This is a genomic window from Variovorax sp. Soil_C_17 (genome assembly GCF_057657265.1).
In genome coordinates this window covers 1-57,671 of the sequence record NZ_JBDGIT010000018.1, presented here as the reverse complement: position 1 = coordinate 57,671, position 57,671 = coordinate 1, and the positions used below count along the sequence as shown (strand labels likewise).

Annotated in this window: 43 protein-coding genes and 5 pseudogenes (1 of these 48 running past the window's edge); 12 read left to right on the top strand and 36 right to left on the bottom strand. The window is 65.1% G+C overall.

Annotated features, from left to right (window positions below; genetic code table 11):
• The 11 genes from AC3A6Y_RS33415 to AC3A6Y_RS33365 form a co-directional block, all read right to left on the bottom strand.
• Positions 1 to 496, bottom strand: the start of a protein-coding gene (locus AC3A6Y_RS33415; protein WP_487872509.1) for a phosphotransferase family protein. The gene continues 509 nt to the left of window position 1, outside the view; only the first 496 of its 1,005 coding nucleotides appear in the window; the start codon lies at positions 494 to 496; the stop codon falls past the left edge of the window.
• A complete protein-coding gene (locus tag AC3A6Y_RS33410; protein WP_487872508.1) occupies positions 493 to 1,620 on the bottom strand; it encodes an alcohol dehydrogenase catalytic domain-containing protein in 1,128 nt (375 codons plus the stop codon). Before AC3A6Y_RS33410 ends, AC3A6Y_RS33415 begins: the two co-directional genes overlap by 4 nt.
• A gap of 94 nt (positions 1,621 to 1,714) precedes the next feature.
• Positions 1,715 to 2,938 (bottom strand): amino acid ABC transporter substrate-binding protein, encoded by a 1,224-nt coding sequence (locus tag AC3A6Y_RS33405; RefSeq protein WP_487872507.1) that lies wholly within the window; start codon positions 2,936 to 2,938, stop codon positions 1,715 to 1,717.
• A gap of 64 nt (positions 2,939 to 3,002) precedes the next feature.
• Positions 3,003 to 3,533, bottom strand: coding sequence for a carboxymuconolactone decarboxylase family protein (locus AC3A6Y_RS33400; protein WP_487872506.1), 531 nt, complete (start codon positions 3,531 to 3,533; stop codon positions 3,003 to 3,005).
• Between the two features lie 20 nt (positions 3,534 to 3,553).
• On the bottom strand, positions 3,554 to 4,558 hold the full coding sequence (locus tag AC3A6Y_RS33395; protein WP_487872505.1) for a VOC family protein: 1,005 nt from the start codon (positions 4,556 to 4,558) through the stop codon (positions 3,554 to 3,556).
• Between the two features lie 47 nt (positions 4,559 to 4,605).
• Positions 4,606 to 5,193: an NADPH-dependent FMN reductase gene (locus AC3A6Y_RS33390; RefSeq protein ID WP_487872504.1), complete on the bottom strand. Its 588-nt coding sequence runs from the start codon at positions 5,191 to 5,193 to the stop codon at positions 4,606 to 4,608.
• Positions 5,194 to 5,260: 67 nt separating this feature from the next.
• Positions 5,261 to 6,553: a phosphopyruvate hydratase gene (eno, locus tag AC3A6Y_RS33385; protein WP_487872503.1), complete on the bottom strand. Its 1,293-nt coding sequence runs from the start codon at positions 6,551 to 6,553 to the stop codon at positions 5,261 to 5,263.
• Positions 6,546 to 7,157: a cupin domain-containing protein gene (locus AC3A6Y_RS33380; RefSeq protein WP_487872502.1), complete on the bottom strand. Its 612-nt coding sequence runs from the start codon at positions 7,155 to 7,157 to the stop codon at positions 6,546 to 6,548. The genes eno and AC3A6Y_RS33380 overlap by 8 nt, the downstream gene beginning before the upstream one ends.
• On the bottom strand, positions 7,147 to 7,854 hold the full coding sequence (locus AC3A6Y_RS33375; protein WP_487872501.1) for an ABC transporter ATP-binding protein: 708 nt from the start codon (positions 7,852 to 7,854) through the stop codon (positions 7,147 to 7,149). The genes AC3A6Y_RS33380 and AC3A6Y_RS33375 overlap by 11 nt, the downstream gene beginning before the upstream one ends.
• Positions 7,844 to 9,607 (bottom strand): branched-chain amino acid ABC transporter ATP-binding protein/permease, encoded by a 1,764-nt coding sequence (locus AC3A6Y_RS33370; protein ID WP_487872500.1) that lies wholly within the window; start codon positions 9,605 to 9,607, stop codon positions 7,844 to 7,846. The genes AC3A6Y_RS33375 and AC3A6Y_RS33370 overlap by 11 nt, the downstream gene beginning before the upstream one ends.
• Positions 9,598 to 10,494, bottom strand: a complete 897-nt coding sequence (locus tag AC3A6Y_RS33365) for a branched-chain amino acid ABC transporter permease (RefSeq protein WP_487872499.1) — start codon at positions 10,492 to 10,494, stop codon at positions 9,598 to 9,600. The genes AC3A6Y_RS33370 and AC3A6Y_RS33365 overlap by 10 nt, the downstream gene beginning before the upstream one ends.
• Positions 10,495 to 10,707: 213 nt before the next feature.
• On the opposite strand from AC3A6Y_RS33365, the gene AC3A6Y_RS33360 reads away from it, so the two are divergent.
• Positions 10,708 to 11,502: a fumarylacetoacetate hydrolase family protein gene (locus AC3A6Y_RS33360; RefSeq protein ID WP_487872498.1), complete on the top strand. Its 795-nt coding sequence runs from the start codon at positions 10,708 to 10,710 to the stop codon at positions 11,500 to 11,502.
• Positions 11,503 to 11,573: 71 nt separating this feature from the next.
• Here the strand turns inward: AC3A6Y_RS33360 and AC3A6Y_RS33355 are convergent, their stop codons facing one another.
• The 3 genes from AC3A6Y_RS33355 to AC3A6Y_RS33345 form a co-directional block, all read right to left on the bottom strand.
• Complete coding sequence (locus tag AC3A6Y_RS33355) at positions 11,574 to 12,626, bottom strand: lysophospholipase (RefSeq protein WP_487872497.1); 1,053 nt, start codon at positions 12,624 to 12,626, stop codon at positions 11,574 to 11,576.
• Between the two features lie 129 nt (positions 12,627 to 12,755).
• Positions 12,756 to 13,613 carry a LysR substrate-binding domain-containing protein gene (locus AC3A6Y_RS33350; RefSeq protein ID WP_487872496.1) on the bottom strand — a complete coding sequence of 286 codons (858 nt, stop codon included), beginning with the start codon at positions 13,611 to 13,613 and terminating at the stop codon, positions 12,756 to 12,758.
• 23 nt (positions 13,614 to 13,636) lie between these two features.
• The gene (locus tag AC3A6Y_RS33345) at positions 13,637 to 15,289 is read right to left on the bottom strand and encodes an ISL3 family transposase (RefSeq protein ID WP_487872515.1); all 1,653 of its coding nucleotides are present in this window, start codon (positions 15,287 to 15,289) and stop codon (positions 13,637 to 13,639) included.
• 102 nt (positions 15,290 to 15,391) lie between these two features.
• Between AC3A6Y_RS33345 and AC3A6Y_RS33340 the strand changes: the two genes are divergently transcribed.
• From AC3A6Y_RS33340 to AC3A6Y_RS33315, 6 genes and pseudogenes are all read left to right on the top strand, one after another.
• The gene (locus AC3A6Y_RS33340; protein ID WP_487872495.1) at positions 15,392 to 15,733 is read left to right on the top strand and encodes a hypothetical protein; all 342 of its coding nucleotides are present in this window, start codon (positions 15,392 to 15,394) and stop codon (positions 15,731 to 15,733) included.
• 6 nt (positions 15,734 to 15,739) lie between these two features.
• On the top strand, positions 15,740 to 15,913 hold the full coding sequence (locus AC3A6Y_RS33335; protein ID WP_487872494.1) for a restriction endonuclease: 174 nt from the start codon (positions 15,740 to 15,742) through the stop codon (positions 15,911 to 15,913).
• Positions 15,914 to 16,064: 151 nt separating this feature from the next.
• A pseudogene (locus AC3A6Y_RS33330) lies at positions 16,065 to 18,979 on the top strand (Tn3 family transposase).
• A gap of 156 nt (positions 18,980 to 19,135) precedes the next feature.
• Positions 19,136 to 20,581 carry a hypothetical protein gene (locus tag AC3A6Y_RS33325; RefSeq protein ID WP_487872493.1) on the top strand — a complete coding sequence of 482 codons (1,446 nt, stop codon included), beginning with the start codon at positions 19,136 to 19,138 and terminating at the stop codon, positions 20,579 to 20,581.
• Positions 20,582 to 20,610: 29 nt separating this feature from the next.
• Positions 20,611 to 22,245, top strand: coding sequence for a trypsin-like serine protease (locus tag AC3A6Y_RS33320; RefSeq protein WP_487872492.1), 1,635 nt, complete (start codon positions 20,611 to 20,613; stop codon positions 22,243 to 22,245).
• 116 nt (positions 22,246 to 22,361) lie between these two features.
• Positions 22,362 to 22,532 (top strand): annotated as a pseudogene (locus AC3A6Y_RS33315) (ISNCY family transposase); the annotation flags it as partial.
• A 356-nt stretch (positions 22,533 to 22,888) separates the two neighbouring features.
• On the opposite strand, the gene AC3A6Y_RS33310 reads toward AC3A6Y_RS33315, so the two are convergent.
• The 7 genes from AC3A6Y_RS33310 to AC3A6Y_RS33280 form a co-directional block, all read right to left on the bottom strand.
• Positions 22,889 to 25,642 (bottom strand): TIR domain-containing protein, encoded by a 2,754-nt coding sequence (locus AC3A6Y_RS33310; protein WP_487872491.1) that lies wholly within the window; start codon positions 25,640 to 25,642, stop codon positions 22,889 to 22,891.
• The gene (locus AC3A6Y_RS33305; RefSeq protein WP_487872490.1) at positions 25,639 to 28,290 is read right to left on the bottom strand and encodes an SAV_2336 N-terminal domain-related protein; all 2,652 of its coding nucleotides are present in this window, start codon (positions 28,288 to 28,290) and stop codon (positions 25,639 to 25,641) included. Before AC3A6Y_RS33305 ends, AC3A6Y_RS33310 begins: the two co-directional genes overlap by 4 nt.
• A 32-nt stretch (positions 28,291 to 28,322) precedes the next feature.
• Complete coding sequence (locus AC3A6Y_RS33300) at positions 28,323 to 29,402, bottom strand: AAA family ATPase (RefSeq protein WP_487872489.1); 1,080 nt, start codon at positions 29,400 to 29,402, stop codon at positions 28,323 to 28,325.
• Between the two features lie 8 nt (positions 29,403 to 29,410).
• Positions 29,411 to 31,234, bottom strand: a complete 1,824-nt coding sequence (locus AC3A6Y_RS33295) for a VMAP-C domain-containing protein (protein WP_487872488.1) — start codon at positions 31,232 to 31,234, stop codon at positions 29,411 to 29,413.
• A gap of 12 nt (positions 31,235 to 31,246) precedes the next feature.
• Entirely contained in the window at positions 31,247 to 32,434 is a 1,188-nt protein-coding gene (locus AC3A6Y_RS33290) for a lipase family protein (protein WP_487872487.1), read from the bottom strand.
• 886 nt (positions 32,435 to 33,320) lie between these two features.
• A complete protein-coding gene (locus tag AC3A6Y_RS33285; protein WP_487872486.1) occupies positions 33,321 to 33,851 on the bottom strand; it encodes a phospholipase effector Tle1 domain-containing protein in 531 nt (176 codons plus the stop codon).
• Positions 33,852 to 34,017: 166 nt separating this feature from the next.
• Complete coding sequence (locus AC3A6Y_RS33280) at positions 34,018 to 34,794, bottom strand: SGNH/GDSL hydrolase family protein (protein ID WP_487872485.1); 777 nt, start codon at positions 34,792 to 34,794, stop codon at positions 34,018 to 34,020.
• Positions 34,795 to 35,028: 234 nt separating this feature from the next.
• Here AC3A6Y_RS33280 and AC3A6Y_RS33275 point away from each other — a divergent pair.
• The 4 genes and pseudogenes from AC3A6Y_RS33275 to AC3A6Y_RS33260 form a co-directional block, all read left to right on the top strand.
• Positions 35,029 to 35,422: pseudogene (locus tag AC3A6Y_RS33275) on the top strand (transposase); the annotation flags it as partial.
• 624 nt (positions 35,423 to 36,046) lie between these two features.
• Positions 36,047 to 36,475 (top strand): annotated as a pseudogene (locus AC3A6Y_RS33270) (DUF4158 domain-containing protein); the annotation flags it as partial.
• Between the two features lie 546 nt (positions 36,476 to 37,021).
• Positions 37,022 to 37,870, top strand: a complete 849-nt coding sequence (locus tag AC3A6Y_RS33265) for a hypothetical protein (protein ID WP_487872484.1) — start codon at positions 37,022 to 37,024, stop codon at positions 37,868 to 37,870.
• Between the two features lie 106 nt (positions 37,871 to 37,976).
• On the top strand, positions 37,977 to 41,336 hold the full coding sequence (locus AC3A6Y_RS33260) for a Dyp-type peroxidase (protein WP_487872483.1): 3,360 nt from the start codon (positions 37,977 to 37,979) through the stop codon (positions 41,334 to 41,336).
• A gap of 132 nt (positions 41,337 to 41,468) precedes the next feature.
• On the opposite strand, the gene AC3A6Y_RS33255 is transcribed toward AC3A6Y_RS33260, so the two are convergent.
• The 15 genes and pseudogenes from AC3A6Y_RS33255 to AC3A6Y_RS33185 form a co-directional block, all read right to left on the bottom strand.
• On the bottom strand, positions 41,469 to 44,417 hold the full coding sequence (locus AC3A6Y_RS33255; RefSeq protein ID WP_487872482.1) for an ATP-binding protein: 2,949 nt from the start codon (positions 44,415 to 44,417) through the stop codon (positions 41,469 to 41,471).
• Between the two features lie 252 nt (positions 44,418 to 44,669).
• Positions 44,670 to 44,807, bottom strand: coding sequence for a hypothetical protein (locus AC3A6Y_RS33250; protein ID WP_487872481.1), 138 nt, complete (start codon positions 44,805 to 44,807; stop codon positions 44,670 to 44,672).
• A gap of 50 nt (positions 44,808 to 44,857) precedes the next feature.
• Positions 44,858 to 46,083, bottom strand: a protein-coding gene (locus tag AC3A6Y_RS33245; RefSeq protein WP_487872514.1) for an IS3 family transposase whose coding sequence is annotated in 2 segments (ribosomal slippage) — positions 44,858 to 45,750 and positions 45,750 to 46,083 — 1,227 coding nt in all. Because the reading frame shifts where the segments join, the coding sequence is not laid out codon by codon here.
• Between the two features lie 136 nt (positions 46,084 to 46,219).
• Positions 46,220 to 47,692 (bottom strand): hypothetical protein, encoded by a 1,473-nt coding sequence (locus tag AC3A6Y_RS33240; protein ID WP_487872480.1) that lies wholly within the window; start codon positions 47,690 to 47,692, stop codon positions 46,220 to 46,222.
• Between the two features lie 15 nt (positions 47,693 to 47,707).
• A complete protein-coding gene (locus tag AC3A6Y_RS33235; RefSeq protein WP_487872479.1) occupies positions 47,708 to 48,847 on the bottom strand; it encodes a cell wall hydrolase in 1,140 nt (379 codons plus the stop codon).
• Between the two features lie 7 nt (positions 48,848 to 48,854).
• Positions 48,855 to 50,498 carry a hypothetical protein gene (locus AC3A6Y_RS33230; protein ID WP_487872478.1) on the bottom strand — a complete coding sequence of 548 codons (1,644 nt, stop codon included), beginning with the start codon at positions 50,496 to 50,498 and terminating at the stop codon, positions 48,855 to 48,857.
• Between the two features lie 460 nt (positions 50,499 to 50,958).
• A protein-coding gene (locus AC3A6Y_RS33225; protein WP_487872477.1) for an IS5 family transposase occupies positions 50,959 to 51,917 on the bottom strand; the annotation gives its coding sequence in 2 pieces (ribosomal slippage) (positions 50,959 to 51,101 and positions 51,101 to 51,917; 960 coding nt in all).
• Between the two features lie 57 nt (positions 51,918 to 51,974).
• Positions 51,975 to 52,289 carry a hypothetical protein gene (locus AC3A6Y_RS33220; protein WP_487872476.1) on the bottom strand — a complete coding sequence of 105 codons (315 nt, stop codon included), beginning with the start codon at positions 52,287 to 52,289 and terminating at the stop codon, positions 51,975 to 51,977.
• A gap of 83 nt (positions 52,290 to 52,372) precedes the next feature.
• Positions 52,373 to 53,281: a peptidoglycan-binding domain-containing protein gene (locus AC3A6Y_RS33215; RefSeq protein ID WP_487872475.1), complete on the bottom strand. Its 909-nt coding sequence runs from the start codon at positions 53,279 to 53,281 to the stop codon at positions 52,373 to 52,375.
• Positions 53,282 to 53,466: 185 nt separating this feature from the next.
• Positions 53,467 to 53,826, bottom strand: coding sequence for a plasmid pRiA4b ORF-3 family protein (locus AC3A6Y_RS33210; protein WP_487872474.1), 360 nt, complete (start codon positions 53,824 to 53,826; stop codon positions 53,467 to 53,469).
• Positions 53,781 to 54,056 (bottom strand): plasmid pRiA4b ORF-3 family protein, encoded by a 276-nt coding sequence (locus AC3A6Y_RS33205; RefSeq protein WP_487872473.1) that lies wholly within the window; start codon positions 54,054 to 54,056, stop codon positions 53,781 to 53,783. Before AC3A6Y_RS33205 ends, AC3A6Y_RS33210 begins: the two co-directional genes overlap by 46 nt.
• A pseudogene (locus AC3A6Y_RS33200) lies at positions 54,053 to 54,196 on the bottom strand (transposase domain-containing protein); the annotation flags it as partial. The gene AC3A6Y_RS33205 and the pseudogene AC3A6Y_RS33200, both read right to left, overlap by 4 nt.
• Positions 54,197 to 54,310: 114 nt before the next feature.
• Entirely contained in the window at positions 54,311 to 55,312 is a 1,002-nt protein-coding gene (locus tag AC3A6Y_RS33195; protein WP_487872472.1) for a tyrosine-type recombinase/integrase, read from the bottom strand.
• Complete coding sequence (locus AC3A6Y_RS33190; protein WP_487872471.1) at positions 55,309 to 56,235, bottom strand: tyrosine-type recombinase/integrase; 927 nt, start codon at positions 56,233 to 56,235, stop codon at positions 55,309 to 55,311. Before AC3A6Y_RS33190 ends, AC3A6Y_RS33195 begins: the two co-directional genes overlap by 4 nt.
• Entirely contained in the window at positions 56,232 to 57,476 is a 1,245-nt protein-coding gene (locus AC3A6Y_RS33185; RefSeq protein WP_487872470.1) for a tyrosine-type recombinase/integrase, read from the bottom strand. Before AC3A6Y_RS33185 ends, AC3A6Y_RS33190 begins: the two co-directional genes overlap by 4 nt.
• Positions 57,477 to 57,603: 127 nt before the next feature.
• Between AC3A6Y_RS33185 and AC3A6Y_RS33180 the strand changes: the two genes are divergently transcribed.
• Positions 57,604 to 57,671 (top strand): transposase domain-containing protein (locus AC3A6Y_RS33180; protein WP_487872513.1); only part of this gene is annotated, 68 nt, incomplete at its 3' end.

Below are 57,671 nucleotides of genomic sequence, written 5' to 3'. Positions count from 1 at the left end.
GGTAGGGATCGAGGCGCAAGGCGCGAAAGTTATCGGTGGTGTCGAATGCGGCGGCGAGCTCGGCCCTTCCCGCACTCGCCGCATGCAGCTCGCCGAGGACCTGCCCGACGGCGCGCGCCGTGCTCGTCGACACATCGCCGGCCATCAACTGGTCCTTCCAGACCGGATGCGCTTCCGGCGAGAGGAAGGACATGGCGAAGAGGCCCGCCTCGGAGTCATGGGCGAGCGGACGCGGCACGCTGTCGGGCGCGTGGCCCGCCGCGAACTGCATCCATGCCCACTCGTAGGCGTTGCGCGACACCGGCGCCTGCCAATCCGCGGAGACCTTGAGCCTGGCGAGCGCGCGCTTGATGCACAACGATCGGCCCGGCAGGTCGACGCGCCAGATGTCGGAGGACACCCCGCCCGCCAGCGCATGCCAGCGCGCCGGCTCCTGCGCGCTCGCGAGCCCCTGCGAGACCAGGAATGCGCCGAGCGCAGTTTCCGGCGCGTTCACGCCGCGTCCACGGCCTGGGGAAGCACGACGTAGTTGCTGAAGCCGCCGTCGCGGTCCTTCAGGCCGGAGATCGCCTCGTTCACGCGCGAGAGCGGGAAGGTGCGATGCTCCAGGTACGACAGGTCGAGCGTGCCCGTGCGGACCATCTCGGCCATCTCCTGGCCCTGTGCCGTCGTGAACCAGTTCGAGCCGATCAACTGGATCTGCTCGTCCATCAGCCACTTCACGTCGATCGGCAGGTCTTCCGCGACGCCGCCCACATTCACCACCTTGCCGCCGCGGCGCACGCCCTTCATCGAGTCGAGCATGGTCGACGCGGGCGCCTTCGCGCCCAATGCGCTGATGGCGAAATCGGCGCCCTCGCCGCCCGTGAGCGACTTGGCCCATTCGCCGGTGGACCCGTGGCCGAGCTTCATCACCTGGATGCGATCGGGTGCCAGCGCCTTGATCCTGGCGAGCAGCCGCTCGTCGCGCCCGGTGCCGAGGATCTGCGACAGGCCCATGGCCAGCCCGAGCATCGTGGCCGCGACCCCGAGCGTGCCGGTGATGCCGTCGATCAGGGCGACCTGACCCGGGCCCGCTCCCGCGTTCTTCAAGGCGCCGTAGGAGGTGCCTAGATAGCCGAAGCGCCCAGCCTGCTCGAAGCTCAGGTTGTCCGGGATGTCGACGATCGCGTACTCCGGCGCCGTCATGTACTGGCTGAAGCCGCCGTAGGGATACAGGTCGAAGATGCGCTGCCCGTCCCGGCTGGTGCTGAAGTAGCCGTTCAGCGTGAAGTAGCGGCAATGGCTGCGCTGGCCGGCACGGCATGCCTGGCAGGAGCCGCAGGAGCGCAGCGGACTCACGTAGACGCGGTCCCCCGGCCTGGTGTTGATCACGGCCTCGCCGACCTCTTCGACGATGCCGACGGGGTCCAGCCCGAAGACGGCCGGAAAGCGAGGCAAGGGCTGGTGCGGAAACCAGCTCGGCCAGTTGTTGATGACGTTGGCCATGTTGGGGACGATGCCGCAGGCCATCACCTTCACCAGCACATCGGTGGGACGGGGCTTGGGGATCGGGATCGTGTCGAGCGACATCGGCGTGCCGAGCGCATGCAGCCGGGCTGCGATCATGGTTCTGTTCATGGGGACCTCTTTGCGTGAGCGGAGCTTTCGCGCGCGGGCCCGCGTCCGGCGACGCCGGATCGGTCTTGGCACGAAAGCGTTCCGGGAAAAAAACTCAGGGTGCGGCGAAGGCCGCGCCCGGAGGGCGAAACTTGGGCGGCCAGACCGTGACCCATTTGCCGTTCTGGGCTTGCTTGATCTTGGTGTCGGCAACCCCGCTGTTGAACTTGCCGTCGAAGCGGCGTGTCCCCAGCACGGTGTCGACCGGATTGGCCCTGAGCCAGGCGGCCATGGCCTTGTCGTCGAGACGCCCCACCGCCTTGGCCGCGGCTTCCAGGATCTGCCAGGCGGCGTACTCCGCCGCGGCCTGGTAGTCGACGTGCGGCCAGGAGAGGCCCGCCGCCTTCGCACGCTCGTTGTACGAGGCGACGAACTCGGCGGCGCCCGCGTTCTGCGTGAAGGGCGCGTGGTCCTCGAACCAGGTCAGCGTGGTCAGCCCGCCCGCCTGCGGATTCGACACGGTGGGCCCCGGCGCCGGAAACAGATGGAACTGGCGCTCGGGCTGGTAGTCGATGCGCTTCATCGCATCGAGCAGCTGGGCCGCTTCGAGGCCGACCGCGCCCGACCACAGCAGGTCCGGCCTGGCGTCCTTGATGCGCGCGGCGATGCCGCCGAATTCGCGCGTTCCGAACTCGTACTCGAGCGACAGCACCACCTTCAGGCCGCGCTGGGCCGCGACCTCCTGCCCGCCCTTGGCGAGATCGAGGGCCGATGGAAACTTGCTGGTGACGAAGGCGATGGTCTTCGGCGGCGTCGCGGTGCTGGCGTAGGCGTCGAGCAGCACCTCGGTATCGGCCTTTCGCGGCTCCGGCCCCAGGGGGAGCGCGGGAAACTGCAACTCGTAAGGCGCCAGGCTCGGGTCGCCAAGGCTGCTCTGGACGAACAGCCTGCCGAAGCGCTGTGCCACGCCCATCGCCGCGATGATCGAGCTGGTGCCATAGGGCCCCATCAGCAGATCGGCCTTCTCGCGCGTGATCAGGCGTTCGTACAAGGTGCGCGCGTTGCCCGGCTGCGACTGGTCGTCGAGCAGCAGGAACTCCACCTTGCGGCCCAGCAATCCGCCCCGCTTGTTCAGCGAATCGACGAAGGCCTCGGCCGCGACCTTGTGAATGCCGCCCACCGGCGCGAGCGGCCCGGTGAGAGGCAGCGTGCCGCCGACGCGGATCGGCTCCGCGCTGCCGCCCGCCTGCGCGCGTGCGGGCAGGCCGTGTGCCAGCACCAGCGTGCCGGCCGCGGCCAGAAGGGTGCGGCGCTGTCGTTGAAATCCAGCAATGCTCATGGTGTGTCTCCTCGCGTTGTCAGATGACCGGCTCAGGCGATGCCGGCCGTGCGTGCGGCGGCTTTCACCGGTATCCGTCCTCGAGCTCGATGCCGAGCGCGCCCATGATGCGAACGCCGGAGTTGTACCAACCGATGGTGAGGACCAGCTCCACCTGCTCGCGCTCGGACAGGAAGGCGGCGGCCTTGCGCCACGTGGGTTCGCTCACATCGACCTTCAGGGTGGACTCGCGCGCCAGCGCCATGACGGCCCGCTCCTCTTCGTCGAAAAGCGGCGAGCTTTCGAATTCGGGCACGGCCCGCAGCTGTTCCGCGCTGATGCCCGCCTTCAGTCCGTGGGACTGGTGATGCGCGATCTCGTAGGCCGACGCGGTGCAATGCCCCACGGTGAGGATCGCCAGTTCGCGCAGCTTGGGGCTCAGCTCGGAGCCGCGCAGCGTGTTGGCATAGGAGATGAATCCGTCCAGCGCCTGCGGCGCATGCGCCAGCGCCCGGAAGATGTTGGCGGTGGGCACCTTGCGCTCCCGTTCCAGCCGGTCGAAGAGGGCCGGATCGGCCTGGGCGTCCGAACGTTGGAGATACTTGACTCGTGCCATGGCAATGACCTTTCTGTTGCTCAGTTCTGGGCGGAGAGCTTCAGGGCGTAGCTCTCCAGCGTTTCGGGATTGGGCTTCTCGGCCGGTTCGATGAGGGAGGTGCCGGCGAAGCGGGTGGCCTCGAAGTACCAGCGGGCCGGGGCCGGGATGCCCCAGCGCACGTTGGTGCTGAGCGAGGCCGCCTCCCACCGCACCGGCTCGATCTCGATGTCGATGGTCTGGTAGTGGCTGTTGAACAGCTCCACGCGGTGGCCATCCGGATCGCGCAGGTAGACGAACAGCATGCCGCCCGGCCCATGGCGCCCCGGCCCCCGTTCCACCGAAGCGGCGTAGCCGTAGTTGCCCGCCAGATCGCAGGCCGTGAAGATGTTGTGCGACTCCGAGACGGTGTAGGCGAAGTGATGCAGGCGCGGCCCTTCGCCATTCACGATCGCCAGGTCGAGGCAGGTGCCCTTGCGGTACATGAAGGCGCCCAGCAGCTTGTCCCCGTGCGCGATGTACTCGGAGTTTCTGAAGCCGAGCCGGCTGTAGAACTCGCAGAGCGCATAGGTGTCGGGCGCCAGCAGCTGATAGTGGTCGAGGCGCTGCGCATGCGCGCCGGTGAAGCTCTCGCACTTGAGGTACATCCGCGGCAGCGTCTTCATCTGCGCGCAGAGTTCGATCTTGGTGCCCATCGGATCATCGACGTGGAGCGTGCGCCCCTGGTGCGGGACGTCGACCCATTCGGCGGCGAGGCCCTCGGCCCGGAAGAACGCATACGCGCTGTCGAGGTCTTCCTCGAAGAAGACGCGAAAGCCGATGCGCTTGCAGGTCTGCTCCGTGCGGGACTGCACCAGCACCAGGCTGTGATGGCAGGCTTCTGCAAGGCCCCGCAAGTAGCACACGCCGTCGCCCTCCTCGGAGACCACGAGTCCGACGATGTCGACGTAGAAGGCCCGGCTCCTCGCGAGGTCCGAGACATGGAGGACGACGTGGCTGGCACGCGTGATGTTGAAGGGCGGTCGAAGATTGACGGCGGGCAGCATGAGGGACCTCGCGGGTGGGTTGTTGAAGCGGGAAAGGGCCGGCGGGCTCAGCCCTGGGCCGGTGCGGTGGCCGGCGTCGGCGCCGCGCGAAGCAGGCCGATCTCGGCGATCAGGTCGTTGACGGCCTCGAGCGCGAAGCCCAGGCTCGCGGCGTCCGCCAGCCGGCCGCCTTCGATCTTTCCGTTGACGCCGGCGATGACGACCTGCGGCCTGGCGATGACGCGCGACAAGGTGCCGCCCAGCGTCTCGCGCAGCTGGGCTTGGGCGCGCACGCCGCCCGTGAATGCCGGCGAGCTGGTCATCACCAGCACCGGCTTGCCCTTCAGCGGGGATGCGAATGCCGGCCGCGATGCCCAGTCGATCGCGTTCTTCAGCACGCCCGGCATGCCGAAGTTGTATTCCGGCGAGCACATCACGACGCCATCGCTCGAATCGACCGCCGCCTTGAACGCACGCACGGCATCGGGCAGGCCGGGCCCGTCCAGGTCCTGGTTGTAGAGGGGAATGCCGTCGAGCGGCAGGAGCGTCATCTCCACGCCCGCGGGCAGCGAGGCCTGGAGCGTGCGCAGGATGGCGGTGTTGCTGGAAGCTTGCCGCAGGCTGCCCGAGATGCCTGCGAGCCGGATCGTTTTCATTGCGAGTGACTGCCTTGTGATGTGGCTTGCGCCGTGTTGATGAAGAGAGCCTGAAAGTCCGCGGCGCTCATGGCGCCCGATGCTTGAACGGCAACGCCGACCAACCGCTGAATACGGCGTCGCGGCCCAGCGATGCCTCGATGCGCAGGACCTCGTTCCACTTCGCCATCCGCTCCGAACGGGAGAAGGAACCGACCTTGAGCTGGCCGGCGTCCCAGCCGACGGACAGATGCGCGATGGTCACGTCCTCGGTTTCCCCCGAGCGCGCCGAGACGATCGTTCCGAAGCCTGCCTGCTTGCCGGCCGCCAGGGCCGCATGGGTCTCGGTGATCGTGCCGGCCTGGTTGGGCTTGATCAGCACCGCGTTCGTGAAGCCTTCTGCAGCGGAGGCTGCGACGCGGGCCGCGTTCGTCACGAGCAAGTCGTCGCCGATGACCTGGCAACGGCTGCCATGGGCTTCGGTGAACCGGCGGAAGCCGTCATGGTCATCCTCGGCGAGCGGGTCCTCGATCGACAGGATGGGGTAGGCGTCGAGCCAGCCGCCGAGCATCACGATCATCTCGCCGGAGTCGAGGCTGCGGCCATCCAGCGCAAGAACATAGCGCCCGTCGCGGCCGAACTCGGAGGCGGCAATGTCGAGGGAAATGCCGACCTGCTCGCCCGGGCGCAGGCCCGCATCGGCAATGGCCCGCATCAGCATGTCCAGCGCCTGCTCGTTGCTGTCGAAGGCCGGCCAGTAGCCGCCCTCGTCGGCGACCCCCTGGAGCTTGCCCGCCTTCTTCATGAGGGCGCCGGCGGCGAGGTAGATCTCGGCGGTCCATTCGAGGGCCTCGCTGAAGCTGCCGGCCGCGGGACACATCACCATGAAGTCCTGCACATCGACGCGCCGCGCCGCATGCGCCCCACCGCCGAAGATCTGCACTTCGGGCAGCGGCATGCGCACCGGCCGCCCGCCGGCGAGATGGCGCCACAGGGGCTCCCCCGCCGAGGCCGCGGCGGCCTGCAGCACGGCCATCGATGTGGCCACGATGGCGTTGCCGCCGAGACGGCTCTTGTTCGGAGTGCCGTCGAGAGCGAGCAGGCGCGCATCGATGCCCGCCTGATCGCAGGCGTCGAGCCCTTCCAGCGAAGACGCAATCTCGTGGATCGACGAAAGCGCCTTCGTCACATCCAGGCCGCCGAAGCGCGTGCCGCCATCGCGCAACTCCAGCGCCTCTCCGCTGCCGGTGGAGGCGCCGGCGGGCGCGATGGCGCGGGCGGTGACGCCGCAGGCCAGCGCCACTTCCGCCTCCACCGTCGGGCGTCCGCGCGAATCCCACACGCGGCGGCCTTGCAGCCGCGTGATCCTCGTATCAGTCATGAGCATTTCCTGTGTCGAATGGCGTGTTGCTCCGTGCCGCGCCCGATGCGCCGATCAGCACGAAGGCGAGGGTCGCCGGCCGCTCGCTCTTGTTTCGCCATGCGTGGCGGGTGCCGTTCTGCACCACGACGTCATGGCGGCGCAGATGTGTCGAGCGCCCCTCGTCGAGCTCGAGCCAGATCTCGCCGTCGAGGACGATGCCGTAGTCCATGGTGTCGGTGGCGTGCATGCCGTCGGGCTCGAAGCGCTCGGCCAGGCCCGGGCTGATGGCGAGGTTCTCCGCGGCAGCGGCTGCAGGATCGAAGTCCGGCGCCGAGAACACGCTGTCCGGCGGAAAGGTGACGATCAGGAAGCGCGTCGCGCCCGGCGCAGGCACGAAGTCGGCAACGGCCGGCGTCGGGTCCACGCCGTCGAAGGGCAAGCCGGGCACCGGCGCACTCGCCCACACCAGGCGCGACACCATGCCGGGAATGTGCCGGAAGGCGTCGGAGCGCGGTACGGCCGAGTCGAGCGCCAGCGCCGACGCGCCTGCACCGTCGTGGCCGGTCACCACGCGGCGGATGACCAGCGGTGCGCCTTCTTGAAGCAGGAGATCAGACGCCAAGATAAGCCTCCCGAATGCGAGGGTTGCCGAGCAGCGTGTCGGGCTTGCCCGAGGTCACGATCCGCCCCTGCTCGATGACATAGGCGTGGTGCGCCATCTCGAGCGCCTTGTGGATGTTCTGCTCGACCAGCAGCACGGCCACGCCACGCTCGTTGATGGCGCGGATGATCCGGAACATGTCGTCGACCACGGCCGGCGAGAGGCCGAGCGAGGGCTCGTCCATCAGCAGCAGCCGGGGCCGCGCCATCAGCGCGCGGCCGATCGCGACCATCTGCTGCTGCCCGCCGGACATCGAGCCGGCGATCTGATGGCGCCGCTCCTTCAGGATCGGGAAGAGCGAGAACACCTTCTCGAGCGAGCCCTCGCCCGAGCCGCGCGCTTCGGCACGGTAGCTGCCGAGCTCGAGGTTCTCGAGAACGCTCATGTGGGTGAACAGGCGCCGCCCTTCAGGGACGATGGCGATGCCGTGCTCGCACACGCGATGGCCCGGGATCTTCGCGACGTCCGTCCCGTCGAGCCGGATCTCGCCCTGCCGCGCGCGCAGGATGCCCGCGATGGCGTTGATCAGGGTGCTCTTGCCTGCGCCGTTGGGGCCGACCACGGCCACCACCTGGCCCGCGGCGACCTCCAGCGTCGCATCCCAGAGCGCGGGCGCGTCGCCGTAGGACACATGGAGTTTTCGTACTTCAAGCAGCATGGGCAGTCCCCAGGTAGGCGCCCACGACGCGGGGGTCCTGCATCGTTTCGCGCGGTTGTCCGAGGGCGAGCAGCGCGCCCTGGTCGAGCACCGCGATGCGGTCGGCGAGCGCCACCACGGCGCGCATCAGGTGCTCGACGAAGACGATCGTCGTCCCGCCGGCCCTGATCTTTCGGATCATCGCGATGGCCTGGTCGACTTCGGTCGGGGTCAATCCACAAAGCACCTCGTCGAGCAGGAGCAGGCGCGGCCGGGCTGCCAGGGCGCGCGCGAGCTCGACGAACTTGCGCTCGTGCAGGTTGAGAGCGGGCGGCAGGAGATCCGCCTTGTCCTCCAGGCCGGTGAAAGCGAGCCAGCGTCGAGCCAGCGCTTGCGCGTCGCCCTCCCCTGTCGACGCGCGCGACCCGCCGAAGAAGGCGCACAGGCGAACGTTCTCCAGCACCGTCAGGTGGTCGAAGAGGCGCGGGATCTGGTAGGTGCGCGCGATGCCGCGGCGCGCGATCTCGTGCGGTGCCAGGCCGTCGAGGCGCGTGCCCGCGAGCTCGATGGTGCCGGAGGTGAGCGAGAAGTGGCCGCTGATCATGTTGATCAGCGTCGACTTGCCGGAGCCGTTCGGCCCCACGAGCGCCAGGATCTCTCCCTCGTCCACCTGCAGATGAACGCCCTGCAAGGCCCGGATGCCGCCGAAGGATTTCGCGACTCCGCGGCAGACCAGCAAGGGGCGCCCGGTCACGGCGTGGAGGGCAGGCGCCTGCATGACCACCGCGTTGTGCGCCTCCGGCGCAGCCGTCGGCGCCGGGTCCTTGCGGCGGACCCGTCGGGCGAGCAGGCTGGGGACGATCCCCTGCGGCAGGACCAGGATCACGACCACGAGTGCGAGCGCCACGCCTGCGCGGCCGATCTCGGCATGGCCGCCGCCGACGAAAAGACTCAAGGCCACGGTGATGAGCGTGGCGCCGATGGCCGGCCCTGCCCAATGGCGGGCGCCGCCCAGGATGCTCATGAGCACGACGTACAGCGGCACGGTGATCGAGAAGGTCTCCCCCACCGTCACGTAGCCCAGGTAGCCCGCCTGGATCGCTCCCGCCGCGCCGGCGATGGCCGAGGAGATGGCGAAGGCGGCCAGCTTGTAGTGCAGGGTGGGCACGCCCTTGACCTCCGCCACGTCCTCGTCGTCATGGATGGCGAGCAAGCCCGCCCCCAGGCGCGACCGGAGGATGCGGCGCGACACGGCGAGCGCCGCGAGCGCGAGCGCGAGTCCGAGGAGGTAGATGGCACCCGGCACCGTCGTGCCGAACTGGGGAAGGGCCACATTGCTCAGGTAGACCCCGCCACCCCCGTCGAGCGGCGTGTTGGAGATGATGGCCGCCAGCACATAGGTCACCGACAGCGTCAGCAGCGCGAAGAACTCGGCGCGCAGGCTCTTGATGCGGAACACGACAAGGCCGATGCCGAGAGCCAGCGCGGCCGCGATCGCCGCCGCTGCCGGAACGGTCAGCAGAAAGGGCACGCCCCACTTGCCGGCCAGCGTGGCGGCCGTGTAGACCCCGGCACCGAAGAATGCCGCGTGGCCGAAGCTCCAGTAGCCCGAATAGCCGCTCAGGATGCCCCAGCTGGTGGCCAGCGCGATCCAGAAGAAGACGACATAGAGGTACGACAGGTAGAAGTCGGCGACGCCTGCGTAGGGAAGTGCGATCAGCCCGGCCACCGCCGCCAGGGTCGCCGCACGGGCACGTTGTAGTGTCAGAGCCATCTGGGCTTCCACAGAAGAAGGACGATCAGGATCGAGAAGGCGACCAGAGGTGCCCAGGCGGGATTGACCGCCGCCATAGTGATCGACTCGGAGACGCCGATCAGCACGCCGGCCGCCAGGGCGCCCAGCGGCCTGGCGAGCCCGCCGATGATCACCACCGCGAAGACGACGCCGATCCAGGCCTCGATCTGCGAGGGCGCGAGCGTCGAGGTCAGCGCGATGAACACGCCGGCAACGCCGGCCAGGGCGGCGCACAGCCCGGCAAGAAGGTACGACAGGCGCGTGGCATTGATGCCGAAGGCGGCCGCGATGGCGCCGTCGTGGGCGGCAGCGCGCAATGCCTTGCCGAGCAAGGTCCGGTTCAGCCCCGCCCACGCGGCGATGGCGAGAAGCGCCGCGCAAGCGAAGGCGGCGAGTTCCAGCACCGGCACGAACACGGGCCCGATCTGCAGCGACTCCTGGGCGTAGCCGGACTCGAACTTGCGATAGTCGGCGGACCAGAGCCACTGGATCATGGACTCGATCAGGATGGTGATCCCGAACGTCACCAGCATCGACGCGAACTCGTCGACCTTGAAACGCACGAAGACCGCGTGCAAGGCCAGGCCGGCCACGAAGAACGCAGGCACCACAACGAGCGCCGAGAACCACGGCGCGATGCCGAACTGGGTGCCCAGCTGGTAGGTGAGATAGGCGCCCAGGAAGGCCAAGGCGAAATGGCTCAGGTTCACCAGGCGCAGCAAGCCCCAGCTCAGGCTGAGTCCGAGTGCCAGCAAGCCGTAGATGCCACCCAGCAATACGCCGCCGATGGCCGCTTGGGCGAGCAGCGTCAGGCTCATGGTGCGCACGCGTCCGGCTCGCGGCCCGGCCCGGGCGATGCGGCGCACGCTCCGATGCGCCGCAGAGGGTGTCCAATTTTGCTCATAACGCGATGTCTCCTTGGTTGTGCTAACGTTGGCATTGATTCTGCAAACGCCTGCTCCCCTTGTCAACGATTTTCTCACGATGCGTAGTGGACAGGGTTTCGGTTGACAGTCGATGGCTTGAGGGCTAACGTTCGCATGAACTCATCATCCCAACGGAACAAAACGGAACTCCCCATGCACATCGCCAGGTACGCGTTGGACGATCGCGTCCACTACGGAATCGTCGAGAACGAAACGACGCTCGTTCGACTGGACGGCTCGCCGCTCGACGGCCTGAAGCGCAGCGGCGCCATCGATGCGCTCGCGGCCGTGCGCCTTCTCGCGCCCATCGAGCGGCCCCGTGTGTTCGGCCTCGGCTACAACTACATCGCGCATTCCAAGGAGGTCGGAAAGGCGGTCCCGCAGTTGCCGGTGCTCTTCATGAAGCCGAGCACGACCGTCATCGGCCCGGACGAGTCGATCGTCTACCCCGACGACGGACAGAACATCCATTTCGAGGGCGAGCTCACCGTCGTCATCGGCAAGCAGGCGCGCCACGTGTCCGAGGCGAACGCGCTGGACCATGTGTTCGGCTATACCTGCGGCAACGACGTGAGCGATCGGGTGCTGCAGCGTCGCGAAAGCGAATTCGGCTGCCTGCTCGCGGGCAAGGGCTACGACACTTTCGCGCCGATGGGGCCGGTGATCGCCACCGGGCTGGACCCTTCCGGGCTCGGGATCATCACGCGCGTCAACGGCACCGTGCGCCAGGACGGCACGACCTCGGACCTTCTCTTCTCCGTGCCCGCAATCGTTTCCTATCTCAGCCGGTACATGACCCTGCTGCCGGGCGACATGATCATGACCGGCACACCCGCGGGCGTCGGCCCCATTCAGGTGGGCGACACCATCGAAGTCGAGATCGAGGGCATCGGCATCCTGCGCAACGATGTCGTGGCGGAGGATCGCGGCAGCGCGCATTCCAGCTGAGCGGCCGGCGCCCGGGCCGCTCGGGAAGCGGGTCGGCTTCGTCATTGCCATCACCCGCGGCAGAGGATGACTCAGCGCACTTGGTCTGCGATCCAGCGCAGGATGAAGTCAGCCACTTCCGAGTTGTTCCTGTCCTGCATCATCATGTGCGAGTTGCCCTTGATGCCTACATCGGGAAGGCGCACCAGGGTCGCCCGGCCCCCTTCGAGCCGTTTGATCCGCTCGACCACGGCCTTGCGCGCCGCGTAGCGGGGCTGGCCCGTGAACACGGGAGCGTCGAGATGGTCGCCGAACAGTTCCAGCACGGGGACCCCTCGATAGGCCGCGATCTGCGCGTCCGTGGGTGCGACCGACTGCGCGCCCTCGATGTTGACGACGGCCTTGACCAACGCCGGACGCAGTCCGACCAGCGCATCGGCAAAAGGACCAGCCAGCGAATGGACCACGACGATCGCGGGGCCGATATCGTCCAGCAGGGCCGCGAGCGCCTTCGGGGCCGTTCCCATGCCTCCTCTGTCGAGCATGGCCTCGGCGAAAGGCACCCCCTGCGAAGCGAATCGCGGGAATGCCTCGACCGGAAACTGCGTGTCGGGGTAGGCGGTCCCGTGCGACGGCCCGAAGCGAAAGAGAGGCCAGGCGAGTTCGGCCGTCACCATCAACACGCTGGCGGGCAACCCGGCGACGCTCTCCCCGGCCTTGGCTGCGTTGATGGCGGTCGCGTCGAAGCCGGAGCGCCCGCGCCCCGGCGTGTCCACGACGTAGACGGCATGCCCCTTGCGCGCGAGGTAGGTGGCCCACCCCTCCCGTCCGTCGGGCGTGGTCTCGTAGCTCATCCCGGTCAAGCCGCCGCCGTGCACCAGCACGATGGGGATGGCGCTGGTCCTGTTGGCGGGGATGCGGTAGTGCACGTACATCTGGTTGACCGTCACCGTTCCCGGCTTGACCGGGCCGGCCGGCGAAACGCCCGGATGCTTCGAGGTGGCAGGCTCCCCGTTGACGAAGAACATGCCCTCGTCGGCCAGGTTCAGGGGCCCGCCGATCGAAGCGGCGGCGGCTCCGATGCACCCGCATCCGAGCACGAGCGCGCAAGCCGCGGCGGCGATCTTTCCGTCCATGTGAAGCATGAAGCCTCTCCGTTGTGTTCTGATGACGCACGAATTAGAGGCCCTGGGCTGGGGCGCGTCCAACGAGGAAAGCCAATGAACTCATTGGCTCCGCTCATTGACGAACCGTGCGCGCCGGCCAGGGTCGCGTCAACGATCGCCCACGGCTGCGCCGCAGACCTCCGCGACGAGGGAGCGGAACCATTGATGCGCAGGGTGAGCATGCAGCCGCTCATGCCAGACCAATTTGTACAGGAGCTTCTCCACCTCGAACGGCAGGCCGCGCGTCACAAGCTTGTTCCTGGCCATGAGCCTGCGAGCGTGGCCATGGAGAAGGTCGCTGGGAACACAGACCAGCAGGTCGCTGTCGGCCACGATCCGCAGTGCGTCGGCGAAGCGATTGACGACTGCGACCACGCTGCGGCTGCGGCCATGCAGGCTGAGCCAGCTGTCGACGATGCCCATGTCCTGACCCGACGGGGAAACGAGCACGTGCCGCGCGTCGGCCAAGCTATCGAGGGACATGGCGCGGCCGAGTTCGTGCCCTCGCCTCATGACGCAGACATAGTGGTCCGCACGGAGACTGTGCACATGGACGCTGTGGGGCAGCGCCGGAAACATCCCGACTGCGCAGTCCAGCGTGCCGCGTTCGATCGCCTCGAGGGAACTGGCATTCGTGTGGTGGGAGAACGCGACACGCCCGAAAGGCGAGGCCTCGCTCAGCTTCAGCGTGATGCCGGGCACCGCCTGGGATGCAAGGCTGTCGGTCACTGCAATCCGGAAGGTGGTGGCGTCCGCACGAGGATCGAAATGCTGCGGCGCGATCGAGGCGCGTAAGACGGCGAGCGACCGATGGATGTCGGGCCACATCGCCATCATCCGCGCCGTCGGCCGAACGCCGTTGGCCACCTTGATGAACAGATCGTCGTTGGTCAGTTGGCGGGCGCGACGAAGCGCATTGCTGACGGCCGGCTGTCGTGAAGAGTAGTAAAGATGGTTCTTCCGCACTTGATGTGACGACGGCCCTCGTTTCAATTGGGGTGCAACGTTCGAATCCGCAGCAAATCGAGGCTTGCACGACCGTACATCTGGCGCTTAAGGAACTTGAGTCGGTTGACCTGCCCTTCGACCTGTCCGCTGCTCCAGACCGATTCAAACGCCGCGCGTACCGCTGACAAGTCGCCCTTGAGCCCAACCGCGAAGCGGCGCAGTTCCGGTACACCGCAACTGCGTGCCCGTGCGAGCCAGCCGTCGAAGCCGATGACGTCGCGACGATGGACCAGCCCAAGAAAATGCCGAGCCATGTGACCGGCGATGGCGATCGAGGGTTCGATCCTGCAAAGGGTATCGACGAACCGCTTGTGATCGCTGTGCTTCCGCTCGTGATTGCCGCGATCGTCCCAGCCGACGAGCCAGGCATAGGCCCGCCCTGGTGAAGGGCGAGCAAAGCGTTCGACACCGGTTGGAGATCCGTGTGGCTGCTGCGCCGTGGCGCGTGTTCGCGCCATCTCATTGCGCACGGTGTTTCGACTGCCCGCAAAGCCTTGGCCTTGCAGTTCGTGCCAGACACGGGTGGCGCTGACGCAGCCTTCTGCGGTGCGGAAGTCGACGTATTCACGATGGGCATCGAGCATCTGGTAACCCCTCGTGCGCTGCGCCCGTTCGGGAAACGAGCCGGAGCGAATGAAGTTGCTTATGGTGCGTTGGTCAAGGTTCATCGCGCGGCCGATCGCCTTGAAAGTCTCTCCGAGATTGTGCCGACGCACGGCCTCTTCGTAGAGGGCGAGTCGTGCCGCGCGGCGGTCGATCCCGAGACGCTGCCAGATGGTGAGCGCGAGTACCTTGGCGCCGTTGTCTGCCCTGAGCGGCTCACGTCCAACGTACAGTGCTTGGCCCACCAGCCTCGCCGCTTCTCGCAGCTTCGCGGACTGACGCATCAAAAGGCGCTCCACCACCTCCCGCAGATTGCTCAGAAGGTGCCAGCGATCGGCGACCTGCTGCGCTGCAGGTGCTGCGCTTTGAACAGCGTCCGAATAGGCCCCAGCCCGGTCTCTGGCGACCACCGTGACAGTCGGGTGACGTAAGAGCCAGTCGGCGACCATTGACGTCTCCCTGTTGCCGATTAGCTCGATGGGCCTGCGCAATTGCAAATCGACAATGATCGTCCCATACCGATGGCCGCGGGCCATTGCCCAGTCATCGATGCCGACAACGACGGGCGCTGTCTCTGGCGGCTGGCATCCGGCGCGGCGCAGCTCGCGCAGCACGGTGTCGTCGCTGATGCGCATGCCGAGGCGGGCTGCCAGTCGAGCGGCTGCCGCGCCGCCGAGCGCGTAGCCCAGTGACCGCAGCACTTCGTTGAAGCCTCGGGTGCGGCGATGTCCCGTGGAAGCGAAGGTGCCGAGGCGCTCCGAGAATGTGCGCTGCTTGCAGTTCGCATTCCCACACTTGAAGCGACGAACCTCGATCGAGATTGTCACGGGATGACCGAAACAGGGCTGATCGTCGAGCTGACGATGGTAGCGACCGTGTACCTGGTCACTGCGGCGCGAACATTTCGGACATTCGGCCCATCGGGTTGAACTGGTCGCCTCCACGAAAAGGCGCTCGTTCTCCTCGTGCCACTCGATGATTCGCTTGCCGACACCTGCAAGTGAACTCGTCAGACCGGGAATGACAATCATCGCGCCCCTCCGTTGAAGTTGGACGTCGATCATGCCGCCGGCACCGTGTCGTCACATCAAGTGCGGAAGAACCATCATTACTACACTTCACGGGAGGGCACGATGGCAAGAAGAAAGAGGTCGAGCCCGGTGGAGGATTTCCTGGAACTGGTCGCCATGCTGCCCTGGTGGGCTGGAGTGGTCCTGGCTCTGATCTTCTACGTGCTTTTCCACCGCTGGGCGCAAGCGGTGCCGGTGACGGCCTTCCAGCCGGGCAGCGTCGCGACGACCGCCGTCCGGTCCGCCGGAGCCACGCTGGCTGGCTATGGGCAGTACATCGTGCCTGCCCTTTGCCAGATCGGTGCGGGCATGTCGGCCTGGCGCCGCCGGGCGCGTCGGATGCTCATGGGCAACGTCGCGCACGCCAAGAGCGCAGATGCGCTGGACGGCATGTCCTGGCGCTAGTTCGAGGTGTTGGTCGGTGAGGCCTTCAGACTGCAAGGATTTCGCGTGCAGGAGACCGGCGGCGGCGGTCCAGACGGTGGTGTCGACTTGGTACTGAGCAAGGGCGGCGAGAAGTTCTTGGTGCAGTGCAAGCAGTGGAAGGCCTTCAAGGTCGGCGTGGAGGTGGTGCGAGAGCTGTAGGGGTCGATTTGTTTTCAGTGTCAAAACTGACGGTTCGGATCCCCAGCAACGGCGCGGGGGCAGTTCGCTAAGTTGTTGATTTCGCAAGCATTGCTGTTCGCTTCGCCGCGGCGTATCGTCACCGGCCCCCGAACTGCGAAGGAGCACGGCAATGCAAGGCTGGCAGACGTCCTATCTGGGCCTGCGCGACATGCCGGGCGAGGTCAGCGAATTCGAGCTACAGGCCTTTTTCAGTTTCAGCCGCGCCGAACTCGAACTGATTGCGCGGCGGCGCAGCGACAGCCTCAAGCTGGGCTTGGCGCTGCACATTGGCTTCGCCCGCATGACCGGACGGCCGCTGAACAGCGTGCGCACCGTGCCCCTGCCCTGCTTCGCCACCTTGGCCGCGAGCTCGACATCTCCACGCCCGCCCTGGTGTCGCTGCGTGCGCTGTACGCCCGCGGGCGCACCCTGTTCGACCACCAGCAGCAAGCCTGTGAATGCCTGGGCTTACAATGGATGACCGAGCACCAGCGCCGCGCTCTTGTGAGGGTCCTGCGCGATGAAGTCGCGCACTGCTCCGACCGCGAGCGACTCTTGGTGCTTGCCAGGCAGTGGCTCTACGACCATCGCCTGCTCATCGTGCACGACCGCGTGATCCGCGCCATGGTGGCGGCCGCACTGGTCGAATTCGAAGCATCGACTGGCCAGGCCATCATGACAACGGTGCCTGCGGCGACCCGCCAGCGCTGGACCTCAGCGCTCAATACACCGCGCCCGGACGGTGTGCACTGCCAAAGCTGGCTGTGGAGCGCGCCGGCAAGGCATTCCACGCGCCAGATTACCGAGGTCCTGGAACGCATCGCATTCCTGATCGATCTCGGCGTCGATCGGCATCTGGGCGATCTCAATGACGTGCTGGTGCGCCGCTACGCCCGGCGCATGGCGGGCCGACCCCTGTCGGTCAGCGCCAGGATCAAGGAGCCGGCTCGCACGCTGGAGGTGAGCTGCTTCCTGCGCTACTGCCTGCTCACGGCCACCGATCAGCTCGTTTTCATGTTCCAGCGCCGCGTGGCCGACCTGTGGCGCCACGGTGCCGACGGCGTTGCCGCCTCCTTGGATTGGGCGCAGCAGTACCAGGAGTTGCTGCTGCAACTCTCCGAGCTTGCCTCCCATGACGATGTTCCCGATGGCGAACTTCGCTCGCGCCTGCGCGAGATCGTCGCGGCCAAGCGCGCCCAGCGCCCGCCGAGTCGAGCATCGGTCATCCGACAGCGTCTGATCGACGCCGTCGCGCCTGTACGCTCGCTGCTGGTCGGCGTGGGCCGGCTGCCCTGGCAGGCTACCGGCGAGCATCCCGCGCTCGACGCGTTGAACAAGCTGCGAGCCGGTTACGCCGCCGGCGCCAAGCGACTTCCAGATGGGGCCACGGCGCCACGCCTTGGCGCAGCCTGGCGCGCAGCCATCGCCGACCCTGATCGCGAGCGTGCCTTCAGGGCGCTGGAGGTCGCCACCCTCCTCGCGCTGCGCCGGGCGGTGCGCAACGGCTCGGTTTGGATCGAACATTCACTGAGCTTTCGCGGCCGGGAGCGCTTGTTCCTGCCCGAGGAGCGTTGGCAGGCCGAAGCTCGGCGTCACTACGCCAGGCTGCAGCTGCCGGCCAAGGCCAGCGAGTTCCTCGTGCCGCTACTCGCACGCGTTCTCGTCGGTGTCGACGCGGTGGCAGCCGCCGCGCGCTCTGGCGATCTGCGCGTTGACGACGAGCTGCATCTGGTGTCATTGGCCGCGGAAGAAGAGGATCCGCAAGTCACCAGGCTGAGGAGCCAGCTCGATCAGCGCATCGGCGAGGTGCAACTCCCCGAGGTCATCCTGGCCGTGGATGCCCAGGCGCGGTTCAGCTGGATCATGCTCGGGCGTGAGCCGAGGACGGACAAGGAACTGCTGATGGCCGCCTATGCCGGTATCCTCGCGCACGGCACCAGCCTCACTGCGGCCGAGTGCGCGCGCATGATCCCGCAATTGTCGGCCACCAGCATCCGCCAGGCTATGCGCTGGGCCGGCGACGAGCGTCGACTGGCCCAGGCTTGCCAGGCGGTGTTGGAATTCATGCAGCGCCATCCCATCGCAGCAACCTGGGGCCGAAGCGATCTGGCCTCCTCCGACATGATGAGCCTGGAGACCAGTCGGCGCGTCTGGCAAGCACGCCAGGACCCACGGCGCCAAACGGCCTCCATCGGCGTATACAGCCACGTGCAGGACCGTTGGGGAATCTTCCACGCGCAGCCAATCGTGCTCAATGAGCGTCAGGCGGGCGCCGCCATCGAAGGTGTCATTCGACAGGAACGCATCGAGACATCTCAGCTCTCCGTGGACACGCACGGCTTCACCGACTTCGCGATGGCCCTGTCCCGATTGCTGGGCTTCGACCTGTGTCCGAGGCTGAAGGAACTCAAGCAGCGGCACCTCTTCGTGCCACGCGGCATGAAGGTCCCCAAGGAGATCGCTGCTGTCTGCCAGGCCAGTGTAGACACCACGCTTATCGAAGCCCATTGGGACAGCCTCGTGCACTTGGCCGCCTCGGTGATGTTGGGCCATGCCAGCGCGGTGACCGCGCTGGCCAGATTCGGCTCGGCAGCGCGAGGAGACCCGATCTATGACGCCGGTGTACAACTGGGGAAGCTGCTGAGGACGGCGTTCCTGGCCGACTACCTTGTCAACGGCGGTTTCCGGCGCGAGTTGCGACGGGTGCTCAACCGTGGCGAAGCGGTGAACGCGCTCAAGCGCGCAATTTATACCGGCCGCGTCGCTCCGGCGCAGGCTCGGCGTGCGGACGAGATGCAGGCCGTGGCGGACGCGCTGAGCCTGTTGGCCAACATCGTGATGGCGTGGAACACGGCGCAGATGCAGGCGGTGCTGGACCGGTGGGCCAACCGGCGCCAGATCGTGCCGCCGGAGTTGACGGGGCGCATCGCGCCGACCCGCCTCGAGGGCATCAACCTGCGGGGCGTCTTCCGTTTCCCTGTCGAGCGCTACGCGGCGCAGCTGCTGCCGTCACAAACTGCAGGCAAAACAAGGGCCAGCGGCTGAAATCGACCTCTGGATAACGCGCCCTGGAGAGCCAGGCGAGGGATAGCAGAAACTCGTGTAGCGTCAAGGACTTGCGAGCGCCACCATCGCGAAACCCGCGCCAATGCTCATCCGTCGAAGCGTCACTTTTTGCACTGAAATCAAATGGACCCCTAGGTGTACGCCGTGGTGCGGCCGGACTCGGTCACCAACACCGGCAGGGAGAAAGTGGCGTGCCACTGGGTGGTGACGTTCTGGGCCTCCGGGGTGCCCGAAGCACGTGTGACCGAAGTGGGCACACGGCAAGGTGACTGGCTCCCCCATTTGGGGTATTGCAAAGCGGCTTCTGATAACGACCATTGCCGACGAGGAGGCAACACCATGCAGTCAGCTCCCCGTTTCGTTCGGATCGTAACGACGTGTGGCCTTGTGCTCTCGGTTCTGCTACAGGGCGCTCATGCCCAGTTCACTCCGACGCCGCAGCAACAGGTCAAGTGGTGCACGACGCCACAAGATCAGCTGCTTGCGAGGGTGTACACCAAGCAAGGCGGACTACAGCCGGTGATTCCGGAGCGTGTCTTGGCCGAGTTGGACGCCTGCAGTCTCGATGGCACCGAGGGGCTTGGAAGTGCGGCCCTCCAGAAAATCAAAGCGACCAACGACTACAAATGGCTGCGGCTCACGCGCTCGACGATTCACCCGGGACCATACCGCGATTCATTCATCTATGAGGAGTGTCCGGAGGGGCTCCCATGCGAGGTGAACGCCTGGGTCTCGAACAGTGTTCCAACGACTTCCGAATACGGCAAAACGGGAGGCCTGCCATTTGCAGCGATGCTCGGACATGCGGGGGACGCCGGGCATTACGAAGTTAGCGTCGCCGCGATGAAGGCGGTGCAGTCCAACTTAAAGGTTACATGGTCCGATTCCATGATCCACTTGATCGCCAGGGCGTCCGGCGATGCCGACTTCTTCGAGTGGGGTGTGCCTGCGGCTCATGCACAGACCCCAAACGATGATGACGGAAAAGTCTTCGGAACGCAGGAAGCGGCCAAGGCCAAATTCAGAGATTGGATCGCCGGCTACGTCAAAAAGTCGCTCGAACGATGCGCGACGAATGACTCGTCGGGGGCCGCATACCTTCTTGGATACATGCTGCATGGATTTCAGGACCTGGCCTTTCATGAGGGAATCACAAACGCGGAACACTCATTTCTCGATTCTGGCGAGTACGCAAAGCAGCCTGTTGACTCATCCAATGGAGAGTTCTATCTGCACAAGATGGACCTGGCAACCAAGGGTACGCGGCGGGTTCTGGAGGGCTACTTCAAGTACGTGCGGTCAAACTGGCCGGACTGTTGGAGCGCGATGGCGACGGGAACGTTGAAGTATCCTTCCTTTTTCACCAAGAAGGAGCTGATCGGTCATTGGCCGGACTTTGGCATTTTGCCGCTCATCGAGTTCAACCTGCTGGCCACGAAGGTCGAGAACGGAAAGACGTCTCTCAAGGATGAGGGGTACTTCATTCAATCTCGATGGCTCGGAGGCCTTCAGGAAGCAAGGATGCTCGAGGTTGTCAACGAGATCGTTGCGTCAAGCTTTCCTGCGCAGGCTTCGGAATGAAAGACCAATTTATAGTGCTCGTCTGTGCCATGGCATCGCATCTTGCCGTAGCTCAACCTGCCCTGGCACCTGGTCGCAAGGGCTACGCAGAAGTCGAGACGGCGATGCAGAGGCTGCGCCAGCAGGGTGTCCGGTTTGACGTAACGTCGGAGAGAACCTGGACTGAACTCACTCAGGGCAACAAGTCCGGATTTCTCGATGCGATCAAGGTGATCGAGCGTTCTGACTGGACGCCTGCCGAGAAGTCCAGAGCCGTGAACAACTTGGCTGCCAAGGCCGATCTCGCCGCGTTCGAGGCACTCGCCAGGAGTGGCAGGTATCCAAACATCGCACTGGCAGACTCGGTAAAGATCGACCTCCTGGGCGAAGACTGGAAGAAGCTCGCGAACCAAAGGGAAGTTGGCGTGCTGGATATGAGCAGCGCAGCATTTCTCGCCAAGTACAGGGTTGACCTGGAAAGGTTCTCTCAATGGCCGTATGACTCGGATCCGCGTCGAACTCCTTGGGATCCAGCCCCAGGTATTCGGCCAAGACCCTCAGATCCGGAACCGCGCCAGCCCTCTGGGCCATCTGTTGGCAGTGGAAGCCAGCAGATGGGCACCGCCGGGACTCAGAACCCATTGCCTCCTGACTCGCCTCCACCGCCTTCCATCCAGGCGCGAATTGATTTTTCCCTTCAAGCCAGATTGAAGGAGTGTCAGGACGATCTGAAAAGAATGAAGAGAACCGATTGCAGCCGGTCGACGGGTTACACCGTTTCGGATGTACAGATTGCTCATGGCAAGGCCGTTGAAGTGTCCGTGGACGACAGGCGATCGGACTCGTTCAATCCTGTCGGCTTCTTGGAGGTTGTCAGGATCGGTCACATGCATGTCAGGCACAACTGCACGGGGACTTTAATCGCCGAGACCCTGGTTTTGACTGCGAAGCATTGCACCAACGACTCGAAGGCCGAGCACCTTTTGGTGTTCGTGCCCAAGTGGGATCCTGCGGAGTATGAGGAGTGCAAGAAAGCTCAGGCGGAAAAGAAGCCGCCCAGGCAATGTGTTGGGTTCGACAAGATCCCGCTAGCCAAAAATGGTGGGATTCGCCCGCACCCAAGCGAAAGCGTTGACTTGACGATCCTCACACTCGCCCAACCGGTAGGAACACGCTTTCGCACGTTTGCAAAGGTGAGCTTTGACAGCGCTGTGCCGACCAAGATCTCCGCGGCCGGCTACGGCGATTGGAGAACTGACAGGCCCATCGAGTCAAGAAGCGTGCTGGACGTAGGCTGGTTTGTCGGCGAGGTGGATCTGCGAAACGGCAAGATGTCATGGAGACCGGATCAGATGAAGGGAAATACCGTGTCGTGCAAAGGCGACTCTGGAGGGCCCGTCTTCAAGGGGATACACGCAGGCTACAACCTGGATGTGAAGCCTCGCGAGTTGATCGCCGTTATCTCAGGCGCACCGGGTGGACAGCAAGAGTGCGGAGCCCAAGTGGTGACCCAAACAAGTCTTGCCAGCACTGAGGCCGCAAACTGGCTGTGCGAACAAAAGGACGTTCCCACCAGCGGTTGCTCGACCACCATGGCCTTCAAAAACTACAAGATCTACAGGCTGCCGCAAGAACCTTCGCTGCAGATCTCAGGCGAAGAAATGGAGAAACTGTTCAAGCGGTGATGACCATTTCGGCGGGATCTCGGTCACGTCACGCCAGCGCGCGATGAGGATCTTCCGGTCCTTGAAGTGCCGGATCAGCGGATCGAAGCCGGTATCCTTCGAGATGATGTGGAATCCACCAGCCGCGCAACCGGATCCTGCCTGGGCGAGCTCATCCAGATCGATGGCAGCGACCATGCCTGGTCGAAGACCGGGGGCCTGAGTGCACGCTGCTTGTGTTCATCGACGACGCCACCAGTCGGCTGATGCAACCACGCTTCGTGCCCACCGAATCGAGCTTTGGGTACAGCGTGGCCGTGCTCCCAGCACGCCCCGCGCGCCCAAGGGACAAGCCCAAAGTGGAGGTCGCGGTCTAAATCGTTCTTTGCAATGTCCAAGCCATACGTCGTACGATTCATTTCGGGGCCTCCGTCTGTAAGTGGGTAGATCGAACTTCCACTTTGGCACTCGATGCCGTCGACTGCGAGGCCCCCCTTCATCACCCGCGTCTCCACCGTTCGCAGTCAATCAGCGAGGGGGAGGCGTCCATACCATCTCCTTTGCCAAGAAGTTAAGGAAATCCCGTTCTAGCCAAACGGGTCTCGCTCGGGTAGTCCCACATAGCATCTTTCATTCGATCACCCCGAAATACAGCATGCCAAACTTAAAAGCTGGCCAGCCATCGATCGGAACTGGACTCGATGAGGAAGACCGGATCCTGATGGAGTCCAACGGACAGCTGCCCTAGCCTCTGGGACATCTCCTGGCCCACGAACCGCCTGATCGACCGGCCGGTCGCAACACGGTGGCCTTCGTACTCGTGGAGCACGGAAGTTTCCCGTCCACTCAGGGCGGCCAAGAGTACGCTCGTGAAGACCGGCTCGGGTTGGTGACTCAATTCCGCCCCTTGCACCTCGTAAGACTTGCTATCGACACCCGTGGAAAACAGACGATCAACCTCGCAGAGCTTCGTCGGCGCCTTGAAGCTGGGGAAGATAGCCGACCCAGTCAGGTCGCCGTCGATGCCCGCTTGGCTCTGGTCGCGCGCGGTATCTGAGATGAACACGATGTGCGGGACGGCCGTCGACCGCGCCATGTTGACGGCTTGGTTGACGTTGACAGCTTCGTTCAAATCGACAATCCCATAGGTCAATAGCCAGACAAGTTGCTGATTCGCGGTGGCGCCATGACCGGCGAAGAACACGATGAGCTGGTCCAACTCCTTGATCCGAAGGCACCTATCTACGGCATCTTGGATGTCGCGCACCTGAACCGGCCCGTCAGTGTCAGTGATCAAGACCACTTGGTCGGCCGGTATGTGTTGGTTGTTCGTGGCCCACTCCACGAAGCTCTTCGCGGCAACGGCGGCGGCCCGGAGCGAAGGAAGCCCCGCCACCGTGTCCACGCCGATTGAGACCACGGCCCGAGGTCCCCTGTGGATCGATGCCGGCCGCGCTGGCTCTGGAGCAGCGGCTATGTTCAGCGCCGAAACGTTCCGTCCGAGCGCTTGCCAAGTCTGCGCTCCAACAACACCGTCCGTCACCAGGCCTCGCTCGCGTTGGAAAAGTCCGACTGCATCTGCAGTTACCGAATTAAACACGCCCGTAGCTTCTACCGCCAGCATGCGCTGAAGCTCGGCTACGTCTGGCCCGCGGTCTCCGCGCTTAAGGCTCCGCGTTGGAGCGACTTTGCCAGGACCCGCCCCCTCTGGCGTAGTCAACTCAGCATCCGGTGGCGAACCAGTGCCACTGCCCACAGATGTCGCGGGCAAGGAGCGTTGACGCGCATTGCCCTCCACCTCGGTGACAGCGTCGAGCACCTGGAGTGCGGTGCGGCGCAGGGCGGCTTCGAGGGGACGGCCCTTAAGATGCGCAAGCAACAACGGGGTGCCGTGCTCATCGACGTTGACCGCCTGATACGACGCAAGCGTTGGCGGCAGCGTTCCTGCCTCGACAGTAACGGCTACGACGGGCTTCCTGAGCTGCTGCGCCCGCTCAAGTTCAACCTTGGAGTAGTTGGCCTGCGCGCTTGCTGGACCGGCCAAAACGACCAATGCATCCGACTGATCAACCCACTGCAGCACGGTACCCGGAAAACTCTCTCCAGAGGAAATGTGGCCGTCGTAGCGAACGTCAATGCTTCCAGTCTCCTCCAGCGCCGAAACAAGTGCCCGTGCGAGCGCTGCGTAGGTGCGAACGTAGGAGATGACAACCATCGGCCGCTTTTCCGCCTTTGCGGCAACCGGCTCCCCACCATTCCAACCGCGATTGGCGGTCTCTCGCGGCATTGCATAGAACCCGCGCAGCATCAAGTTCGCCAGACTCAATTCCTGAAGCCGGGCCCTTGAAGAAACATGCGTCGCCACGAGGGCTCGGGCTTGGTTCTCGTAGAGACCCATGAGCAGCTCGTCAGGACCTAATTGCGAGACGAGCGCTCGAAAGTCGCCTTCACGCAGCCTTCGTCCGAGGCTTTGGATTTCGCTGGGAGGATTGAAGTAGCGGTTTTCCGCCTCTTCGTACGTGTTTTGAAGTTCATGCAGTAAGGGCGTCGTATCGATCCCCATGGAACTGACGACGTTGACCGCCGTGGAATTGATAGCGTGCCTCAAGGCAGCTCCGTCCAGGTCGCTTAGAGCGAGAACTCGGCCTCTGGCGTCAACGTTGGCGGCGGCCATGTCGCGCAACTCGCCAGCCTCCTCGATGTCATGAGAGGCCTGGACCGGGATGATCCGCCTGCCCAGTTTCTTCGCCAGGCGCATTTCCGTTTCCGATTGACGCCGACCGGCCGTGCCAACAATGGTCACGATGGCGTCGGCAAGTTCAACGGACGTACCGATTGCGTTCACCGAATTCGCTGGCGCTGAGCCATCTGTCAGCCGCTCGACCTTCAAATCCTGCGCCAACGCTGTCTCAAGCAAGGCGGCATAACGAGCGTATTGGCTCGGACTGAAAATGACGATTCGCTTGAGTGTCTTGGCGCCCATCGACAGTTCGGCTGCCGCATGGCGCAGCCGGCTCAGTTCGCCGAGATCCAACCGCAACGCTTGTAGCTTGTCGCCCCAGGCGACCGCCAGGGTGTCGTCGGTGGGAGAGAAAGCCAGCTCGACCGCACCGGTTGCACCAGGCAGCGTAGCGCGGCTCACCTCCATCCAGCCGGAAAGAACTTCGTCCACCGGCGCCCACAGCGCCAGGCTGCTGCCCGTCTGGTGGCCAACTGCGAGCCAACGCCCGTCGCGAGAGGCGCTCAGTGACGCAATGCCCTCTTGCACTGTGGTCTGCCAACGCCGGCTGCTGCCCGCAGCCTGCTCGGGTAGGCGTGCTACCACCAGCGTATGGGGTGGCTCAGCAAAGGCAGCCCAGCGGCCTTGGGGGTCTGCTGCCACAAGCCAGGACTGTGAAACCGGCGAAGGCAAGATCATGCTGCAGCCCCCTCGAACAACTGTCGGCTTTGCCCAATGCTGGCCTCGATGGCAAGGCCCGGGCGCAGAGCCACCATCCAACGACCGGACTGCGTCAGTCCTAAGAGCGGTTGTTGTTGGGTGACTTCAACGCTGACGCTACCCGCACGCCAAGTGGTACCTTGGTCCCCTTCAAGCAGCGCGGATAGCGTGCCATCGGCCACGTACATGGCCTTCACAGCGGGCTGCTCGATCTCGCCCGGTCCGAGTCCCAGCGTCTCGGCCTTGATTTCCTCGACATTGCCGTCGGGCAGGGGTCGGTGCAACACCAGCTCCCACCTGCTGCCGGCGCGATGCGTTGCCAACCAGTCGTGCCCGGCCTCGTCGGCAAACGCAAACGCCTCCAAGCGTCCCAAGCCCGCTTCGGCCAGCGGGGGCAGGGACCTTTGCAGGGCGTCGACGGCTGACCCCAGTGCAGGCGACGCAGCGCCCTGCTCGAATGCGCTGAGCCAGAGGTCACTGTCCAACCCCAGACCTGCCCAGGCTTCGGTCAGCGCGAGAACCCGCACCTCCTTAAGTCGCTGAAGTTCTTGCCGCCACGCCGTGTGTTCGCGAGTTCCCCGCTTTGCAACCGACCCGGTCATTGCAAAAAGCATCACAGGCCGATCACCGGCCTGCTCGGCGGCATTTGATCGGGACGACAACACTCCGAGCATGCGCACCTTCCAGCGCCCCGGCTCGCTTGATGGCATGCCGAGCACCCGCACCCCAACCGGTCGTCCGGTGCGCTGCTCCAATTGGCGCGCCACGCTGGTCACCAACTCGCGCACTGGGTCAGCATCGGCCGCGGGGCACAGCACGTATAGCAGCCATCCGCCGCGGCGTGTGCGAGTACCGTGGTGGAGGCGAGGTGCCTCGAAGATGTCAAGCCCCAGGCCGTGTAGCACGCCTAGGCGCCGGCCATCTGCCGACCAGCGCAGACCATGCATCGGCGCGGGCAGCGCTACCTCGGCGCGCACCGTGAGCCCTGGACCGGCGACCTTCTCGTGCACCACGCGTCGACGCACGGCGGCGCCGGCCGCGCCCGGCGGGCGGAATCGATCTGCCAGACGGCGCGCGAAGCGCGCGAACGGCAGCGCCGCGGGTGTCAGATCGCTGCTGCCCTGGCGGTCTTCGAGGTAGGCAATGAAATCGAAGGGGTTGCCACTGGCTTGCTCAATGTATCGCTGCACCGCCAGGTTCAGCTGCCACCATTCGCTGCGCAGAAGCCCCCCCACGAGCTCGTCGCGTACGGAGTCGGCCATGTCCAGCGTCACCTGCTCGTCGGCGCGCAGGTTCAGCGCCGTATCGGCCGGCGCGGGGCCGCGCGGCGTGAGCAGGCCGCTGGCTAGCACCTGGGCTAAGTCGTCGTCGCCGGCGGGCACCGGTGGAAGGTTGGCCTGCACCAGGCGCACCACCGGCAGAGTGAGCGGCTTGATGGCCGCCAGGGCAGCGGCCAGCTTCAGCGCCCGGGGCCGTGCGCTGCGCCGCAGTGCCGCCACCTGCGCCCCGGGTTCAGGCACGCGAGCGGCGGCGTTGCTGGTGGCGCCGCCCTCGTAGGGCAGTAGTGCAGCGGGGCAGCTGGCCCCGCCTGCGGCCATAAGCATTCGAGCCCAGCGCCGCGCGCCGGCCGGGGCCATGTCCAGCACCGGTAGCACCAAGCCAGGCTCGCCCTCGGCCCATTCGGGTCGCAGCACCGCCAGCGTGGCGCTCGGCTGGTCGCGCCGATGCGCCTGCACACGCAGGTCGACAAAGCCCAGTCCGGTGTGCGGCCAAAGCGGCTCAGGCAGCAACTGGGCCACGGCTACCGGCATCAGGCACGCCCACGGGAACAGCCAGCGCGCTATGCGGCCGTCGTGCCAGGCCGGGCCGGTAGCGTCTGACACCACCAGGAGCAGCCGTCCACCCTGGCCATGCTGCCACGCCGCGGGGTTGGCGGGTCGGCCGTCAGGGGAATGCAGCGCCAGACCTTGGGGCAGTGCGTGCAAGCTGAACAGATGCAGATCACGCAGCCCGGCGCGGCGGCGCAGCAGGTTGACGAACTCATCCACCCGCGGCCGCCAAGCCAGCAGCGGCAGGTGGGTGTCCACCACCACCACAGCGTCGAACCAGCGCGGGCGCGGTGGCCGCAGGACCGGTTGGGGCAGGCCGGTGTGGGCCAGGGCCTCGGCGCTGGCCTCTTCATCAAGTAAGCGCGCCGCGCCGCGGGCGTGGCGGCGGCCCAGGGGGCGCAGCGCGCGCGCTAGCTCGGCTGCCTCGGGCAGCGGGTGGGGGCTGGGCAAGGGGATGGCGCGCAGGCCGCCAGCCCCGTCGCCGTCCGCGCCAGCATACACAGCGCTGTCGGCCTGCCGGTCCGCCTCACGTGCCGCACTGTCGTCCACCTCCACCGGCCGGGTGGTAGGCTGGTAGGCCGCGGGGCCTAAAGGTGGGACGGTCGCGGGCGGAGCCATCTCGGTGTACGCGCGGGCACCCGCGTCGTCGCGCGGGGCAGCCTGGGCCCCGACGGCGGTCGGCACCGGTACGGCCGCACGCGGAAGGTGCTGCGCCAGCCACAGCACGTCGCGCAACTCCTCCCAGCCGGCCAGCGGATCCACCCTCGCCACAGCCTGCGCCAGCTGGTGCAGGCGCAACGCGGGGTTCGTCTTATTCTGCCGGGCCATGCTTAACCGCGCGGGCCCACCAGTTCCTGTGTCAGTGCCTGCACCAGACGCTGCTGCTCGTCGGCGTTACCGAGCTGGCCGTGCACCACGAAGTGCACCGCATTGAGCAATTGGTCGGTGGCTACGTTGGAAAGCTTGCCAGCCTGCACCTTAGCTAGGAATTCGTCGATTAGTGCTTGGGCTTGGCGGACCTCGGCAGCGTCGAATTGCAGTCGGATGATCTGCATCAGGCGCTTGCCTTCGACGTTGTCGTCGGCCGGATGATTGCCGGTAGGGTTGGGCATGTCCAGCCTCAGGCAGCGGCGCAAGAATGGCGCGGGGAAGTCGCGCTCGCCATTGCTGGTGAGAACCATGAGCGGGAACTGCGCGCAGCGCACCTTGCCGCCGACGATTTCGGCGACGGGCTGGCTGTCTTCGTCGTCGGTGAACACGGTTACCGGGCCGGCGAATTGCAACCGGCGCAGCTCGGGTACGTCGAACTCGCCTTCCTCGAACACGTTGAGCAGGTCGTTGGGAAGGTCCAGGTCGCTCTTGTCGATCTCGTCGATGAGCAACACGCGCGGACGCGTCGTTGGTAGCAGCGCGGTACCCAGTGGCCCCAGGCGGATGTAGCGGCCCAGCTGAGCGGCGATTGCCCGGGCGTCGCCGGCTGCGGCGGCCTTGGCGCCGGTCGTCTGCTCGTCCTGCAGGCGGCCGATTGCGTCGTAGCGGTACAGCGCGTCGCGCAACGTGGACGCCGAGGTGACGGACCAACGCAGCGGCGCGCCCAGTGCCAACTCATATGACACCGCATAGGCCAGGCTGGACTTGCCGCTTCCGGGCCGCCCGGTCACGAGCAACGGCCGGCGGAGATATAGCGCGGCATTGACCATCTCGACAATGGCCGTGGTGGCGTGAAATCGGGCGCCGCGCCGAGCGGCGGCAGGCCAAGTCCTGAGCCGGTTCCAGTCGAGCAGCTTGCGCTCTTGCAACACCTTGGCGGGATCGGGCCGCCAACCCGGGGCTGGCGGCAGGTGGCTGATACCGTCGTGGGGCTTGCGGCTACCGGTGTAGAGCTTCCAATCCTTGATGTTGTTTGGCATATGGCGTCCTATGTTTGCGGGCCCCAGGGTGGCACGCGCGTTGGGTCGTCCAGCATTAGGCTCAGCTCCTGCAGGCCTGCGCGGCGCAGTTGCAGCAGCCGCGCCGGCGTTTCGGCGCTGGGGCCACGCAGCCCTGCGTCGAGGTGGCCCTGCAGCAATGGAGCGATGGCCGCTCCGCGAGCCCATGCCAGCGCGGGCAGACCGTGTTTGGTGCACAGTTGGTGTGCCTGCTGTAGGGCTTGCGCGTCGGCCTGGGCATCGGGCACCAGGCACCACATCGGCCCACCGGCTTGCAAGTAAGCGTCGGCCGGGCGCGCCGCGCCCGCGGCGGGCGGCTGGGCCAGGGGCTGCGCGGTATGCCAGCGCGCCAGCACCTCGGGTGCGCGCTCGCACCACAGCTTGCGCAATTGACCCAACTCGCGCGGGTTTCGTAGAAGGGTTACGTAGGTGCCGCACAGGTCGAAAGTTGGGTCCTCGTCGCAGCCGCTCGCCAGTTCCTGCAGCTCCAAGCCCTCGGCCAGCAGGCCGCGCGGAAGGAAGAGCTCTATCGGCTCCCTGGAGCTAACGCGCAGTTCGGCCAACAGGCCAGCGAGCTCGGCCTTCAGCGCCGGCACGCCGCGGGCATGACGGGCCTGATGGTGGTCGCGCCCGTCTGGCACCGGTACACCCTCGGCATTACAGCGCGCGGCCATCACCCACCAAGCAGGCTGAGCGGGCGGCGCGTCGGGGTCGGCCGCCACCCACAGCAGCAGAACTTGCTGTGCCGGCGGCGCCTGCATACGCGCGTCGATGCTGGCCCGCTCGGCGTCGCTGACAATGGCCTTCACCCACTCACGCAACGCCTTCGCCTCACCCACCGCGGGCTCAGCCAGCAGGCGCAGCGCAAACTCGTGCAGCGGCGCCACGCCATGCGTGGCGGGAAGGTCCTGCAGATAGTTCAGCAGCCCGGCCGGGTTTGCCAGCAAGCCGCGCGGCATCTCGGGCCGCAGGCTCAGCACGGCCAGTTCGGCCTGGCGGTCGAACGCGACTTTCGCGCTTCCGAACACCCAGTCTAGCGCCGGCTCAGTGGAAAGATGGGTTTCCTGGTCGTTCCAGTCGGTGGCAAAAACATAAGCGGCTGCGGCCAGCCGGCTGGCCGCGGCCTGCAATGCGGACTTGAACTCGGGCCAATGACCGGCGGGCGCCTCGGCCAGCAGCTGACGAAGCAGCACGCCGTGGCTGGAGCCAGCCTGGGTGTACGTGGTGGTTTGGCCCTCGGCACAGACAAAGAGCTTGCAATAAACCGGGCCGTTGGCACGACCCTGCGCCAGCAGGTTGCGCGGTGCGAGGTAATCGGTGTTCCACGCCTGCAGCGATTCGCGGCAGGTGTCCATCACCAGTACCAGGTGACCAAAGGATGCGTGTCGGCTATCCACCAAATGGCGCGCTAGCTGATCCAACTCCAGGGTTTCTAACTGCGCACTGCTGGAACCAGGCAGTAGCAGGTGGTGCTCCTTGCCGCGCGCCACGCCGTGGCCGCACCAGTGCAGATACAGGGTGCCGCCGGCGGCATCATTGGCTAAGTCTTCGAGCAGGTAGCGGGCAAACGCTTCGATGTTGAACTCATGCCATCCAGGCCAGGCCACGTTGACATGGTCGCAGGCGGCTCGGTCGGCCGGCGCAAGCCATAGGTCGATGCGCTCGTGCCTTACGCCGGCGGTCTGAAGCGCCTGCGCTACCTGCAGCGCCTCGGCCACCGGGCCGTGCAGGTTACCGACGCCGTACCGCTCCACCCCCACGATCACCGCGCGGCTGGCCGACGGGGGCGAGGGATTGGGCGGCGCGAATGGCATCGGCGCGCGGGACTAGAGCGGGAGCAGGCGCCTGAGCAGCTCAGGCCAGAAGTTCTTCGTGCCCCAGTAGGCGCTGTGCGCGTCGGGGAAAGGCTGGCCGCTTTTTACTTCCATGTCCACGATGCTACGCGCGGCGAAGCCGCCGAACACCGGCGCGGCTAAATAGCTCAGCAGATCGTGGCGGTCGTACACATTTACCCAACGCCGCGGGAAGTGCTCAGGCAGGTGCTGTCCGGGCCTCAGAGCGCGCAGGGCGCCCAGTTCGTACAGCAGCGGCGCCTGGGAACCGACGGTGACCAATTGCTTGACCTTGGGTCGTGACGCCATGGCCAACATATCTACGCAGGCAATGCCACCCAGACTGTGGGCAATGACGGTGACCTCGTCGTCAGGGCAATCGTCGATGCGGTCAGCGATGAATCGCCGGAGGGGCGCCCCGCGCGCCTGGTAGCGCAGGATGTCGCCTGCCGCCGGATAAGCAGCGTTGCTGAGTACGTCGCGCTGGCGTACCAGTTTGGCGGTGGCCCAGCGGCTGGCTGCACCCTTGAGCTTGTTGCCGAGCCAGTCCAACACGGCACCGGCCTCGAGGCCGCCAAGTTGGTCGACCACTTGTTGCACCAGGGCGTCGCGTTCGTCGTCGGACAGCGGCGGAGCTTCGATCTGGCGCAACCCGGCGAGTAGTTCGGCCACGCAGGCGCGCGCGGCGGCCTCACGTACGCCGGCGTCCACCCGCCGCGCAGCGCGCGCAGCGCCGGTCAACGCCGGCGCTGCGACAACCTTGGCCACCGCCTCCTCCCATAGCCTACTCGGCACCTCTGGCGGCAGCAGCGCCAGCGCGGCCACGTCGGTGCTCAGCGCGGCAACTTCCAAGGGCCAGCCATCCACCTTGGCGTCCATCCGGCCCGCCCCACTGGCCGGGCGGGCCGCCAGTTCGCGCAGCTCGTAGGTGGCGTCCATGCTCAGAAGCTCCCACAACAGGCGCCTCGCCTCCGAGCCGGCCTCCGGTGGAGTGACCCCTTCGAAGTCAGGGATCGACCGCCCGTCACGCGCCAGCTTGGCGCCCACTTCTGGGCCCCATAGGCAGGGCTGCACCTGCGCTCCGGGCACCGCTGCTTGCAGGCCGCGGGTGATGCGCTGCACCGTAGCGCGATATCCCTCCTCCCGCACGCCGGTGCCGTGAACAAACAATACGCTACCCATCAGCCCGTCTCCCGAGACCGTCACCACTGCCGGCCGTTCCCAATTGTGCAACGCTATGACACCCCAAACGTCCGCTGAATTGAGGATACGCGACCAAATTCGGGCTGGCGATGACCGCCGAAGATCGCGGGGACGACAGCATGCCGGCTCCGCCCAGAGATTGTTGTGCAATCGCTCAGACCGCAACTGCGGGCATCCGTCCCGACTAGGTCGGTTCGTAAATGGTGCTGCAACAAACTAGGGTAACCGCGAAATTCCTACCGACGCATCGCCTAATACGTATGCACGGATTGGACCGCTCAGTTCCAGACCTACCCAGAGCTTGCCGAAACGGTGTAGCGCGTGCAGAGGGGCGGGCTGGGGAGCGGATTGACCACGCCGAGGGGATGGAGTGAACGGCGCCGGCGTCGGGAAGGGATCAGGCGTGGTGGGGGTTTCAGCGGCCCTGCTGGGCCACGTGCGTCAGCGATTGGAGCCCGGGAGGGTCGAGATCCTGCAGGGAGCTCGATGAGCAGCACGAAAGCGCGGGCCCGCATCGCGGATGCGCCGAGGGGTGTGGCTTCGGACCATCGGATACAGTGGGCCCATGGACCGACTACATTCCGTCTGGCCCTGAGTTGACGGCCTACCTTGAGAGGATGCTGAGCTCGCCAAGTCTGGCGAGGTGCAATGCTTCGCAGCCCGCGTATTCAAGAAGGACGGAACTTGGGAGGACGTGGCCGCGGGCGGAACGGAGGAGCAACGTGCAGCTCTCCTCGCGAAAGTCAGACAACGTCATTAACGGAGCACGTCATCGCGACGGTGCAGCGAGCGACGGGCCTCTGCCGACCACTTTGAGGTTGGTAGGTCGGTAGGTCCACAGAGGCATGCACTTTTTCCATCGATCCTAGATCGCTTCTGGATTGCATTTGCAGGGCACTGCGGCGCCGCCGCAGTCGCATCCACCTCCGTCGGCCACCAAGTCGGATGGCCGATCAGTGTGGTCTTCGCAGACCCAGCCAGGCGCACACCGGGCAGCCGTACCCTCCTGATTTGAAGGCGGGCGTTCCTCGTTGACGTAAGGGGCGTTTTCTCTGCGGCATTCGCTCCTCTGGGTGGTGGGTGCACGACGGCCCGGCTCCGTACCTTCGAAGTTATCAACTTCTGCTGTACGTGAAATCGAGGCAGGGTCATAGCCTTCGCGGATGTTCTCGTAGACACCATGGCCAGAGGCGAGGCCAGAAATGCGCTCCCACTTACGTGACAAGACATCCAATCCAACGCCGGGAAGACCATCCGGAGAGCCGACGCCGGGGTCGTAGTAGAGGACCTGGTTCGGGTTGTTGGTCGCACGCATGTGCTGGTATAGCTTGAGAACGTTCGTATCATTTGTCCCGCCGGTCAGCGTGTTGTTGGTGCCGTCGCAGAAAAGGATCATGTCACGCTGGGGCGTCGACCCACTCGTGGGTGGCTCTCGTATATCGGAGATTTGATGGAGCGCGCCTGGGAAGTCCGTTGATCGATCGTCCATTCTGTGACCTTCCGCGACCTGTCTTGGATGGCGCGAGAAAACCGAACTCCGTGCCAGCCCGCATAGCAAAGCTCTATGAGAGGACCAGCTCCAACGCCGGCATCAATCGATTCTGCGCAATTCTACGGAAGCCCTTGGGAGTCGGGTGCAATTCATTTGCCCACCAGCCTTCTGCTCCGTCTTCCGGTAACTCTCCCGCCGTCTCAACTGCGATGATTGGTCCAAGGCCGCCGTTCAGAGCCAGATCGTCCTGTGCATCCCCCAGCGATGTGATGAGGGATTTGAAGAGATCGCGGCGCAACTTCATCCCCTGCACTTTGGCTATGTCCATCGGCACCTTCAGCCAATCCGATGGACCGAAGAAGCCCTTGCCGGTGGGCCACGCGTTATCGTAGTTGTGGAGCACGATCGGGGCATGTTGGTTATAGGCGCGGAAGCGGACGATCACCTCCCGGTAGGCATTCATGATGCCCGTGATGACTGCGAGTGGTTGGGTTTGGCGCCAGCACTCCGAGACTGTCGTAAAGCTTGAGCAGTCCGGCTGGAGGAGACGGAGAAAGTCATCCTGGCCGGCAACGTCATTGCCGCCGCCGCTCAGGATAAGCACTTTGCAACTAGTGGCAAACATGTCGAACCCGAAATCAATGGCCTTGCGGGTGCCTTGAGACCAATCCGCTGCCTCAGCGCCGTTCTTCCCAATCACCACGAAGGTCTCGCTTGGAAAGAGAGACCCCAGCTCGGTGGCCAAGTTGTCAACGGGGTACCAGAGCCATGAATCCCCGATTGCCAGCACAGAGGCAAACTGAACCTTGGCCAGAGCCGTGTGGACGCCCCAGAATACATTTGCCATCGATGGTCACTCCGGTGGTCGGGATGCACAGCGAGACAGCCGGCTGTTCCAGTCTTTTCTTCGCAAATCATCGCACCCTGCGGGCGCGCAGGACATACTTCAAATGGGGGAGAACCTGGCGCTTTGGGAACGTATCAGGCTGGGGTGACCTTGCTGCCGGCAACCAAGTGCACTCACTCACGGTCAGTTCCGCCAAGAACGTGGTAGTCGTGCCTTTCGTGTGTGTAGATTGCGTTTCGCGTTCTTGTGCAACATTTGCTCGACCATCTGAAGGAGCTTGATCGCCAGGTCGATGAACTCGAGGGACGATCCAGGCATGGCATCGCAGCAGCGAGGTCAGTTGCAAGCTCGCACAAGTCCCAGGCATTGGACCACTGACCGCCAGCGCGTTGATCGCGTCGATCGGCGATGCCAGGAACTTCGACAGCGGCCGCCAACTGGCCGCCTGGTGGGTCTGGTGCCCAGGCAGCACTCGTTTGGAGGAAAGACCAATCTGCTTGACATGAGCAAGCGAGGCGACAGCTATCTGCGGACGCTTCTCATCCACGGCGCCCGTTCCGTTATCTTCCGCGCGTCGGGGCACAAGTCCGAAGCCTGCAGTTGGGCAGACGCCGTCGTCCAGCGTCGTACATGAACGCCCCCTATGCCAGGCACTCAGTTCGTGACGACGCAAAGGTGAAGATTGCTCCCGTACATCCGGACTTGGTTGCAGCTTTTGGCTGCGGTCCCTGATGGGATCTGCTGGTCGACGCCTCAATCGTTTGTGCGCACTCTGAGTGCCACGGTCATAGCGGGCTTGGTCGACCACGGTCTTACCTGTCTTGCCATCAATTTCTGATCGCCTGAGCAATCGACGGTCTGTTCTCCCTGTCTTTGTTTCTTGCCGATCGCATTTCAATGCGTCAAGCGACTGGCCGTGTGTAGCCAGCTTCGTATCGCCGATTGTGGGCTAGCAGCGCCCAGATGGTGCGCGCATTCGAAACAAGAACGTCGCAGCAGTGGCATTGGCCAACAAGTTGTTGCAGCGTTCTGATGGCTGCGTACCCTGATGAGAGACACGCGCGGGGGCCTTATTCGGTTTTTTGAGAATGGCGTTGACCTCCTCCTATCAAACTACAGGCACACCCCGCGCAGGTCCAACCTTGCTTCATCACTTCAGGCCGTCAAGCGGCGGTGGAAATCAGTTCGTTGCAAATCTTGGGTTCGAATGGGTTGAGTTGCCGAGCCACGGGGGTCATGCCGGGATCGGTCTGGGACCCTGCCCGCTCACCTGACGGACTTCGATGTCCAGCATTTTTTCCAACTCGGAGATGGCGACGTCGAGGTGATCCGCCTTCGATTCCGATCCGAACGCCGGGTCGCAGGCGCGCTGCAACTGCCGTTCCTGCGTGCTTGCGGCCGCCCGATGGACCGCTCCTCCGTGCCGCCACGCAACCTGCGGTACGTGGCCAAGACGCTGGAAGCCACGCCACTTACGATCGCGTGCCTGCGCAGTCTCTACGAACGCCGCCCCGCCCTCTACGAGCACCAACAATGGGCCAGGGAGTACCTTGGCCTGAGGGATCTCGATCCGGGCGCAGAAGCCGCCCTCGTGGCTTGGCGCTTCATGCCGCTGAGGCCGCGCATGCCGACGATCTGGTCACGTCCGCGTGCCATTGGTTCTATGACCACCACATCCTGATCTTCGGCCAACACCGTGTGCAGGACTGGGCCCGCGACGCGTTTGCCACGATCGAAGCGGGCATCCGCAGCGCGGTCGCCAGCGAGATCACGCCCGCGGCAAGGCTCCGCTGCCTTGCATCGGCCCACAGCCAGCGCCCCGACGCCGGCTGCCACATCCGGCAGGGGCGTTCCGCAGCAACAGGGGCTCACTAACCGGACCACGAGGGACGCAAAGCATGCCGACGAGATGGCGCGCGTCTCGCCTCACTGAACCACTTCTGCTTTCGCTGCCACAGCTCGTGCGCTCCGGCTATCACGTGTTCGACAAGCACGTCGTGGAGGATGCGTCGTTCGGCTTTGAGGAGCGCTTGACGCAGCCGACAACGAGTCCACGCTACATGCCGCAGCCGGATCCGAATCCGGAAGAGCCCAGGCTCTTCCGGATTTTTTATTGCCTCTCGACATCGCCATTCCCGCCATCCGCCATCGTCTCCTTCAAATGGAGGTTGCGCCCGGTATGGCCGAGAACGATCATGCGTCCTCGATATCCGCCGAGAGGACGCCAATGAACCCGCCAGTCAATGCGCCTCCACCAAGAGATCCCCAGGCTCTACAGCACCACTTCTCAGACACTTATTTCTCGCTGCGCATGGGCTTGGCGATCCTGGCCTTCGCCTTCCCGCTGTTCCTCTTCTTCTATGGCAGGTATCGCCATGGCCTGGAGCTGCAGCCATCGATGAGCGCCTACTTCTTCGCCGCGACGGCGCAGCAGTGCGCCTCGTTCCCGATGCGGACGATCTTCGTGGGCTTCCTGTTCGCGTTCGGCGCGGGCCTGTACCTGTACAAGGGCTTCACGGCACGGGAGAACGTCCTGCTGAACGTCGCCGGCGCCTGCGCGGGGCTGGTGGCCGTCGTGCCGGAGCGGCTGCGCGCCGACGATCCGGACCCCCGCTTGAAGCTGCTGTACGACGCCTGCCCCGCCGTCCGGGACTGGGCAGCCGCCGCGCCGGCAGTGCCCGTTCACTATCTGGCGGCCGTGGCCCTGTTCGTCATCCTGGCCATCGTTGCTTGGACTTGCGCGGACAAGACCCTTGCCTATCTGCCTCAGGGCAAGGGGAATCCGGTGCTATTCCGCCACACCTACCGGACGATCGCGGTGCTCATGGCCCTGTGTCCTCTTTCGGGATGGCTGCTCGCGGGCGTGTTCGGCGCCATGTCCAACCATGTGTTCTTCATCGAGGCTGCAGGCATCTGGACCTTCGGCGCGTACTGGGCGGTGAAGAGCCGGGAACTGGCGCTCTCCCAACTCGAGAAGGACCCCGAGGCGGCCGTTCGCAACGCACCCCCTTCAGGACCGCAGGCGGATAAGCCCCGCTACGGCGCCGCAGCGCGCGGGCCGGCCGGCGCGCGCTAGCCCTGGCGCGGCTTTCGAGGAGCAAGGGAAAAACGACCTGGGCGGCCGGCCGCCACGCAGAAGTCCAATCCAACTGGAGGGCGCGTAAATGGCACACAAGCGAAGCATGGCGCTGTGCGGGATGACTAACCTTTCCGTCCTGGCACCGATCAAGAGCAGCGTGGTGATGGGCTTCGAGCCCATCAGCTACCTCGAGCGCCTGCGCAAGGTGCTCGACGCGCTGCATTCGTCGCGGCAGAACATCCGCGAATCGGAGCTGCGGCCGCCGGTGTTCCCGGACGTGGTCGGGCGCTTCGGCATCATCCATCACTTCCGCTACGCGATCGTGCCGCCCACGGTAGGCGCGCCCGACGCGCCGGCCGACGGGACGTGGCGGCTGTCGCTCAACGTGACCTTCGACGGCGGATGGGAACCCTACATGCGGGTGATCTACCGGGACCTGGGCACGCTGCTCGACCTGCTGTTCTGCCATTGCGACGGCTACCTCGGTTCGCGCAGCGCCCGGTTCGAGGACTACTGCGCCTGGGTGCGCCGCAACGAGGTCGAAGGCGGCCTCTTCTACGCGGACTCGGAGATGACGCTGGGCGACCAGCAGTACCTGGCCGCGGTGGAGAGGGTTCAGCGGGAGTGGGTCAGTCCGCCGGCGGCGGACCAGGAAATCGCGCGATTGCACCTGCCATCCGAAGCGCAGCGGCAGGCGGACGCCATGAAGCTGGCGCTGTCCGACCCGATCGGCGCACTGGTGCTGCCTCTGCGCACGCTGAAGGGCCTCTATAGGCTGTCCACCTATTTCCAGGTCGGCGACGGCTCGGACGAGATGGCCATCCTGCGCCGCTTCGCACAACTCGTGCTCGAAGGTCCGCGCCGGGTGATGGCGGCGCTGGACGGCATGCAACCAGTGTTGGCTGCCTGGACGAAGACCCGCGCGCTGCTAGCCGACGAGCTGACTTGGCTGGCCGCGAGCACCGGCGGCGCGGCCGTGGCGGTCCCGGCCCTGCCCTATGATCCGACCCGGCTGCAGGCCCAGATCCTCGGCGGCAATAGCGAGCCGCCGACGCATGGATGCGTGGTGCTGCTGGGCATCGCGGACGGATCGAAAGCGAGCCAGCACCTCGCCACCAATCTGGCGCCCCAGTGCGGGCCGGTGCCGGCGGGATCGGTCGGCTGCGTGGCCGGATTCACCCATGCGGGATTGGCGGCGCTGGGCATCGCCGAGGCACGTCTGGAAGCATTGCCGCAGGAGTTCGTCGACGGCATGGAGGCGCGCTGCGGCATTCTGGGCGATGTGCGCGGCAATCACCCCGATCATTGGACGCGGCCGCGGGCCTTCGACGGCAGTGGCCGCGCCATCGACATGAAGGTCGTGCACGTGGTGCTGGTGCTGAGCGTGCGGGACCCCGGCAACCCCTCGCACGACATGCACCCGAAGCTGAGGGCCATGGTCGGCACGCTTCAGGCAAGCGGCACAGGCCTGCGCGTGCTGGCTGTCCAGCCGACGCGGAGCCATCGGCCCCCCGGCGCGCCGTTCGGCAAGGGGCACTTCGGGTTCGCCGACGGCATCAGCCAGCCCGTCATTTCCCCAGAGCCGAAGGCAGCGGCCCTGGGAAAGCACTCCGACGAGGTGCGGCCGGGCGAGCTGCTGCTCGGACACGGGAACGACCGCGGCGACGCGCCCCATCCCAGCATCGAGCCCCTGCTGTTCGAAGGAAGTTTCCTCGTGTTGCGCAAGCTGCGACAGCGTGTCGATCATCTGGAGGAAGAGCTCGACAGGCTCGCGCTCACGCCCGCGGCGCGCGAGGAGCTGCTCTCCAAGATGATGGGCCGGCAGCGCGACGGGACCCCGCTGGTGCCTCAGGCGTCGGGCACTGCCTTGAACGACTTCACCTACGATGGGGGCGCGGCCAGCGATGCCTGTCCCTTCCATTCGCACGTCCGTCGCGCCAATCCGCGCGACGGACGTGCCTACACGCCTCGGCTGCTGCGGCGCGGCATGTCCTACGGGCCGCTTTCGCCCGATGACCGCAGCGCCGAGCGTGGTCTCGTGTTCATGGCCTACTGCGCCAGCATCGCCGAGCAGTTCGAGATCGTTCAGCGCTGGATCTCCGGGGGCAACAGCAGTGGCGTCGGCTCGGCGCAGGCCGACCCCTTCCTGCGCGTGCCGCAGCTGGGCGAGTCGAGCGCCTTCCGTTTCATCGACGGCGCGGGCCAGGTAAAACGGGTTGTCTTCGGCGACCGGCCCCTGGTGGAACTGGAATGGGGGCTGTATCTGTTCGTGCCAGCACTGGCAGCCCTACAAGACCTGCCGAATTTCCGCAGCAATCCTCCCGGGCCTGCGCCTCACTACCGACGCATGCCCGAAGAGACGGATGGGCAGGAGCTGGAACAGGAGCGTGAACGGATGCGCGGGCTCCTCGAGGATCATGAACGAGCGGTCGAGGTGTGGGAGCAGGTCCGCGCGGGCAATCCTGCCGCACCCATCGATACGGCCTACGGCCACCTCGTCGGTACCTGCAAGGCGGTGCTGGACGTTATGAAGGACCAGGGTAACGCCTATTCGGTGGCGGGCTACGGCGACCGCATGAAAGTCTCGATCGGCCTGAATCTTCTGGGAATGGATCCCGACATCGAGCGAACGAAGGCGCTCCCGCTCAATGCCGCCATCGCGGCCTTCGGGGAGCAGCAGGCCTTCGATGAAACCATCCAGATGGTGAACCAAGTGCTGGCGACGTTTCCTTCCCTGCCTGGCCAGGCGGGCGCTGCGCAACGCCGCCCGATCGACCTGGTCAGCTTCAGCGACCACGTGATGGCGACTCTCTGCACGAAATGGATCGGCCTTCCCGACCAGCCGGGCGCCCAGTTCATGGCCGCCGGCGGGCGACTGCAAGACAACCCCGGCAAGCCGCGCTGCCCCGGCAACTTCGCCACGGCATCGCGCTTCATCTTCTCGCCCCATCCGCGGCTGGACGTCATCGACGCGGGCCGCGTCCAAGGCCAATCGGTCCTCGCGGCGGTGACGAATTGGCTCCAGACTGTACCCCAGCTGGGCACACTGGCCCTCGACATCCAGACGCGCATGGGCGGCGTTTCCCTCCAGGATCCATCGTTCGCGCTCGGTCTTGCCGGCGTGCTGCTCGGCTTCCCGCCGACCGTGCAGGGCAACTACCTGCGCACGATGGAAACGTGGATCAAGGAAGAGACGCTCTGGCAGCACCAGCAGGCGCTGCGGGACGTGGCGGGCAAGAACCAGATCACCTACACGCTGGCCAACCAGGCCTTGCGTGCGCGCCTGTTTGAGACCATGCGCCGGCGTCCGGTCCCCGAAATGCTGTGGCGTTGTCCGGTCCACCATGAGAACGGGCCGGATCGGACGCCAGAGAACCGCATCGTCCTGGGCATCGCCTCGGCGCTGAGCCGACGCGGCCGCACCCAACGAATTGATCTTCGGGCGCGACGACCGCGTCGGTGAGACGCCGACCGTCCACGGCTGTCCCGGTTACCCGATGGCCATGGGCGTGCTGCTGGCCATGATGGCCGGCCTGTTGAATGCCGGCACCCTGCGGCCGACGGGTTCTCCCGTGCAGCTGATCCTGACGCCGCGTTAGCAAGCCAGGGCGGCGGCCATGCCCATCGTCTGCTGCAAATGCCGTGCCTGGCCAAGGTGCCAGTGCATCCCCATGCTCTCGAAGCCGATCACCGCCTCGGCGAGCATGGCGCGCACGTCGTCCTCGGTGCCGCGGCCGAGGCGCCACGTGAGTTCCGCGGCGCACAGCTGCGTCACGGCGACCTCGTGGGCCGAGCTGCGCGCACGCGCCGCCCGCATGGCTAGGTCCAGGTAGTGCTGCACGCGGCAGGGCGCATTCGCGGCCGCATCGCGTGCCAGCGCCCGGTAGCACATGGCCACGCCGAGCAGGTCGCTGCGCCGGCCGCGCAACAGCGCAAGGGCCGCATGGTGGCGTGCCTCGCGGCGCCGCCCGGCCTCCATGAGGCCGGCGGCCAGCCAGCCGTTGTTGAGGGAGCGGAACAGGCCGCTCTGGCGTGGGTCCAGCCAAGCCGTCACACCGACGATGGTCTGCAGGCAGGCGCTGCGGCGGGTGAGCATCCATTCGGCGTAGGCGCTCATCGCGCGCGCGATCGAGAGTTGCGTGAGGCTGCGCGTGGCCTCGGCATGGCGCCCGGATTCATCGGCGGCGTCGCGCGCCTCCGGCCAGCGGCCCTGCCACAGGAGGACCGCGCTGCGCCAGCCATGCACTGTGGCGCCGATCTCGTGCGTGGCGCCGTCAATGCACGAGGACGCCTCGTCGAAGCACGCATAGGCCTCGTCGAACAGGCCGCGGTCGCCGAGCAGGTAGGCGCGGCACACCAGCGAAAAGGCCAGGCCGACGTTCAGGTGATGCCGGCTGCGGTAGTGGCGCTTGACCGCGATCGCCTCGTCCAGCAGCGGGAGCGCCCGCTCATACTGTGCCGTGGCGCACAAGGACTCGCCGAGCGCGGCCATGATCTGAATGGTCAGCTTGTCGTCTCCCGCCGCGCGGGCCGCGGCCAGCGCTCTCTCGCAGTGGAGGACGGCTGCATGGCCGTCGCCCAGTCCATAGCTGATGTAGGCGAGCCAGTGACGCGCGTGAGCGACGAGGGCCGCGTCGCCGTGACGTTCGGCAAGCTCGACGCTGCGCTCGTACAGGGCGAGTTCGCTGCGCACCGGGTCGAAGACGCATACGCGGGCTAGGTGCTGCGCGACGGCAACCCATCGCAGCGCCACCTCGGGCGTCTGTGGCAGCCGCTCCAGCGCCGCGAGCGCCACCCGATAGAGTGCCCGGGCCCGATCGAGCGCAGAGGCCGCCAGCGCCTTGTCACCGGCCAGGGCGGCGTAGCGTGTGGCCTGGGCGGCATCGCCGCCGGCATCGAAGTGCAGCGACAGCGCCTCGAGAGCGCCGTCCTGCAGATCGTCGGCATTGCGCTCCTGCAAGGCCGCTGCGATGCGCAGATGCAGTTCCTGACGCACATGCAGGCCGACCGACTCGTAGATTACGTCGCGCGTGATGCCGTGCTTGAAGCGCAGCGTGCCGGCACGCTCGCCCGGGAAGATGAAGTCCTGCTCGGCAAGGCCGAGCTGCAGCGGACCATCCGCGCGCTGGCCGGTGATGCGCTCCAGCAGCCAGGCCGGAATGACGTTGCCGATCACGGCGGCCACGCGGATCAGTTGGATCTGAGCCGGTGCCAGGCGCTGCACGCGCGACTCGACGAGCCGGTTCAGCCAGCCGGCACCGCCCTGCGTGCGGCCGGGCCGCCGGTCGACGTCGCCGCGCCCGACGGAATGGCAGAGCTCCTCCAGGAAAAGCGGATTCCCGTTCGCGTGCCGGCAGATCTCACCCGCGACGAAGGGATCGATGCCCGGCAGCCGCGCGGCGACGACGCGCGCCGCCTCGGCACCGTTCAGCGGGACGAGCTCGATGGTCTCGTCCGCTGCAGCGGGCGCGTTCGCCGCCATGTCGGCGCGCGCGGACAGCACGATCAGCAATTTCGCGCTGGCGCGCTTGCGCAGCGCTGCGAGCACCTGGTGCGACGCATCGTCCGCCCATTGCCAATCGTCGACGAAGAGCAGAATCGGCTGTTGCGCGGCGATCCGCCCGAAGAGCTGGTCGAAGCCATCCGGTGTGTGAGGCGTCGCAACGACGGCGAGCGACGGCAGCATGTGGTGGAACGGCTGCAGCGGCTCGCCGCCCAACTCGCTGTCGCAGTAGCCGCGCAGGATGGTGAAGCCGCGCTGCATGACACGCCGGAGGAAGTGCTCGACGAGGCGGGTCTTGCCTATCCCGGGGGTGCCGACGACGGCGACCGAGCGGCTGCGCCCGTCGACGGCGTCGTCCATGGCCCTGTCCAGGCGATCGAGTTCGGCCTCGCGGCCGACGAACGCGCTCGAACCGTGCAGCGCCGTCGCTGCCAAGTTCTCGGTCAGGCTGGCGCGTGCATTGACGCGATAGACCAGCAAGGGCGCGGCCCGCCCCTTGACGAGGAGCGTGTGGGGGGGGCCGGTCACGAAGAAGCGGCTGGCCGGCCCGAGGGTTTCGTCGCTCACCAGGATCTCGTGCGGTCCGGCGGCCGCCGACAGGCGTGCGGCGACGTTGGGGGCCATGCCCAGCAGCTCGTATCGCCCCAGTTCCACGCCGCCACTGCGCAGCAGGACCAGCCCCGAGTGGATGCCGGTGTGCAGGCACAGCGTGTGCCCCATGGGCAGGCTCGGGCGCAGTTCGCTCACCTGCTGATGTAGATCCAGCGCGGCGGCGACCGCGGCGCGGCCGTCGTGTTCGTGCGTCTGCGGGTAGCCGAACATCGCAAGCAGGCCGTCCCCCTGCACACGAACGACAACCCCTCCATGGCTCGAAATGACATTGTTGTAGACGCCGCGCAGAGCGGCGAGCACTGCCGCATAGTCCTCCGTCTCCATCACCTCGGCGAGTTCGGTGGATTGGGAGAGGTCGGCAAAGAGCAGGGTGAGAAAACGCCTGCCCGCCTCGGCATCCAGCGACTCGCCCGCCGTGTCGTTTTGCATGGACCTCAACCCCCGACCGTTCAATGCGCAAAGCCTGCTCGAGCGGGGCCTGTCCCCTTGCAGTCAAAGCCCCGCTGCGTTGCGATGCTGCGATCGGCGAAAGGCCCGTGGGCACGGCGTCGATTCGCCGTCGGCCCGAGCGCATGAGCCGCCGCATTGTCGGGGTATTAGCACTTTATGGCTAGTGCCTGAGCGCCGCACCTGGCCGGCAAGGCAGGCGCGGCAAGGCGCTGCCCGGCTGCGGCGCCTGCCTCAGAGGCCGGCTTCGATCATCGGCGCGCGCAGGCTGTTGAACGCGATGCGCCGGAATCCCGGCGGGGTGGGATGAAGCTCGTTGGCCCACCAGCTCTTGCCGTTGTCGTCCTGCGGCAATTCGCCGGCGGTGCGCACGGCGACGACCGGTCCAAGACTGACCCTGCCTCGTTTCCACGTACATCAAGTCATGCCGCCAATCGGGTGTTCTCCCAGGTCACTGGAGATAGGAAGCCGTTGGCAGAATGCAGACGCCGGCGGTTGTACCAGCTCTCGATCCAGTCAACGATGTCCAGCCTCGCTTGCGCTCGGGTCTCGTAGCGTACCTGGTAGACGCGTTCGACCTTGAGCGTCTTGAAGAAGCTCTCCACCGGTGCGTTGTCCCAGGCGTTACCTTTCCTGCTCATGGACATGATGATGCCGAGCTCGCCCGCCAGTGCTCGGTACTGCTCACTCGCATATTGCGACCCGCGATCGGCGTGGACCAGCAGGCCCCTTTCCGGCTTGCGATGCCACCATGCCGATTTCAGGGCCGTGCATACCAAGGTGGCGTCGATTGCTTCGGACATCGACCAGCCGACGATGCGTCGGCCGGCTAGATCCATCACGGCGGCCAAGTACAACCAGCCTTCGCCTGTGGGCACGTACGTGATGTCCGCCGCCCACGCCTGATTCGGTTGCCAGCCTCCAAAGCGGCGATCCAGAAGGTTGGGCGCCACCGGCAGGCGGTGAGCCGAATCGGTAGTCACCACGAATGGCCTCTTGTAGACCGGCCTCAGGCCCTGGCGTCGCAGACTCTTGCGAACGCGCTCGGCGCTGACGATCTCGCCCTGCTGGCGCAGAACCTCAGCGATCCGAGGACGTCCATAGCTTCGACGACTGGCCTGGTGGATGGTCGCGACTTTCGCGTCCAAGGCCTGATTGGCTAACGTTCTGGGACTGGGCGGGCGCACGCGCCATTGGCAATAGCCGCTGCGAGACACGCCCAGCACTCGGCAAAGTCGGCTGACGGCGTACTGGTCACGATGCTCGTCGATCCAGGCGTACTTCATCGCGACCCCCTGGCGAAGTACGCCGTCGCTTTTCGAAGGATCTCTACATCCAGCTTCGCTTCGGCCAGTTCCCTGCGCAGACGGCTGTTCTCAGCCTCCAACTCGCTGATTGGGCGGCGCGCAGGCGCTTCCGTTGACACCGGCACAGCAACGCCTCCAGCGCCGCCAGAGCCGACGCCTCGCCTTGACCAATTTCCCACGGTGGCTACGGGGACACCGAGGCGTCGTGCCGCCTCGTGCCCACCCACCGAGGCTGCAAGCCTCACGGCCTCAGCCTTGTGTACTGCCTCTTCGGCAGCTTGCCTTCTTTCATTTCGATTCTCCGTACCTTCGAAGTTATCAACTTCTGCTGTACGTGAAATCGAGGCAGGGTCAACATTTGAAAGCAGCGTTGACACGTACCCTCGCCGTATTCCGAGATGCGCGGGTTGTTCTGCCCGATGCATCGAGACGGCTGATTGCCGAGGGGCGAAAGCACCGTGTCCGACCCGCAGATGCTCAGACCCCTCCAGTGCGCAAAACGCTGACCCAGTGAGCGCTGAGCTGCCCGCTCGCCGGCCACCCCATTTCCGCCTGCTTGCGTTGGATTGCTTCCCGGGTGTTCTGGTCCAAGGTAGGGTTGCCGCTGCCTGCGTCATCCACACCCAGCGTGCGCTTGACCTGAAGAACGTCTGCTGCAGAAAGGGCTGCCTCAAAGTCGTTGAGGGCGGCCCGGAAAGGCTCAGGCCTACCGGCGACCGGGCCTGAGCCGACACCAACACTGGGCCGTGCTCCTGGTGCCGTACTTGCGGCGGCAGCAGGTGGCTCAGGGGCTGACGCGGGCTTTGCCCCGGAAGAGCGAAGAGGTACGAGCTTGTTGATCAAGTCGAACCAGAATGGCGCTCCGAACGACGCCGCCAAAGCGGTTATCAGCCAACCCAAGACCATCAGTGCACCATCCCACAGCCCGATGACGGGGCGCCCTCCGGACCACCCGATCGGGAGGTTCAGATCACGCAGGTCGTTCAGGGCTGCAGTTGCTTGGTTGCTTTTTTCAGTCGAGGGCTTGTCCTGCTTCGCGGCCGCAGCAGCGTCCGCGGCGCGATCAGCGAGTGCTGTCCGCAGGCTGGGCTGCGAAGCAAGCGCGCCCGCGATGTGAATGGCGTCAATGTTCATGGCGCCGGCGGCCAAAAATCCCATGAGCAACAACATCACCTGCGTCCGGCGCTTGTACCAACCACCCACGCGGACCATGGTCTCGTCGTACCAGGCTTCTATGGCGGCGCGCAGTTTCGCGGGGTCACCTTGCGTGTCGCGAACCATTCCCTGCAGAATCTTCTTCAGCGGACTCTCGGGCATGGCGGCCACCGCCTGTCCGAAATCGTCAAAGCGCCTGCTACCGCCCTCCCAGGTCTCACCGATCTTGTCTACCAGCACGGTGGCGAAAGTGCTCGCCTGCAGGTAGCTCGGCTTCGCATTGCCGATATCGGCACTTGGCGCACGTGTGCCCCGGATCCACTGCATGAGCCCAAGCGGTCCGAATCGGTCTGGTACCAGCGCCGTGATCAGCGGGTGCACCCGGAGCGCGGCTTCCAGGAGCGTGCCAGAGCTTTGCTGATTCGTCTCACTCTCCGAAGCATCGCCTATGAGTGCGCGGGAGCGTGCTTCTGAACGCATGCCTATGCCTTGATTCAGCGGCTTGCTCGACTCCTTGGATCTGGGTGGTGCGAGGGTCTCTTGATTCGCTCCGCTCTTTGCCGCTCCCTTAAGGGTGGCAGCTTCGATCCGGCCCGAGGGCGACACATCCTCTCTAGCCGCTGCGTTTGTGTTGGCAGGCGCGTTGGCTTGCAGCATGCTTTGAACCCCTTCCCAAAGGGTCTTGCCCCGCAGGTTCAGCGCCGCGGCCAACATCTCTTGCAGGCCCGTGCACATCAAGGCCACTAACGCAAACACGAAGGCCAATCCAATTCCCACTTCTATCGCCAGGCTCATGATGCATGCCTCCTTCTATTCAATGTCGTTATAGAAGAGGTGATTGCCGATGTCGGCGCAGGGTATCTTCCGTTGGGCCCAGTCCGGCAGAATCGCCTTGGTGTGATAGTGCGTGGCGTTGAGCTTGCGCTCTTCCCGAAGCCTTCCGTCGAGGGCATCCTGTGCCACCTTTAAGCAGATTCGGAACTTGTCGTTTGTGTCCGTGACGGTCAAGAGCTTGGGTAGGTTGGGATCATTGCCGTTCCAGCACGAGAACTGCTTGCCGGCGCGGCACACGCCCACGACGGTCCGGCCCCACCAGTGCACGCGATCATGCAACGCTCGGTTCAGCACGACCGCGGCGACCGCGCGAATCCCTTGAATCGGCTCCCCGCGAGCTTCACCCCAAAGCGTTCGCGCCAATGTGTCCAGGGCAACGTCACGATCGGGGACGGCCTTGGCCAGACCCCCTGCGTCTGCAGGGACCGTCGCCTTCGCATGGAGGTGGGAGGCGCTCACCCAGTCGAGTCCAAAGGTCGCGAACAGCTTGTCCAGCGGAAGGAATCTGCAGCGCTCCCCCTGTGCAGAGATCAGAAGGCCGACGGCCGACGTCGGATCTGGATCGCTTGTCACGAGGGATCCGCTGTCGCCTGAGGCTGCTTGGAGCCCGGCCATCAGGCTGTCCGTGAACATCACACTTGCCCCGGACCCACCGAGCACCGAGTAGATCACCGGTTCTGTTGAATGCAGGCCATCGAATTGCCCGGTGATCCTGTTGGGGGTTGTGGCCCCCTCGAAGGCCAATGTCGTCCCTTCTTTGGGCTGGGACAGCGTCGGCGGTTGCTTAAGCGCGCTCAGAAGCGTGGCGGCATCTCCCGCCTGGAGGTCGACGACAGCCGCGTCGAACTCGTTGATGAAGCCATCCATCAGGCGCTGCAATTCGCTCCAAAACCAAAGCCGGCCGGACAGACGCTGCTGACCACCGACAATCTCAAAGACGATCTCGTCGCCTTCCTGGGGGCCTTGAGTGCCCTGCTCCACGAGCGGCGCTAGCACATGGGCTGCAGACACAGCGACGAGGCGCGCCGGGTCATTCCCGATGCGCGCGACGCACGTGAGGGTTCCGACGCACTTCGCGTTCGGATCAATAGTCTGGTTCCAGACGCGCACTGGCATGGCGGGGTCACTTCATGATCGTGTCGTATTCCAGCGTGTTGCGCACCTGATCCAAGAATGGCCGGAGCTCGTGCTCCCTCCGCCATTTCTCGATCGCGATACGTGTCGCCGGATCGAAGGCACCGGTTGGTGGCACCTTCAGCTTCTCTTGCAGCGCCCGGATCTTGTCGCTGCGGAGGTCTCGCTCGAAAGCGTTCTTGGGACCCGCCTGAGCGCCGCCAATACCGCCCGGTCTTCCCGCGCCCGGCTTTCCTCCCGGGGCGCCGGCCTTTGGCCTCGGGTTCTCCGCGATAGGACGCTTCTCCTCCTTGGTCTTCGCCGCAGGCGGTGAGTTGGGCAACAGGGTGATGGTCACCTGCTTCCTGAGTTCGCCGGTTGAGACTTGCAAGGCGACTTGAGACAAGCCCTCCACCGCTGCCTTGTACTCGACTGTCGCCAGCATCGAGGAACCTGAGACAGACTGAGTGAGCGTTACTTCGGGGCTGACAGGGCCCACCCACGCGATCGTTGGGATGCCGGCGGTTGTCCGGATCACGAACTGGAATCTATCGCCAACTTTCATTTCCACCGCATCTTCGGGCCAGATATCAAGACGGCCCTGAGTGCTTTGCACCTGGCAAGTTTCTGGCGGCGGCGTCGTCTTCACGCGTTGATCGATTACGTCTAGCGCAAACTGCACTGATGCGACCCTGGCATCGAGAGCAGCAACCTGCTTTGGCAAGGCGTTTATTGGGGCCGTTTGCTCAGATACTGACACGTCCACGGGCTTGGCGGGCCCCGCGCTCGCCGCAGTGAACGTTCCACCGGGAGCAAGCTGCTTTGCCGTCGTCGGCAGGCTGCCGGCCAGCGTGAGGATTACCGACGGGTCGGGCTCCATGCGCGCTATCTGCTCATTCACTGCCACCACGACGTTCTCAACAGTCACCCGTAGGCGCGCGCCAGCGTCGTCCAGCCGGGCCTGAGTTTGGCTTGCGCGGTTCCGAACCTGGCGCGCTGCTTCAATGCTCAGCTCGGCGCGCGCGATGAGCTCTGCTAGCTTGGTTCTGAGATTCGTGTCGGCGGCTCCAGCGCTCTGCTGGTAGGAGCGCACTTGGGCGGTCGTAGCCGTCACCTCAACGAGAGCGCGGTTCAGTTCGGCGATGTTCGCGGTGCTGATGCTCGCGGCCAGATCATCCGGCAGGTAGTAAGGGGTCAGGGCGTAGATGCTGCAGGAAAGGGCCTTCGCGCCGGCAAGATAGATCTGCTCGCGATTCGTGGAGGTGTAGTAGCTCCCGATGGCAAACACACTGGCGCCAACAAGGCCTTCCTTCAGGAGAACCTTTCGCGTCGATTCACCGCCATCACTGGATAGGCCTTTGTAGAGTGCGACGGCACTCAATGGAATCAGAAAGAGCGGGAGGCCGTTGCGCAGTTTGGCGCGGTCGCTGACTGCATCGTAGTAGGCGGCACGTTGCGTAGCGGCCGCTTTAAAGGCGCTGGTAAGCGCCTTGTTCTGCGGCAATTCCGATGCCGGAATGCCGACAGCATCTATGTCGGCGCTGTCGAGCATCTTGGCGCGCACGTAGGGGTCGAGCAGGGAGCACCCGCTATTGGTAACAACCAGGAATGCCGTAGCGACGGTGGCCGTAAAACGTTTGTGCAGGTCCAGCATGTTCTTAGCCTGGAGGCTCGCCCGGAGGCGCGACGATCCGGTTTTATCCGAGTCTGATCCATCACAGAATCCCTAATTTAGAGGAGCTACACAACGCGTGAGTCCAGCGAAGCCCTCCTATCGAGTCCCGACTCACGAAGTGCTACGTGCTATGCACTTCGCATAGTCGATCAACTTGGTGGCGGCCAAGGACTGGACCGCCTTCTGCTCCGCCAATGCCCTTGACGCTGAGGAGCTCGGCGCTGGGCAGCGCGGTTTCATGCTCTGCTGCGGCGCTAGGGCAATGCTGAACAAGGCCCCGGACTTCTCTATCACGTAGTCACCTCGTTCGCCATGCTTGAATTGAGGTCCACTTCGGCGCGGCAGCGCGGATTCAGAGCCAATTGCCCCGCCCGGCGACCCGTTCTAGGCCGCACGGCGAGCGATTGGCTCGCTCGGTGGCCCTTACGGGCAGACCGGTTCATACAGTACCCGCGCGCGCCAGATAGATATTGGCCAGCGCCAGCGCAACGAAGGATCGCGTGGCGTTCTTGGCCAAGCCGCGGTAGCGCACCTTGTCGAATCGCCACAGCCGCTTGACGACAGCAAAGACATGTTCAACCCGGCCCGCACCTTGGACTTGATTCGGTTGACCAAGCGCTCGAGGTCCTCGGTCGCACTGCCTTTGCGTACCTTCTGGTTGGTCCAGTCAGCCGCGTGCGGTGCCTTCGAGCGAATCAACGCCTGTTGCGAGGAGTAGGCTCTGTCGCCCCAAACCCGCTGCTCCTGGCCGTGCAGCAGATCGGGCAGCGGGTGCTTGTCGTGCACGTTGGCCGCCGTGACCACCGCGCTGTGCGCCAAGCCGGTCTGGCTGTCCACGCCGATGTGCATCTTCATGCCGAAGAAATACTGCCTACCCTTGCGCGTCTGGTGCATCTCGGGGTCGCGCTTGCCGTCCTTGTTCTTCGTGGAGCTGGGCGCGCCGATGATCGTGGCGTCCACGATGGTGCCCACCCCAACCTTCAGGCCTCGGGCCTGCAGCACCTCGCCCACCTTCGCGAACAGCGCCTCACCCAGTTTGTTCTTCTCCAACAGGCGACGAAACTTCAGAAGCGTGGTGGCGTCCGGCACACGCTCGCGGCCCAGGTCGATGCCGACAAACCGCCTCAGCGCCGTGCTGTCGAGCAACGCGTCCTCGCACGCAGCGTCGGCCAAGTTGAAGCACTGCTGCACAAAGTACGTGCGCAGCATGCGCTCCAAACCCACCGGCGGCCGCCCGTGGCCGGGCTTCGGATAGTGAGGCTCAATGACCTCGCACAACTGCGACCACGGCACGATCTGCTCCATGGTCGCCAGGAAGGCGTCGCGCCTCGTCGGCCTACGGTACTGTTCGTAGTGGGCGTTTTGATCGGCGGCCACGGCGAGAGTCTGCTGCTTCATACGGGAGTCAACGCACATCAGAGGCTGCCGGAGGACTTGGACTTGTTCAGCATTGCCCTAGGTTAGACGCTTCTGTCTTGTGCTGACCGTCTCGTCTTCGAGAGTTAAGAATGACTCCCTTTGTGGTGCTCGGACGTTGGCGGTGAGCAAGGATTCCGCGCTAGCGCGGACCTTTTGTAGATATTCACGGCGCGCACTCATCGGAAGTCGATACAGCAGGTGGCGAGCTGCGCCCGAATAGTCGATTGCATGACGGCGCAGGCTCGGTTTCATGGCGCCATGGTGGTCCACGATCTCTGAGTGCCCATCCGACACAGCGAACTGGATCTTTCCCGATCTTTCGCGCTCCGCGCAGCATTCCATCGGGCGCATGTCGGTTTCCTTCGCTGGACGAGGCGGTGCGCTAGCGCGCGCGTTGCGACGCGTTGAATCAAGCGATCCGGACGGCGAGTGCCCTATGTGGCACCTCGAATGAGTTCAGGTGATAGAACCGAGGTGATGAATCGGTAGCTGTGGTTCACCTGGTACCGCGGGTCCGACTTGCATAAGTCCATGAACTGTCGATGTCCGGCGCGCGTTCGTCCGACCAAGCAGCCGGCGCTTGCGGTGCGGACGTCCTCGCGCGAAAAGTCGTAGCCCCAATGCTGGTTGATGCCGAATAGCCCCACAAAGGTGCTATCTCCGGTTGGATCAAAGTTCTCGTCAAGATCGCGTGTCACCTTGACTGGCAAGGTCTGGACGAGTGCCTCGTGAGCGCTCGGGCTTCCAGCTCGGTGAGTTCCAACTGACCATGCCTTGTACTGGCCAGAAACGATGTGGGCCGCTCCTCTCACGTCAAGCTTCTTAGTTCTGACGTAGAACGTCCCAGGTTCGGTAGTCGAGTCCCATGCGGCCACAATCGCTGGCGTTCCGTCCTCGCCGATGCTAATGATCAGACGGACGTCCTGGAACTTGTTGTGCATGTTCGCGTTGGGAGTGCCGTCTACGTCCGTGCCGTCGACGTAAACGATATTCACGCAGTCGGGATGTCGACAGACCCAGTCGCCCCGGCCAAGCATCGCCTGCACCGTCCTTCCGGCAAAATCGTCGCCAGGCGTCAGCGGGAAGTCCTCCAGCGCACCAGGAGCCAAAAGCGCCTTCGCCGCAGAGGACGTCAGATCTGTCGCCAATGCCACCCCGAGGGATCGTTTTAGGAACTCGCCAAGCGCCCATGCAGATACGGGGCCGAACTGGCCATCTGGGGGGCCATCCAGGATGCCGACTTCCTGGAGGCGTGCCTGGATCTCCAGGGTCAAGGCCTTATCAGAACCGATCCTTGGAAACGGGATTGATTTCTCGCTTTGGGCGACTTCGTCGAGTGTCATGTCCGGGCTCCTCTCGGTCGAGGGTGCACGGTAGTAGGGTCGGCAGAGCCTGTCCATCCACCAAATTGGTGATATGCCGGGGTGAGCCGTCCACTCGAAGATTGCGGCGCAGTAGGTGTTTACCTCGCCTGAACGTAAGCGTGCGACCGAGGCCCTCTTGACAGGCCGTCAGCCCGTCAGTTGCCTCATAGCTTGATCTGGGCGAGACGGTCGTTGACCTCGATGCTGTCGAATGCTGCCGGGTCCCAGGTATCGGCGCCGATCCACTGCGCCAGGTGCGCGTGTTCGGGGTGATCCACATCAGCCATGGCGCGCACGAAGTCCTCGTACCCGGAAACGCCCCCGCAATCCTCGGGCGGCGTTGCCCCGGCCCCGCCGACGCAGAACGGAAGCTCCAGCAGCGGATCCCCGGCGAGCGTCTTATCCACCGTGATGCGATGGTCCCAGTAGTCGCCGAAGTCGTAGACGTAGCTCAGCGTCGAGGACCGCAGCACCGTGGTCAGGCGCACGTTGTCGCTGCTGACGGCCCCGGCGTCGTCGTACATCGGGTCCGGGCTGCCGAGCGCTCGCCGTCACCGGCGATGAACTCGTGCAGATGTCCTCCGCTCCAGCCGAAGGCGGCCCGGATCACCGAGTGCAGCTTGCGCAGCGTGATGGTCTGTGGCACCAGCACCCGGCGCCAGATCTTGGGCTTGGTACCGCGCAATTCGATACGCAGTTGCAGGATGGTGGTGGCAGCAGTGCGTTTGCGGGGCGTCGTGGTCGCCATGGTCATGCGGCTTGTCGTTGTTGCTCAGCGCATCGGCCGATGTTCCACGGCAGCAGTTCTTCGATGCGGTTGATGGGGTGCTCGGCGATGCGCTCGAACACATCGCGCAAATACTTCTCGGGATCGAGTCCGTTGAGCTTGGCAGTTTATGCCGACCGCCGAACTATGCCGAGCGGATCTGGAACGACGTCCTGATCGGGCGGAATTATGAAGCCCCAGGCGGTTCACCGCTCCAGTTTCACTCGGCATAGTCTGAGTGCTCACAGCGCCTCGAGAAAGGCGAGCACTTGGTCATCGGGGCGGAAGCGGAGTCGCTTGTAATGCTTGTACGGCTCAAGCTTCGCCAGAGCTGCCTCCTTGAGTTCGAGGTGGGCATGAAGGTAGGTCTGCGTGGTTTCGACCGACTCATGACCGAGCCACAACGCGATCACCGAGCTATCCACGCCCGCCTGTAGGAGCTCCATCGCCGCGCTGTGCCTCAGGACGTGCGGAGACACCCGCTTGGACGCCAACGATGGGCATCTCTCGCTCGCGACACGCACGTGCTTGGCCAGGAGCGACTGGACGCTGTCGGCGCTGAGTCGGCCGCCATGCATGTTGGGGAACAAGGCGCTGGCGCCATGCCGAGTCGGCTCGTTGAGCCACGCCTGCAGAGCGATTCGGGCGAACCTTGTCAGTGGGGTGCATCGTTCCTTTCGGCCTTTGCCGACACACCGCACGTGCGCGCCAGCGCCGAGATGGATGGCGTCCCTGTCCAAGCCGACCAGCTCGGAGAGGCGCAGGCCAGTCTGGGCAGCGAGCAGGAGCAAGGTGTGGTCGCGACGACCAAGCCATGTCGTCCGATCGGGCGCGACAAGGATCGCTTCGATCTCGGGGCGCGTCAGGAAATGCACTTGGCGCTTGTCGTGTCGCTTGCTCGGTATCGCGAGCACGCGCTGAATAAGGGCGCTGTGAGCGGGCTCCTCGAAGGACACAAACCGGAAGAAGGAACGGATGGCCGTCAAGCGCAGGTTGCGTGTTGTGACGCTGGCGTCGCGCTTGGTCTCAAGATCGGTCAGAAATGCGCCGATGAACGGCGCGTCCAACTCATCGAGCGTCAAGGCCGACGGTGGCTTGCGAAGCTTCGCTTGCGCAAACGTGAACAGCAACCGGAACGTATCCCTGTAGGAGGCGATCGTATGGGCGCTCACGTTGCGCTGACGCATGAGCCGGTCGGTGAAGAAGCGCTCGATGAGCGTGGCGACAGTGCAGCCGGGCTTCATGGCTTGGCCTCCCACCGTTGGTCGAGACGCCGCGCCGCCTCTTGCATCAACTCTGGGCATGCCGAGAGGTACCAATAGGTGTCGCGCACGCATGTGTGGCCAAGGTAGGTGGAAAGCGACGGAAGCATCTTCTCGACATCAATGCCTTCGCGATACCCGCCCAACAGCGTGCAAATGGCAAATCGGTGCCGGAAGTCGTGCAAGCGCGGTCCGGTACGCTCGCCGGAGCGCCGCAGACCAATCTCGCGAGACAAACGCCAGAAGACACGATGAACGTACTGGTGCAGCAATGGACCGCCTCGTTCCGCTACGAAGAAATGCGGGCCGCGGCGCGATGCGAGCTGAGCATCACGCCGTTCCGCGTAGTTGCGCAGCGCTTCGCGTGTCGTCGGATGCAAGGGTACGAGTCGTGACTTGCCAAACTTGGTCAAACGGACCGTCAGCACGCCTGCTTCGAGGTCGACGTCGTCACGCTGGAGGCCGATCGCCTCGGACAGACGCATGCCTGTCACGACGATCAATCCGAACAGATGGTGGTAAGTCCAGCGGCGCAGTCCGTCAACTGGTGGCAATGACAGCGCCGCCGCCAGCAACGCATTGATCTCTGCATCGCTATAGACGTAGGGCTTGGCACGCTTCAGGCTTGGCAGGATGCCGGCTGGTGGCACTTCCGTCCTCGGATCGATGTTGGCGATGTGGCGCGCAAAGCCGCGCACATCTGTCAACCGCAATGCCCAGGACGCATGTCTGCCAGGCGGTAACGTCGCCCACTCCATAGCGAGCTTCGTTGTGATGGTCGTAGCCTTGCGCGTCTCCATGAACGAGATGAAGTCGGCGAGCCGCCGCGTCTGATGCTGGTACTTGTACCCGAGCCCCTTGCGCATGCTCAGGTACCGCTCCAGAGCCGAATGCAGATCCGTCATCGCGCACCTCCCGGCCACGGCAGGCTCAGTGTGCGGAGCGCCTCGATATTGACCTTCGCGTAGATCCGCGTGGTGTCGTGGCTCTTATGCCGCAGCACATGGCCGATCTCCGACAAGGTTGCACTGGAGCGCAGAAGCTCGGTGGCGAGGCTGTGTCGGAAAATGTGGGCTCCTTGGTGCGCATAGCCACCGACGCCGGCGCGCTCGAGGGCGCTCTTGGCGATCATCGTGATCGCGCATCCTGAGGCGAAGCCAACGTGGGGAGCAAGGCTTCGGAGGAACAGTCGACGACACGACGACTTGGGTCGGCCGTCACGCAGGTAGGCGACCAGGGCCGCACCGACGTCTGGTGCAATCGGCATCCTCGCTCGCTGTCGGCCCTTGGCTCGAACAAGCATCTCGCCGGCTCTCCAGTCGACATCATCCAAAGTGAGGGTGGCGACCTCGTCGGCCCGAAGGCCGAGCTTGGCCAGCAGCATCAAGATGGCGTAGTCGCGCCGTCCCATCGCCGTTGCTCGGTCACAACCATCGAGGACCTTCTGAACCTGTGCAGCTGAGAGATAGGTCGGCAGACTCACGAGCTTCCATTGCCTGATCGAAGGCACGCAGCCGGCCAGCGCGAGCGGGTTCAGTCCCGTGTGATGGAGATATCGGAGAAATGCACGCAGCGACCAACACATCGCCTTGCCGGACCTCGGGCTCCAATCTTTGGCGTGACGCTCGATATAGCGGATCACCTCCTCCTGCCTGATCTTGCCGAGGTCGCTCGCACCAGCAGGACAAACTTCATACAGGAACCGGCGGATCACAGGCAGATGGCGCACGATAGTTCTCGCTGCCAGACCGCGCTCGCTGCGCAGATAGTCGCTGAACTTCGCAAACATCCGCGCTTGCGGGGTGTCCACTGGCAGCGCCGCCGGCGCGATCTTGCTGGCGGCGCGCAGAACCAATAGCCACCGCTTCAGCGCTGCCCGGTCTCCAGGCTGGATGGTCTGCCTCTCTCCTCGGTGCCGCAGGTAGCGTTCCATCAGGCGTTCATCGATGTCGGTCAGCCTGGTCCGGCGGCTTGCCATCCAAGCCAGGAGATCGCCGACCAAATTGAGGCAGCGCCAAGTGCCCTGGCCAGCGAGCCCAACCTCGACGAGCCGCGCCGCGTAAAGCTCGACGAGCTGTCCGTGGGCGCCGCTCTTGAGCTGCCGGAACAGCCGGCTCCTGTTCAAGTACTCTTCCGCAACCATCATCGTGCTCTCCGTTGTTGAGGACGGAGGCAGGATGAACTATGCCGAGCCGTTCACGCGTCGACTACGACGAATTCGGGGAGAAGCGAGCCCGCTCGGCATAGTTCGGCGGTCGGCATAATCTGCCAAGCTGAACGGCATCGACCCGCAACGCTACCTGACCTACGTCCTGCAGCGCATCGCTCAGCACCCGAGCAA

Bases quoted from the DNA above. Each gene is read 5' to 3' on its own strand.
- AC3A6Y_RS33410 (WP_487872508.1), bottom strand. From the start codon at position 1,620: ATGAACAGAACCATGATCGCAGCCCGGCTGCATGCGCTCGGCACGCCG.
- AC3A6Y_RS33405 (WP_487872507.1), bottom strand. From the start codon at position 2,938: ATGAGCATTGCTGGATTTCAACGACAGCGCCGCACCCTTCTGGCCGCG.
- AC3A6Y_RS33400 (WP_487872506.1), bottom strand. From the start codon at position 3,533: ATGGCACGAGTCAAGTATCTCCAACGTTCGGACGCCCAGGCCGATCCG.
- AC3A6Y_RS33395 (WP_487872505.1), bottom strand. From the start codon at position 4,558: ATGCTGCCCGCCGTCAATCTTCGACCGCCCTTCAACATCACGCGTGCC.
- AC3A6Y_RS33390 (WP_487872504.1), bottom strand. From the start codon at position 5,193: ATGAAAACGATCCGGCTCGCAGGCATCTCGGGCAGCCTGCGGCAAGCT.
- eno (WP_487872503.1), bottom strand. From the start codon at position 6,553: ATGACTGATACGAGGATCACGCGGCTGCAAGGCCGCCGCGTGTGGGAT.
- AC3A6Y_RS33375 (WP_487872501.1), bottom strand. From the start codon at position 7,854: ATGCTGCTTGAAGTACGAAAACTCCATGTGTCCTACGGCGACGCGCCC.
- AC3A6Y_RS33370 (WP_487872500.1), bottom strand. From the start codon at position 9,607: ATGGCTCTGACACTACAACGTGCCCGTGCGGCGACCCTGGCGGCGGTG.
- AC3A6Y_RS33360 (WP_487872498.1), top strand. From the start codon at position 10,708: ATGCACATCGCCAGGTACGCGTTGGACGATCGCGTCCACTACGGAATC.
- AC3A6Y_RS33355 (WP_487872497.1), bottom strand. From the start codon at position 12,626: ATGCTTCACATGGACGGAAAGATCGCCGCCGCGGCTTGCGCGCTCGTG.
- AC3A6Y_RS33345 (WP_487872515.1), bottom strand. From the start codon at position 15,289: ATGATTGTCATTCCCGGTCTGACGAGTTCACTTGCAGGTGTCGGCAAG.
- AC3A6Y_RS33340 (WP_487872495.1), top strand. From the start codon at position 15,392: ATGGCAAGAAGAAAGAGGTCGAGCCCGGTGGAGGATTTCCTGGAACTG.
- AC3A6Y_RS33320 (WP_487872492.1), top strand. From the start codon at position 20,611: ATGGCATCGCATCTTGCCGTAGCTCAACCTGCCCTGGCACCTGGTCGC.
- AC3A6Y_RS33310 (WP_487872491.1), bottom strand. From the start codon at position 25,642: ATGATCTTGCCTTCGCCGGTTTCACAGTCCTGGCTTGTGGCAGCAGAC.
- AC3A6Y_RS33300 (WP_487872489.1), bottom strand. From the start codon at position 29,402: ATGCCAAACAACATCAAGGATTGGAAGCTCTACACCGGTAGCCGCAAG.
- AC3A6Y_RS33295 (WP_487872488.1), bottom strand. From the start codon at position 31,234: ATGCCATTCGCGCCGCCCAATCCCTCGCCCCCGTCGGCCAGCCGCGCG.
- AC3A6Y_RS33290 (WP_487872487.1), bottom strand. From the start codon at position 32,434: ATGGGTAGCGTATTGTTTGTTCACGGCACCGGCGTGCGGGAGGAGGGA.
- AC3A6Y_RS33285 (WP_487872486.1), bottom strand. From the start codon at position 33,851: ATGATCCTTTTCTGCGACGGCACCAACAACACGCTGACCGGCGGGACA.
- AC3A6Y_RS33280 (WP_487872485.1), bottom strand. From the start codon at position 34,794: ATGGCAAATGTATTCTGGGGCGTCCACACGGCTCTGGCCAAGGTTCAG.
- AC3A6Y_RS33265 (WP_487872484.1), top strand. From the start codon at position 37,022: ATGAACCCGCCAGTCAATGCGCCTCCACCAAGAGATCCCCAGGCTCTA.
- AC3A6Y_RS33260 (WP_487872483.1), top strand. From the start codon at position 37,977: ATGGCGCTGTGCGGGATGACTAACCTTTCCGTCCTGGCACCGATCAAG.
- AC3A6Y_RS33255 (WP_487872482.1), bottom strand. From the start codon at position 44,417: ATGCAAAACGACACGGCGGGCGAGTCGCTGGATGCCGAGGCGGGCAGG.
- AC3A6Y_RS33240 (WP_487872480.1), bottom strand. From the start codon at position 47,692: ATGAGCCTGGCGATAGAAGTGGGAATTGGATTGGCCTTCGTGTTTGCG.
- AC3A6Y_RS33235 (WP_487872479.1), bottom strand. From the start codon at position 48,847: ATGCCAGTGCGCGTCTGGAACCAGACTATTGATCCGAACGCGAAGTGC.
- AC3A6Y_RS33230 (WP_487872478.1), bottom strand. From the start codon at position 50,498: ATGCTGGACCTGCACAAACGTTTTACGGCCACCGTCGCTACGGCATTC.
- AC3A6Y_RS33220 (WP_487872476.1), bottom strand. From the start codon at position 52,289: ATGCGCCCGATGGAATGCTGCGCGGAGCGCGAAAGATCGGGAAAGATC.
- AC3A6Y_RS33215 (WP_487872475.1), bottom strand. From the start codon at position 53,281: ATGACACTCGACGAAGTCGCCCAAAGCGAGAAATCAATCCCGTTTCCA.
- AC3A6Y_RS33210 (WP_487872474.1), bottom strand. From the start codon at position 53,826: ATGTACGACGACGCCGGGGCCGTCAGCAGCGACAACGTGCGCCTGACC.
- AC3A6Y_RS33205 (WP_487872473.1), bottom strand. From the start codon at position 54,056: ATGACCATGGCGACCACGACGCCCCGCAAACGCACTGCTGCCACCACC.
- AC3A6Y_RS33195 (WP_487872472.1), bottom strand. From the start codon at position 55,312: ATGAAGCCCGGCTGCACTGTCGCCACGCTCATCGAGCGCTTCTTCACC.
- AC3A6Y_RS33190 (WP_487872471.1), bottom strand. From the start codon at position 56,235: ATGACGGATCTGCATTCGGCTCTGGAGCGGTACCTGAGCATGCGCAAG.
- AC3A6Y_RS33185 (WP_487872470.1), bottom strand. From the start codon at position 57,476: ATGATGGTTGCGGAAGAGTACTTGAACAGGAGCCGGCTGTTCCGGCAG.